This is a genomic window from Peribacillus phoenicis (assembly GCF_047238085.1).
In the GTDB taxonomy this organism is placed as follows: Bacteria; Bacillota; Bacilli; order Bacillales; family DSM-1321; genus Peribacillus.
On sequence record NZ_JBDFMF010000001.1, the window covers coordinates 1395715 to 1453385 of the forward strand.

A 57671-nucleotide genomic window follows, 5' to 3' on the forward strand; every position below is an offset into this window, starting at 1 on the left:
ATCATTGACCGGGAGAAGGAGATCAAAGATTTTACCCCTGAAGAGTATTGGACAATCAAGGCTGATTTTGTAAAAGGAAAAGAACAGTTTGAAGGTTCCTTCTTCAGCATTGGCGGTGAGAAGAAGGAGTTGAATAACGAAGAGGACGTCAAAAAAGTGCTCGCTTCTTTAAATGGCGGCGAATTTACGATAGGAGCTGTGGCTAAAAAAGAAAGAAGGCGCAATCCAGCCGCTCCTTTTACGACTTCTTCCCTGCAACAGGAAGCGGCACGTAAATTGAATTTCCGTGCAAAGAAAACCATGATGCTTGCTCAACAGCTTTATGAGGGAATCGAGCTTGGCAAGGAAGGTACAGTCGGGTTAATCACTTATATGAGAACCGATTCGACCCGGATTTCCGATGTTGCGAAAGAGGAAGTCCATACCTTCATTCAAAATAATTATGGTAAAGATTATGTTCAGGTTGAACAGCGCAAAGAGAAAAAACAGACTAATGCCCAGGACGCCCATGAAGCGGTCAGGCCAACAAGCACATTACGTGAACCGGGTGTAGTCAAGGAATTCTTATCCAGAGATCAATTCCGTCTTTATAAATTGATTTGGGAACGATTCGTTTCTAGTCAAATGTCTTCGGCGGTCATGGATACGATGAGCATCGACCTGCATAACGGGGATGTCATCTTCAGGGCAAATGGTTCAAAAATTAAATTCCCAGGTTTCATGAAGGTATATGTTGAAGGGTCCGATGACTCGGTGGAAGAAAAGGAAAATGCACTTCCTGATGTGAAAAAAGGGGATCAATTCTTTTCAAAAGATATCGAGCCGAAGCAGCATTTCACACAGCCTCCGCCCCGATATACTGAAGCCCGTCTTGTCAAAACCCTAGAGGAACTGGGAATAGGCCGTCCTTCTACATATGCTCCTACCTTGGATACGATTCAAAAACGGGGCTATGTTACCTTGGATAATAAACGGTTCATACCGACAGAGCTTGGTGAGATCGTTCTTGAATTGATACGCGAATTCTTCCCGGATATTCTTGATGCAGAGTTCACTGCCAAGATGGAACAGGAATTCGACAGCGTCGAGGAAGGCAGTATCGAATGGATAAAGGTCATCGATGAATTTTATAAGGAATTTGCAGTTCATTTGGCTAAAGCCGAAGTCGAGATGGAGAAAATTGAAATCAAGGATGAACCTGCAGGTGAAGATTGCGTGGAATGCGGACATGGGATGGTCTTTAAGATGGGGCGTTATGGAAAGTTCATGGCATGCAGTAATTTCCCGGATTGCCGTAACACAAAGCCAATCGTTAAAGAAATCGGTGTTAAATGCCCAAAATGTAAAGAAGGAAACATCATTGAAAGGAAAAGTAAAAAACGCCGCATATTTTACGGGTGTGATACCTATCCTGGCTGTGACTTCATATCTTGGGATAAACCGCTGCCGCGGAGTTGTCCAAAATGTGAAGGTACACTTGTTGAGAAAAAACTCAAAAAAGGCGTCCAGGTACAGTGCATGGATTGTGATTTCAAAGAATTGCCCCAAGCATAGAAAAGGCCGTGAAATCGTTTACTATCATTGTGAACTATCGAAAAAACCTAAATATAAATTGACTCGGCATCTGCCGAGTTTCTTTATGTTCAGGTAAGTATGATATCATGATAGTATGTGGATTTACTTCCAAGAAGAAAATGGATAAAGCTTGAAACTTTTTTATTTAAGCCATGTGATGTAAAATTCAGTGGACAAGTACATTCCTTTAAAGATATAATTCCTATTTGTGTCCGTTATCCTTTTTAGAAGAAATGGATTGCAGGAAGAATGCCGGCTATCTGGCATATTCTTTAATTATCGTTAGCAGGAATGAGTATTTCGGGTATAAATACATAGATATCGTTAAAAATGAAATTTTTATGAAAGCAGTTTTAATGATAAATGATCCTGTCTTATCATATCTATACATGGAGGTTCGAAAAATGAAAGAAACAAAAGTAAGTGTAATCGGTGCTGGGCTTGCTGGAAGTGAAGCGGCGTGGCAGTTAGCTAAAAGAGGAATTAAAGTCGATCTATATGAAATGCGCCCTGTAAAACAAACGCCAGCCCATCATACCGATAAATTCGCTGAACTTGTTTGTTCCAATTCACTTCGGGCAAATACGTTAACAAATGCAGTTGGTGTATTAAAAGAAGAAATGCGTATTCTGGATTCGGTCATCATGTCCGCAGCAGATGCTTGTGCTGTACCGGCTGGCGGTGCTTTAGCTGTTGATCGTCATGAATTTGCCGGTCTTGTTACGGAAAGGGTCAAAAATCATCCGAATGTAACGGTCATTAATGAAGAAGTGACGGAAATCCCGGAAGGTCCTACCGTCATTGCAACCGGTCCGCTTACAAGTCAGTCACTATCTGACAGCTTAAAGCAAATCATGGATGAAGAATACTTGTACTTCTATGATGCTGCCGCACCAATTCTTGAAAAAGACAGCATCAACATGGATAAAGTATATTTGAAATCCCGCTATGATAAAGGCGAAGCAGCTTATCTGAACTGTCCGATGACGGAAGAAGAGTTTGACCGCTTTTATGAAGCATTGATTGCTGCTGAAACAGTTCCACTTAAAGAATTCGAAAAAGAAATCTTTTTTGAAGGCTGCATGCCAATTGAAGTGATGGCATCACGCGGGAAGAAAACGATGTTATTTGGACCATTGAAGCCTGTTGGCTTAGAAGATCCAAAAACGGGAAAACGTCCTTTTGCTGTAGTTCAATTGCGTCAAGATGATGCGGCAGGAACACTTTACAATATTGTTGGTTTTCAGACACATTTGAAATGGGGGCCGCAAAAAGAAGTATTGCAGCTCATTCCTGGATTGGAAAATGCGGAAATTGTCCGTTATGGAGTTATGCATCGAAACACCTTCATAAACTCACCTAATGTTTTGAAGCCTACGTACCAATTCAAGAATCGGGATGATTTATTCTTTGCCGGTCAGATGACTGGCGTCGAAGGATATGTAGAATCGGCTGCATCGGGCTTGGTTGCAGGTATCAATGCTGCGAGGATCGTTCAAGGATCGGATCCTATCATTTTCCCAGCAGAAACGACGATGGGCAGCATGGCAAGGTACATAACTTCGACGAATGGCAAGAGCTTCCAGCCGATGAATGCAAACTTTGGATTGCTTCCAGACCTTGAAGTGAGAATCAAATCCAAAAAAGAGCGGAATGAAACACATGCTAAACGCGCTTTGGACACAATTCAGAACTTTGTGAAAAATTTGTAAAATATTTGCCTGCTGTTTTAAAGTATGATACTATTTATTAGCCTTTGCGAGGTGTTTCCATGATTAATCAAAAAAAGGCATTATCATCCTTCATCGAATATTTACAAATTGAAAAGAACAGTTCACATTACACCATTGAAAATTACAAACGTGATATTCACGAATTTTTTCTGTTCCTTAATGAACAGGGCATTGAGGACATCACGTCCGTTGAATATCTTGATGTCCGGTTATATTTAACGAATTTATATGAGAAAAAACTTTCTAAGCGCACTGTAGCAAGGAAAACTTCTTGTTTGCGGAGCCTTTATAAATTTTTACTACGTGAAGGTGATGTGAAGGATAATCCTTTTTCCCTTGCTTCTTTACCTAAAAAGGATCAAAGACTGCCACGTTTTCTTTATGAGAAGGAAATGGATCAGTTGTTTTCTTCTTTAAATAAAGATTCACCGATAGGAATAAGGAATAATGCCTTACTGGAATTATTGTATGCTACAGGCATTCGCGTAAGTGAATGTTGTGAGATTAAACTGCAGGATATCGACCTTTCCTTAGGGACGGTACTGATCCATGGAAAAGGAAAAAAAGATCGCTACGTTCCGGTTGGTAGATATGCACAGGAAGCGATAGATTTATACATACGTTCAGCCAGGATGGAATTGACTTCGTCTGACGCCAAGGCGCATGTTTATTTATTTGTTAATTTTCGTGGAGACCCTCTGACACCTAGGGGAGTTCGCTATATATTGAATGAATTGATTAAAAAGTCAGCCGCAGATGGAAGTCTTCATCCCCATATGCTAAGGCATTCGTTTGCTACACACCTATTGAATAATGGGGCGGACATTCGCACGGTTCAGGAATTGCTTGGTCATTCAAAAATTTCATCAACGCAAGTGTATACGCATGTTACAAAAGACCAATTGAAAAAAGTCTACAATGCATCACATCCGCGGCCTTAAATGTTGAAAGGGGACACTTTATGACAACGATATTTGCAGTGCATCATAAAGGTGAATGTGCCATGTCCGGTGATGGGCAGGTTACTTTAGGAAATTCAGTAGTGATGAAGCATACAGCGAGGAAAGTAAGAAAAATCTTTAATGGTAATGTCCTTGCAGGTTTTGCAGGTTCCGTTGCAGATGCTTTCACTTTATTTGAGATGTTCGAAGCTAAACTTGAAGAGTATAATGGCAATCTTCAGCGCGCTGCCGTCGAAATGGCAAAGCAATGGAGAAGTGACAATGTATTGAGGAAGCTGGAAGCCATGTTAGTCGTGATGGATAAGAAACATTTACTGCTCGTTTCTGGCACCGGGGAAGTAATTGAACCGGATGACGGGATTCTCGCCATAGGATCGGGAGGGAATTATGCATTGGCTGCCGGCAGGGCATTAATGCGGTTTTCCAGCGACCACCTATCGGCAAAGGAAATCGCTCAATCATCTTTACAAATTGCAGCGGAAATTTGTGTATTTACAAATACGAATATAATCGTGGAAGAGTTGTAAGGAGGAGCGCAAATGTCAAAAAAAGCTAATTTAACACCGAGGCAAATCGTTGAAAAACTGGATCAGTATATCGTAGGGCAGCGTGAGGCAAAACGGGCAGTGGCAGTGGCTCTTCGGAATCGCTACCGACGTTCCCTTCTCTCGGATCAACTTCGTGACGAAGTCGTTCCGAAGAATATATTAATGATTGGACCGACAGGCGTTGGGAAAACAGAAATAGCTCGGAGAATGGCTAAATTGGTAGGTGCTCCTTTTGTAAAAGTTGAAGCAACGAAATTTACGGAAGTCGGGTATGTCGGCCGGGATGTAGAGTCCATGGTCCGTGACTTGGTGGAGACTTCCGTCCGCCTCGTGAAGGAAGAAAAGATGGCCAGCGTAAAGGAACGGGCAGAGGAAAATGCAAATCGCCGTTTAATAGAGCTATTAGTGCCATCCACTAAAAAACAGAGTAATTTCAAGAATCCGCTTGAAGTCTTTTTTGGAGGCAATAACAATCAAGACGAACAGGACCCGGAAGAAAATTCCGAAGATTTAAGTTTGCAGGAAAAAAGAAAAATCGTCGCTGAAAAGCTGGCTAATGGTGAGTTGGAAAGTGAAATGATAACGGTCGAAGTGGAAGAACAGGCAGCTTCGATGTTTGATATGCTCCAAGGTTCGGGAATGGAACAAATGGGGATGAACATGCAGGACGCTTTAGGAAGCTTGATGCCGAAAAAAAGCAAGAAGCGCAAATTGAAAGTAAGTGAAGCGAGAACCGTTTTAACAAATGAAGAAGCGGCGAAATTGATTGATATGGATGAAGTCACTTCCGATGCAGTATACGGGGCTGAGCAAAATGGGATTATCTTTATTGATGAAATAGACAAAATTGCAAGTAAGCAATCTGGAAGTTCATCAGCGGATGTATCAAGAGAGGGTGTCCAAAGGGATATCCTGCCAATTGTTGAAGGTTCGACAGTAGTGACTAAATATGGGTCAGTTAAAACGGATCATGTCCTATTTATTGCTGCTGGGGCCTTTCATATGGCTAAGCCATCCGACCTTATCCCTGAATTACAAGGTAGATTCCCAATTCGTGTTGAATTGAACAAACTGACTGTAGACGACTTTGTACGGATTCTTCATGAACCGGATAATGCCTTGTTAAAACAATATGTTGCATTATTAGAAACTGAAGGTATAGAAATTGAATTTTCTGACGATGCTGTTCGTAAGATAGCTGAAGTGGCCTTCGAAGTAAATCAAAACACTGACAATATTGGTGCGAGAAGACTTCATACCATTTTGGAACGGTTGCTTGAAGACTTATCGTTTGAAGCTCCGGAAATAACGATGGAGAAGATTACAATTACCCCCCAATATGTCGAAGGTAAGCTTGGTTCTATCGCCCGGAACAAAGATTTAAGCCATTTTATCCTTTAATTAAGAAACAATTGGGCAATGATTTGCCTAGGCAATGAAAATAAAATTACGGAAATACAACTTCATAGTTATTGTGAACCATGGTATTTTTAGGAGGAACAAATCAAATGAACTTATTAGCAAAAACAAGAAAAATCAATGCAATGCTCCAAAAAGCAGCAGGTAAAGCAGTTAACTTCAAGGAAATGGCAGAAAGTTTAAGTGAAGTTATCGAAGCGAATGTTTTCGTCGTCAGCCGCCGCGGGAAATTACTTGGCATAGCGGTAAGTCAGCAAATTGAAAACGAACGCATGTACAAAATGTTGGAAGATAAACAATTCCCAGAAGAGTACACAAAAAACCTTTTCAATATTCCCGAAACCTCTTCGAACCTTGATATCGAAAGCGAATATACTGCTTTCCCAGTCGAAAATAAAGAGCTTTTCGCAACTGGATTAACAACGATCGTACCGATTATGGGTGGGGGAGAACGTTTAGGAACATTGGTACTTGCCCGATTACAAGAAAAATTTCACGATGATGATTTAATTTTGGCTGAATATGGTGCGACTGTAGTCGGCATGGAAATCCTGCGTGAAAAATCAGAGGAGATAGAAGAAGAAGCTCGTAGTAAAGCTGTCGTTCAAATGGCAATTTCCTCGTTATCTTACAGCGAATTGGAAGCAATTGAGCACATCTTTGAGGAGCTTAAAGGTAATGAAGGTCTGCTTGTAGCATCCAAAATTGCAGACCGTGTCGGCATCACCCGTTCCGTTATCGTAAATGCACTAAGGAAACTGGAAAGTGCAGGAGTCATTGAATCACGCTCTCTTGGAATGAAAGGTACTTATATCAAAGTATTGAACGATAAATTCCTACTTGAATTAGAGAAGCTTAAAAATAATTAACATACTAAAAAGGCAGTCCTTGAAAAAGGGCTGCCTTTTTTTGTGTGATATTTGGATCTGTTGCTGTTCTGGGACTAACAGGGCAAATGCGGGTGTATGACAGGGGTAGAAAGGAAAAAGAGGTAATTCGGATTAAATGGAAATGTGAATATAGGCATGTTTTCTATTAGAAGCAGTAAAAATAGTTAAATTTTTCTTTAAAAGGGTAATTATATTATTATAACTGTCGATATGATGAAAAATGAACGATGATGTCACTTTTTGATTTTAAAAATCCTATTGATAAGGGGGTTCAGCCAGTTGGGGATTTTGTAGACTGGATCAGAGCTTTAAAAAACATCGTTTTTTTCAAAAAAAAGAAAAAATGCAGTAATCATTGTTACCTTAAGAATCCTTTATTTGAAAGGCTGAAATCAACTAAAATGAATAAAAAAAATTAAAGTAAATTTGAAAATTAGTTCTAAAGTATCAGGTATATGGATTTGTTTTTCGATATGATATATAAGCTAATAGCAGTAAAATTTGGTTAATATGTAGAATATCATAATAAAATGTAATATAACGTCATATTAATCCTGTAATTATACTAATAAAAACGACAAATTTGAGCGATTTGTGACATTTTTCGACGATAATAGGTCTAAAGTCTATGTATTGTTTATGGACATAGTAATAATGTTTCTTTAAAATTAAAACGTAAATGCGCTGGATTAATTTATTGACAAAGTCATTATCTGTTAATTATAGAAAGAGGTGATCGATATGGAATTATTTTCGAATACTTTTCAATCACTTGAAAATGCCCTTGATTATTCTAATGCCAAACAAAAAGTCATTTCACAGAACATAGCCAATTCGGATACGCCTAATTATAAAGCTAAAGAGGTCGACAAAACACAATCCTTTAAGGGAGAACTGGAATCTTCCCTGGAGTCATATCGTACCGATGAAAGACATTTTACCTTCAAATCAGAGGGGAGTAATGCTTCTCACATCGTGACGCAGAAAAATGTCCGATATAACAATAATGGAAATAGCGTGGACGTTGATAAGGAAATGACGGACCTTGCTGCCAACCAGATTTATTATAATGCAGTAACCGACAGGCTTTCAGGTAAGTTTCAATCATTGCAGAATGTAATTAGAGGAGGTAAGTGATGGGAATCTTCCAAAGTATAAACATGACCGGATCTAGCCTGACGAGTCAAAGGGTAAGGATGGATGTAATCTCCGCTAATATGGCTAATGCCGATACTACCAGGGCGGAATATGACGCCGAATCAAAAACATGGAAGCCATACACAAGAAAATCGGTTGTGCTGCAAAGTAAGGAAAACGGCTTTTCGAGTTTCTTAAACGCAGCATCAGGAACAACGAGCGAGGTAGGTAATGGAGTGAAGGTGACTGGAATAGTAAAAGATAAAACACCTTTTGAACTGGATTACAATCCCGAACATCCTGATGCCAATGAAGATGGTTATGTTGAAATGCCAAATGTCGACCCGCTTCGGGAAATGGTTGATTTAATGAGTGTCACTCGCTCATACGAAGCGAATGTGACAGTTTTAAATGCATCAAAGGGAATGATGATGAAAGCTTTGGAAATCGGGAAATAAAAGTTTGAAAGGAGATTGTTGATATGGAAGGGATTTCTCTTTCTGCAGTGAACAATGCAAGTAATGTTCTGAATAAAGAGCAAAGCAAGACTAATACACCATACGAAGCACAGCAAGATTTTGCGTCGGTATTAAAAGAATCAATGAATAAAGTCAACGAAACACAAGTGGCATCTGACGATCTTACAACCAAATTGGTTAATGGGGAGGATGTTGAGCTTCATTCGGTGATGATAGCTTCACAAAAAGCCAGCGTTTCCATGCAGGCTACATTAGAGGTTCGGAATAAGGTTGTGGAAGCCTACCAGGAAATGATGAGAATGAGTATATAGCATTCATTTTTTAACCTCATTATATAGAGAAAAATGACCAGGGGGAAAAGAAATCCCCCAATCATAAATTCATAGACTGACCGGGGGATTTAAATGAATGAAGTACTAGTGAACTTTAAAAACAAAATAACTGCTTACTGGACAAGCCGCAGTAAAAAACAAAAATTCATGATGATTGGTTCAGCGGCATTAATTATCATCATCATTACGGCAGTTTCAATTTTAACCACGCGTACTACGCTGGTGCCCTTATATTCCAACTTAACTCCTTCGGAAACGGGGAGCATTAAAGAAAATTTAGACAGTCAAGGGATTATGAATGAAGTTTCTGAAAATGGAACGACCATAAAAGTTCCAGAAGAAAAACTGGATTCACTTAAAGTGGAACTGGCAGCTGAAGGAATTCCGGAATCAGGCAGTATTGACTATTCCTTTTTTAGTCAAAGTGCCGGTATCGGAATGACTGAAAATGAATTCAATGTCATTAAACTTGACTCTATGCAAACGGAATTGGCCAGTTTAATAAAAAAGATTGATGGAGTAGAAGATGCCAGTGTTATGATCACTCTTCCTGATAAAGGAGTTTTTGTCAGTGATTCAGCTGGGGAAGCGTCAGCATCCATTGTATTGAATACGAAACCCGGTTATAAATTTGAAGAAAGTCAAATCAATTCCCTTTATCATCTGGTCTCAAAAAGTGTTCCGAATCTCCCTACAGATAATATCGTCATTATGAACCAAGAGTTTGAGTACTTCGATCTTGAAAATGAAAATTCTTCTTTCGCGTCCGCATTTGCAACCCAAAACGAAATAAAAAAAGAAATAGAACGCGATATTCAAAGACAGGTACAAAATATGCTTGGAACGTTAATGGGGAGAGACAAAGTGGTTGTTTCAGTCACGACAGACCTTGATTTCACTCAAGAAAATCGGGAAGAGAATTTAGTGGAACCGGTCGATGAAGAAAATATGGCTGGAATTGAGATTTCTGCGCAAAGGATCAATGAATCGTATAGCGGGGACGCAGCAGGTGCAGGAGGCGTTCCGCAAAGTGAGGATTCCTCAGATTCATTGGGATCGAGTTACGTTGAAGGCACAAACGGATCCGGTGATTATGAAAAAGTAGATGAAACGATAAATAGTGAAGTGAACCGAATCAAGAAAGAAATAGTCGAAAGCCCATATAAAGTCAAAGATTTAGGTATTCAGGTCATGGTCGAACCGCCCACAGCTGACGATCCGAATTCTTTATCTCAACAGAGTATGGATGATATTACACAAATCCTTGGTACGATAATCCGCACGACAATCGAGAAAAAAGCTGAAGGGGAAGAGCTGACGGACGAGGAGCTTAATAATAAAATTGCGATTTCCGTTCAGCCGTTTAATGGAAAAATGAAGTTGCAAAAAGATGAAACGAAACCTTCGTTACCAATATGGGCATACATCGTCGGCGGATTGCTAATACTTGCCATTATCATTCTCTTAATCTTATTCCTCCGTTCACGAAAGCAAACTGAAATGGAAGAGGAGTACGTGGTTGAAGAGGAAGAAGTCGTATTCGATGTTCCGGATCTGAACAAAGAGAAGGAAACGGAAGCATCTTTAAAAAGAAAACAACTGGAGAAGCTGGCAAAAGATAAGCCAGATGAATTTGCAAAATTATTAAGAAGCTGGATAGCAGAAGACTAGGAGGCTTAAGAAAATGACAGATAGAAAAAAAAAGGCCGGATTGACTGGCAAACAAAAAGCTGCCATCCTCCTTATTTCCTTAGGCCCGGATGTTTCTGCATCCGTTTATAAGCATCTTTCCGAAGAGGAAATTGAGAGATTGACCCTTGAAATTTCGGGAGTGAGGAAAGTGGACTCCCAAGATAAAGAGGAAATTCTGGAAGAATTCCATAATATTGCTTTGGCACAGGATTATATCTCCCAGGGCGGGATAGGATATGCCAAGCAGGTGCTTGAAAAGGCATTAGGTACTGATCAGGCAACCGCCATCATTAACCGTTTAACATCATCCTTGCAGGTTCGTCCATTCGACTTTGCGAGAAAGGCAGATCCTGGACAGATCTTGAATTTCATTCAGAACGAGCATCCGCAGACCATTGCATTGATCTTGTCCTATCTTGATCCTACCCAGGCTGGACAAATATTGTCTGAGCTTCCGCAAGAGGTGCAGGCCGATATTGCAAGAAGGATTGCTTTAATGGATAGCACTTCTCCGGAAATCATCAATGAAGTGGAGCAAATACTCGAAAGGAAACTTTCAGCGACTGTAACCCAAGATTATACACAGACTGGTGGAGTGGAAGCTGTTGTAGATGTGTTGAATGGTGTTGACCGCTCAACGGAAAGAACGATCTTGGATGCACTTGAAATTCAAGATCCGGAGCTTGCTGAGGAAATCAAGAAACGAATGTTTGTTTTTGAAGATATCGTGACCCTTGATGGCAGAGCGATTCAGCGCGTTGTCAGGGAATCTGATAACGAAGATCTTAAACTTTCTCTTAAAGTGGCTAGTGATGAAGTGAAGGAAATCGTTTTCCGAAACATGTCAAAACGTATGGCTGAAACGTTCCAGGAAGAAATGGAATATATGGGGCCGGTACGTTTGCGTGATGTAGAAGAAGCACAATCAAGAATTGTTGCCGTCATTCGACGACTGGAGGAAACTGGAGACATCGTGATTGCCCGCGGCGGAGGGGATGATATCATTGTCTAGGATTATCAAATCCCAGCAGGCTAACCAGGAGAAAAGCAAAAAGATAGCGATAAAAGTTCGCCCTTTTGACTTTCTTCAAAATGGTGATGCAGACGAGCGAAAAAACCTTCATTATATTCAATCTGATGAATTTCTCAAAGATGCCAAACAGGAAGCGGAAACGTTATTGCTCGATGCTAAGCATAAAGCCCAAGCGATTGCTGCTGAAATCCAGCAAGACCGAGAACTTTGGGAGAATCAAGAAAAAGCAATGTTTATCGAACAAGCTCAAAAAGAAGGGTATCAGCAGGGAGTCGAAGATGGGATCCAAAAGGGTTATAGCGAAATTGCCAAGGAAATAGCTTTCGCAAAAGAAGTGGTGGAGTCCTCTAAAAAAGATTATCGGCACCATATCGAAACATCTGAAACCGTTATTTTGAATCTTGCCCTGAAGGTGGCAGAGAAAATTATCGGGCAACAGCTTGAAAAAGATGAAGAGTCTTTTTTATCCATAGTCAAAAGAGCCATCAAAGAAGTTAGGGATTACCGTGAAGTGCAATTGCATATCCATCCGATCCGATATCACTCGATTCTTTCTCATAAAGATGAGTTGATGGCAATCTTTCCGAAAGATACTGAGCTGTATATCTTTCCGGATGATGAGCTTGAAGTAAGCAGCTGTATCATCGAATCCGAAAACGGAAGGATGGATGCGAGTGTCGACAGTCAGCTGCAGGAAATAAAAGTGAAACTAACTGAATTGCTGGAAGGGGAATAAAGATGAAAACTAGAGACCTATTGCCCTTGGTTGATGAAGTTGATCCATTCAAACATTATGGACGGGTCAAACGTGTCGTGGGGTTAATGATAGAATCTCAAGGCCCTGAAAGCTCTGTAGGTGATGTTTGTTATATCCATACAGGCATACAAAAAAAGAAAAATCGAATCTTAGCCGAAGTGGTCGGTTTCCGTGATGAAATGGTTATTTTAATGCCTTTTACAGCAGTTAGTGATATTGCACCGGGCTGTATCGTGGAAGGAAGCGGACGGAGCCTTGAGATAAAGGTGGGAAGTGGACTTATTGGCAAAGTAGTCGATCCATTGGGACATCCTATTGATGACTCACTTCTTCCAAAAGGTCTGGCGACAATTTCTGTGGATCAAGATCCGCCGAATCCGATGAAACGACCTCCCATTAATGAACCGATAGATGTAGGAGTCCGGGTAATTGATAGTTTATTAACAGTTGGTAAAGGACAACGTGTTGGTATCTTTGCAGGAAGCGGCGTCGGGAAAAGCACGTTGCTTGGTATGGTAGCAAGGAATACGACGGCTGACTTAAACGTAATCGGTCTTATTGGAGAACGTGGCCGTGAAGTTCGTGAATTCATCGAGAAAGATCTTGGACCCGAAGGGCTGGCACGATCAATCGTTGTGGTGGCGACATCTGACCAGCCAGCGTTGATGAGGATAAAGGGTGCTTTGACGGCAACTGCCATCGCGGAATATTTTCGTGATAAGGGATTGAATGTGATGCTGATGATGGATTCGGTCACGAGGGTTGCGATGGCCCAGAGGGAAATTGGGCTTGCCATCGGGGAACCGCCGACGACCAAAGGATATACCCCCTCCGTTTTCGCCATCCTGCCAAGGTTACTCGAAAGAACGGGAACAAATCAGCTCGGTACCATTACAGCTTTTTATACGGTACTCGTCGACGGTGATGATATGAATGAACCGATTGCTGATGCTGTCAGGGGAATTTTGGATGGTCACTTCATACTGGACCGAAACTTAGCCAATAAAGGACAGTTTCCAGCGCTCAATGTATTAAAGAGCATTAGTCGTGTCATGAACAATATAGTTGGTGACAAGCATAAAAACGCCGCGGAAAAAGTACGGGCAAGTTTATCAACCTATATGGAGTCGGAAGATTTGATTAATATAGGAGCTTATAAGAAGGGTTCTTCCAAACAAATTGATAACTCGATTACACGCTATCCGGAAATCATTTCATTTTTGAAGCAAGGAACCCATGAAAAAGCTACCAAAGATAATAGTATCAATGCCCTTGTCGAATTGATGGAGAAAGGTGATTAATAATGATTTATCAATATAAATTCGAGAAGATCCTGACCATCAAAGAAAAAGAAAAAACCGATGCACTAGCTAAATACAATGCTGCTTTAAAAAAATTTGAAGAAGTGGCAGAAAAGTTATATAAGCTTTTAAAGAAAAAGGAAGAGTTGCTTGAGTTTCAACAGGAAAAGCTGCGAAATGGACTATCCATACAGGAAATTCGTCATCATCAGTTATTTATGGACAACTTGGAAAAACTCTTAAACCACTGTCAACAGGAAGTCATTGAAGCGCGCTACAAGATGAATATTCAACGGGATATATTAATGGAAAGAAATATCGAGGTTAAAAAGTACGAGAAAATGAAAGAAAATGATTTTCTTAAATTCCTCGATGTCATTAAGGAAGCTGAGAACAAACAAATGGATGAAATATCAATCCGGCAATTCTTAAGCAAAGGCGTAAGGTGATGGAATGCGTAAAAAAGGTGAATCTAATGATTTGGAAGAATTGGAAGAAAGCAAGATAAGTAAGTTTCAATGGTTTCTTGTCATCTTCATTCCATTAATCTTTGCGGTAACTGTAGCGTTGATCGTTTTTACAGTAGCAGGGGTGAATGTAGTGGAAAAGGCAAAGGAAATGTCTGCGAAAATACCCTTCATTGAATCGGATCAAAAGGATGAAGAGAAAGATAAACCAGCCAAGAGTGATGAGAAAGTTACCATGAAGCTCGAAAAATTAGAAACCGAGATTGAAAACAAGGAAAAAGAGATAGACAAGCTTGAGAGCATCATCGATACACGTGACAAGGCCATTGAAAAGGCAGAAGCGGAAAAACAGCAGCTTCAAACAGAAATGAATCAACTTAAAGATAGCCAGAATAATAGTAAACAAGCGTTCAAAGATATAATCCGTACTTATGAAACGATGGCTCCCAAGAAGGCTGCACCCATCATTACCGAAATGAATGATGAAGATGCAGTGAAGATTCTCTCAAGTATGAAAGCAGCCACTTTAGCTAAGGTTTTGGAGCAAATGACAACGGCTGATGCTGCAAGGTTAACGAAGAAACTAACGGAACAAAGTTCTTAAGTGGAAAGAGTTAGGAGGTGAATATATGAATTCTGCCATTAATTCTTTACTTCCCTTGGCATCATTAAGTATAAAGGTACCAATTAAGCCAAATCAGCAATCTAATTCAGGGTTTGGGTCAGTCCTTCAATCAGCGATAGGGGCAGAACCTCCCATTCCATCGGATATAGGCGGCAACCCTGAAGGACGAATGTCTGAAATAAATGATTTGCTTGGTTTTTTGAAACTTGAAAGGTTAAGTGATACAGGGGAAGAGAGTGCAGCCGTTGCCCCTTCAGTAAACAAACAAGACAGCAGCCTTATTTTACAGGTCCTAAAAAATATAGTTGGAAATGATGAGGGTGCCCTTGATGATTTCTTTGCGAGCATCGAGGAACTGGATTTAGAACAAGAAGGTGAGGACTTCAGCCTGAATCCACAAAGTTTGTTATCAGCCAATGTCATGGAACTGTATACCACCCTGAAAAAAGTTACTGTATTGAGCGAAGAAGAATGGCATGCTCTCCCATTATCTGGTGTGGTGAATCTTTTGAAACTGGTGAAAATTCAAGATTTTCTCTCGGAGAATAAGGATATGACACAAGATGAAGCGGCCATCCAGAAACAAATGAAACACCTGCTTGAAGGGATAACGGGGAAGCTGGAGAAATGGCTGTCCAATCAGTCAAAATCAAAAACAGAACCTGACCAATCCAACACTTTGGAGACAGGGCAAACTAAAGCAATAGAAACATTTAAAAGCGCATTCTCGCATTTATCTGGGAGTGACAAGGTAAATAAAGACGGAGCAGTCGCTAGCAGTGTGACTTTGCAAAGCCCGGATAGCGGTAAACATCAAGGGTCTGGTATGCCTTTTCTCATGACAAAGCTGGAGCAATTCGTCTTGGCGGCTCCCAAAGGTGAGCAAACTGTCAGTCAAGATGAATTTGTTAAGCAATTTGAAAATATTTTAAGTAAGGCGAACTTTAGCGGAACTAACGGTGTAAATAAACTGTTGATCAGATTGAATCCAGAACATTTAGGGTCCCTAAGAATCGAGCTGATTCAAAAAGATGGTATGCTGTCAGCCAAGATTCTGGCTACTACTGCCCAGGCCAAAGATATGCTGGAGAATCAGATTCATGGTTTAAAACAAGCGTTTAGCGGACAAAACATTCAAATTGAAAGAATTGAAATATCACAGGCCTTCAATGCTTTTAACTCTGAGAAATTCAGCCAGAAAGACGCGGATGAACATAATGAACAACAGGAGAGTAAGGAAGAAAGCAATGATGAAACGGAAAGCGAGTTTACGGGATCCCTTGCCGATGCTCTGTTAAATCTAGAAGTGTAGGTGAAAAAATGACGACCATCGATACATCACTATTATTATCAAAATCTCAAACTGAAAACAGAAAAACCGGGGATGCATTGGGAAAAGATGATTTCTTGAAATTGTTGCTTACCCAGCTTCAAAACCAAGATCCGTCAAGCCCGATGGACAATACCGAGTTCATCGCCCAAATGGCCACTTTTTCTTCTCTGGAACAGATGATGAATATGGGAGCCCAAATGGAAGAAATAATCGGGATCAATCAGCAAAATAGTTTAATGAACTATAACTCTTTTGTCGGAAAGGAAGTCACTTGGCACAAATTGGATGAAGGCGATGATGACCTTGCGATAGAAGAAGGAACAGGCATCGTTAAATCGATCCAATATAAGGGTGATGGCGTTTATTTTCTTTTAGAAGATGGCACAAAGCTTGAACCCGCAAATATTTCGGCAATGAAACAAACAAGTTCCACGTCGAATAGCTTGACGTCGGCAAGCGAATTAATAGGCAAGCGCGTTTCCTGGATGGATGAAAAAAATGGAGAGACATCAGCTGTCGTAATCTCGGTATCCATGAGTAATGGCAAACTGCAAATTGAAGTGGATGATGAAAACAACACCAAGTTATCATCAGAGCAATTGATAAAAATCGCTGAAGCCTAAAGGGCGGGAATATGAATAAACTTGGTTTTCAAGCAAATTCAGCTCAGCTGATGCCACAAACAAAATTACCGTTAAGGGCAGATGATCCAGCAAGGCTTTCAACAGCATTTTCAAGCTGCTGTCTCCACGAACGAAAAATCGACCATCAGTAAACATGCTCAATTGCGGATGAATCAAAGGAGTATAGAAATAGCGTCACAAACCTGGGACAAAATAGCCCTTAAAACCAATGAGGCCAAAAACATGGGTGTAACCGAATCTCTTATCATTACAGAGAATGCGGCACTGATAGTAAGCACGAAAAACAATAAGGTCATCACAGTCATGGACAGGAAAGAAGCAACATCACAAATTTTCACGAACATCAATGGAACCATAATTTTAGATAAATAGGCTGGACCTGAAATAGGAAGCCTGGACTGTGGAATGACGAAAGCAGTCTTTATATGAAAGGGGAGCTTTTACATGCTACGTTCAATGTATTCGGGAATAAGCGGATTAAAAAACTTACAAACAAAACTGGATGTTATCGGTAATAACGTCGCCAATGTCAATACATATGGTTTCAAAAAAAGCCGTGTGACATTCAGCGATGCGATGAACCAAACGGTATCTGGTGCAAGTGCAGCAACAGCCAATAAAGGAGGAACCAATTCTAAACAAATTGGATTGGGCTCCACGATTGCTACAATCGATACGATCCATACACAGTCAAGCCTGCAAACCACCGGCCGCGATCTTGATTTAGGAATATCTGGTGATGGCTATTTCGTCGTCAAGCAAGGAGATTCACTTTCATATACACGTGCAGGAAACTTTTATCTGGATGATAATGGTACGCTTGTCAACGCGAATGGTTTGAAAGTGCAGGCTTACAAGGTTGATGAAAACGGGAAACGATCAAAAACGATTGGCGACGTTGCAGTTAACGTCAATGCGATTTTACCTGCCATTACCACCACTAAAATATCAGTAAGTGGAAATCTAGCTGCTGACGCAATTGATGGTACCGTATTTAGCCAGCAAATGAAAGTTGTGGATGAAAAGGGTAAAGAACAAACGGCAACTATCTATTTCCAAAAAAACGGTGATGATAAATGGGAGCTTTTTGATGAAGAACCTGCTGCTTTGGGGAATACATCAGCTACTAAACCAAAACCGTTCACTACGGTTAATTTCGACGCAAATGGTCAGATAGTGGCTGCAGATAAAACCCAGGCAGGTCGAACCATAAACATTTCAAGCGGCAAAGAGGATGACTCGGATACACAAGGTGATGAAAGCGTACAAAAAGTTAATTTGGATTTTGATTTCTCGAATCTTACTCAAGTTAAAGGTTCCACCACTGCTCTTGTCAATCCGAATGGTAATAAAGAAGGTAAACTGGAAAGCTTTAATATTGGTTCATCAGGGGAAATAAATGGCGTTTATTCCAACGGTCTGATCACTACTTTAGGCCAACTGGCCGTTGCCAAGTTTTCCAATGCATCTGGCTTGACGAAAACCGGTGGCAATACTTTTCAGGAATCAATAAATTCAGGTACTGCAAATATCAATATCGCAGGTGAGGGGCGCGGTGTGATTGCATCAGGTTCTTTGGAAATGTCCAATGTGGATTTATCCGAAGAGTTTACTGAAATGATCGTTGCTCAACGTGGTTTCCAATCGAATTCGAGGATCATCACGACGTCGGATGAAATTTTACAGGAATTGGTTAACTTAAAACGATAGGTTAAGGGAGGGAGGAGCCAGGTGCTTTTTGCCCTGGCTCCTAAATATCATTATCAAAGTCACAAGGCTCAATGGAAAATGCTTTTATATCAATGCATTGTACATAGACACAGTCGAGTCATTGCCAGATACGACCATTACTTTTACAAATGGTAAGAAAATCGTTGTGCTAGAGAAGGAAGAAGAACTGGTTGAAGCTATTATACAATTTTATCGTACCGTTAATATTCTAGGTTTTCGTAAGGATGTGGAGGAAAGTTCATGAAAAAAAATCTATTGACCATAATGTTGATTATACTCGTGGCTATAACGCTTGTTGGTGTCATAGCGGTCGTGGTTGTGACAAAGTTATCGGATCCCACATCTGCCGAAGATAAACCTAGCATTGACGAAATTGTCAAATCATCAGTTGAGATTCCTGAAATTACTACGAATCTTGCCGGCAATGATTATATCAAAATCTCATTTATGGTCCAAACAGAAAATAAAAAAGCAAAAGAAGAGTTGGAAAAAAGAAATTTTCAAGTGAAAAATATCATCATTACCGAACTATCAGAAATGAAAGCGGAAGAGTTAACCGGTAAAAAAGGCAAGGAAAAGCTTCAAGAAGCGTTAAAGACTAGAATGAATGAATTAATGGAAGAAGGAAAAGTTGAAAAGGTTTATATAACCTCCTCGATTCTGCAATAAGAACATCCTTGCTTCATTAAATAAGAAGGAGAAGCTTTGGAGGTGAGTGTTAATGTCCGGGGAAATATTATCGCAAAATGAAATCGATGCTTTGTTATCGGCCATTTCCACAGGTGAAATGGATGCAGATGATTTAAAAAAAGAAGAAGTAGAAAAAAGAGTGAAAGTATACGACTTTAAAAGGGCGCTTAGGTTTTCAAAGGATCAAATCCGGAGTTTGACCAGGATACACGAGAACTTTGCAAGGCTGCTGACAACATACTTTTCTGCTCAGCTAAGAACATATGTCCAAATATCCGTTGCTTCGGCAGATCAAATACCATACGAAGAGTTTATCCGATCGATTCCTAAAATGACCATATTGAATGTTTTTGAGGTGCCGCCCTTGGATGGCCGAATCATTATTGAGGTCAACCCGAATATCGCTTATTCCATGATGGATCGTGTTTTGGGCGGGCGGGGCATAAGCGTGAATAAGGTGGATAGTTTAACGGAAATAGAAACGAAAATCATGTCGAATTTATTCGAGAAGGCTTTTGAAAATTTACAGGAAGCTTGGGGAACGATTGTTGAAATCGAACCGGTGATGACGGAGTTCGAGGTGAATCCACAATTTTTACAACTGGTTTCTCCAAACGATACTGTTGTGGTCATTTCCTTGAATACACAAATCGGCGAAACGAGCGGAATGATTAATGTTTGCATTCCTCACGTCGTATTGGAACCGATCATACCAAAGTTATCTGCTCATTATTGGATGGAAAATTCCCAAAAGGAAAAAATCCCAGAGGAAATCATGATTTTGGAAAAGCGTATCCGAAACGCAGATCTTCCCATTATTTCCGAACTTGGTTCCACAGACATCACCATCGAGGATTTTTTGCTGCTTGATGTTGGCGATGTCATCGATTTAAATAAGGCAATCGATGAACCTTTGACGATTACAATTGGAGGGATTCCAAAATACAGCGGGCAGCCAGGAAAAGTAGGAAAAAAACATGCTATCCAGATTCTTGATATTTTGAAAGGGGGAGACGAAGATGGTAAGTGATGGAATGCTTTCACAAGACGAGATAGATGCCCTTTTAAAAGGTACAAGTGATATAGAAGATGAGGTGGTCCCTCACTCGATTGACGATTATTTATCGATGATGGAACTCGACGCCCTCGGTGAAATTGGTAATATCTCCTTCGGAAGTTCGGCCACTGCCCTATCCACTTTGTTGAATCAGAAAGTGGATATCACCACCCCGACGGTTACATTGATTGAAAGGGGACAGATCGGGGAAGAATTCCCGCATCCGTATGTAGCGATTCAAGTGCAATATACAGAAGGTTTTTCAGGTATAAATATGCTGGTCATCAAGCAGAGCGATGCTGCTATCATTGCGGATTTGATGCTAGGCGGAGATGGGGAGAATCCTTCTGACCTGCTTGGGGAAATTCAATTGAGTGCTGTCCAGGAAGCCATGAACCAAATGATGGGTTCTGCTGCGACATCCATGTCGACCATTTTCAGTAAAAAAGTGGATATTTCTCCACCTAGCATAGATTTACTTAACTTTTTAAATGGTGAAGGTGAAAATGCGATACCGGACGAGGATTTATTTGCAAAAATCTCATTCCGTCTCCGTGTCGGCAACTTAATTGATTCCAATATCATGCAATTGCTGCCGTTAGAGTTTGCTAAAGGGTTAGTTTCTGAATTATTAAATGGGACGAGCGAAAGCGATCCTGCCGAGATGAAAACGCAAAAAGCACTAAGTGATCCAGTAACAAACATTCCAACTCAGGAGCCGGCACCATTCCAGGACATCCGGTCTGATCGATCGGCAAATGAAACTTATGGACAAGGCGGTCACCAAACCCAACCTGCGAACCAAATGCCGAATGTACCACAACATTTTGGAGTTTCATCCGTACCAACAGGACATCCGGTAAATGTTCAGCCTGCCAGTTTCACCAGTTTTCAGCCTTATCAGCTTCAGGAGTCTGAAACGAAAAATCTCAGCATGCTGATGGATATCCCTTTGCAGGTGACTGTGGAGCTTGGAAGAACGAAACGCTCCGTCAAGGATATATTGGAGCTGTCCTCCGGTTCGATCATCGAATTGGATAAATTAGCGGGAGAGCCAGTTGATATCCTGGTAAACAGCCGTTTGATAGCAAAAGGCGAGGTAGTGGTGATTGATGAAAACTTTGGAGTACGTGTTACGGATATCATGAGTCAAAGTGACCGATTAAATAAAATAAGATAATTTGGGGGACGAAAATTATGGCTAATAGAATTTTAATTGTGGACGATGCAGCATTTATGAGAATGATGATTAAGGATATCCTTTCAAAAAATGGTTTTGAAATAGTCGGGGAAGCAGCAGATGGAGCCCAAGCAGTGGAAAAATATAAAGAAACTCATCCGGATCTTGTAACGATGGATATTACCATGCCTGAAATGGATGGAATTACAGCATTAAAGGAAATTAAAAAGGTAAATCCTCAAGCTAAGGTCATCATGTGTTCAGCGATGGGACAGCAAGCCATGGTCATTGATGCGATCCAGGCGGGTGCAAAAGACTTTATCGTGAAGCCATTCCAGGCGGACCGTGTTTTGGAAGCCATAAATAAAGCATTAAGTTAAGAGGGTGTCTTCATATTGTTTTTAATTAAAAAATGGCTTCAGGTCTCACTGATGATAGCAGTATTCTTCTCTGGGGCCATACAGGCCCATGCGGAAGATCTTGAAAAAACAGTGAAGGATGTTTATGAACAGCCAGATGATTTAAAGGTGGATAAAGGTGAATCAAAAGGCTCGAAATCTACCAAACAGACAACGAATCCTGATAAAGTGGGGATAACCGTTTGGGAGTTTCTGAGGATGATATTTGCCACGATTTTTGTAGTGGCCCTTCTATATATCCTATTAAAGTTCATCAATAAAAAAAGTAAATCGTATCAAAAGGCAAATTCAGTGGAGAATTTAGGCGGTACGGGCCTTGGTGCAAATCGTTCTGTCCAGCTTGTTAAAGTCGGCGGGAGAATATTGGTGATCGGGGTCGGTGAAAATATTCAGCTCTTGAAAGAAATAGATGATCCCGAGGAATATGAACAGCTTTTGAAAGATCACAACGATAAGATCGATCAAATGATCCAGCCAGGGGAACTTGCAATGAAGTTGAAAAATAAGTGGTTGAAGAAAAGCGGATCCGAAACCGCCAGTTTCACTGCAGAGTTCAAAAGCCAACTTGATCAATTGTCTGATAGCAGGAAAAAGCTGTTAAAGGAGCTTGATAGGAAAGGAAGAGACAATGAATGAATGAGTTCATGGAGTTTTTTAATAACAGTGATCCCGCTAATGTCTCTACTTCCGTCAAACTTGTTCTACTGATGACTGTCTTATCGCTGGCTCCAAGCATATTGATCTTGATGACCTGTTTTACAAGAATCATCATTGTCCTGAGCTTTGTGAGAACATCGCTAGCTACACAGCAGATGCCGCCGAATCAGGTGTTGATCGGCCTGGCACTTTTCATGACATTTTTCATAATGGCACCGACTTTTCAGGAAGTGAATGAAAAGGCATTAACCCCGTTATTTAATGAAGAGATAGATTTAGAAGAAGCATATGTACAGGCCTCGATACCATTTAAGGAATTCATGAGTGCCCATACAAGGCAAAAGGACCTTGAGCTATTCTTGGAATATGCCAAGGTGGATAAGCCTGAAACGATACAGGACATTCCCTTGACTGCCTTTGTACCAGCTTTTGCAATCAGTGAAATCAAAACAGCTTTTCAAATAGGTTTCATGATTTTCATTCCCTTTTTGGTTATTGATATGGTCATTGCAAGTGTCCTGATGTCGATGGGGATGATGATGTTGCCGCCAGTCATGATTTCCCTGCCATTTAAAATCCTCCTTTTCATTCTGGTTGACGGATGGTATTTAGTGGTGAAGTCTTTATTACAGAGTTTTTAAGCAGGTGAGAAAAAATGAGTGCAGATTTTGTTATTGATATAGCAGAAAAAGGAATTTATATGGTATTGATTATCGCTGGCCCATTGATGGTAATCGCTCTTATTGTAGGACTATTAGTAAGCATCTTTCAGGCGACTACACAGATCCAGGAACAAACCTTGGCATTTGTTCCGAAAATCGTCGCAGTCTTATTGGGACTCATTTTATTGGCTCCATGGATGTTGAGCCACCTATTATCATATGCAAATGAAATATTCGGTAATCTGAATCGATTTGTAGGGTAGGGCATGGAGGAATTATTTCCGCACTTTCCCGCCTTTTTATTAATTGTGGTCCGGGTCACTACATTTTTCGTGGCCATGCCGATTTTTTCGTACCGTTCAATACCGGTACAACATCGGGTCGGGCTTGGAATCTTCCTTGCCTGGATCATGTACTACACCATTGATGCTCCGGTTCTGGAATTGGATGTCACATTTTATTTATTGATCATGAAGGAAGCGCTTGTTGGCCTTTTCATTGGGTTTGCAGCGTATATGATTTTATCGGCCGTTCAAATCGCTGGTGGATTGATTGATTTTCAAATGGGTTTTTCAATAGCGAATGTCATCGATCCCCAAACGGGGGCACAAAGCCCGTTGATGGGACAATACCTTTACACAATCGCCTTATTATTCCTATTGAGTACTAATGGCCATCATTTGCTTTTGGATGGAATTTTTTATAGTTATCAGTTCATCCCGATTGACCAATTATTTGTACCATTCGGAGATCATGCGCTGATAGAATATTTGGCCAAAGCTTTCAGCAAAGCTTTCATGATTGCTTTTCAAATGTCCATACCTGTGGTGGGAAGTATTTTCTTAGTGGATGTCACGCTTGGGATACTTGCCAGGACAGTTCCTCAATTAAATGTGTTCGTTGTTGGGATTCCAGTGAAAATCATTGCCGGATTAGCGGTTATCATACTGGTAATGGGGATGATGATGACGGTTGTCACCCAACTCTTCAATTTCTTGCTTTTGACCATGCGTCACCTAATGCAGTTGATTGGAGGCGTTTGATATGGAGTGGTATCAGCTGGATTTGCAGTTTTTCGCTGGTGAAAAGACCGAAAAGGCGACTCCCAAAAAACGTCAGGATTCGAAGAAAAAAGGTCAAGTGGCAAAGAGTCAGGATGTAAATACCTCTGTGAATTTAATTGCAGTGTTTTCAGTGTTATTGCTTATGGGACCGTACATGTATAATCATTTGCTCGGTCTTATGAAAGAATATCTGCAACATTTTACCTTGGCTGGATTCAGTGAGGAGAATATGCAAATTATCATGATAGAGGTTTTAAAGGAGATGGGCCTTATCCTAGGACCCGTTTTTGCAGCAGCGATAGTGGCTGGGATATTGGCTAATGTCATGCAAGTCGGGTTTTTGTTTTCGACTGAATCCATACAGTTCAAACTTGATAAATTGGATCCCATTAAAGGATTCAAACGTATTTTTTCAATGAGGGCCATTGTTGAATTATTGAAATCCATTCTTAAAATATCATTTGTTGGTTTTGTTGCCTTTTATGTACTATGGCAGCGCATGGACGAGATTATGATTTTATCACAGGTTTCTGTGGAAGAAGCGATGGCAACACTGGCGGATATTACGATTAAAGTAGGATTTTATTCTGCCGTGGCTTTATTGTTCATTGCTCTATTAGACTATTTGTATCAAAAATATGACTTTGAAAAAAACATCCGGATGTCCAAACAGGATATAAAGGATGAGTATAAAAATTCCGAAGGGGACCCGCTCATCAAATCCAAAATAAAGCAAAAGCAGAGGCAGATGGCCGCTCAGAGAATGATGCAGGAAATTCCCAATGCGGATGTCGTCATCACTAACCCGACACATTTTGCTATTGCTTTAAAATATGATGAAGAAAAAGCTGAGGCTCCGTATGTAGTGGCAAAGGGCGTAGATTTTGTTGCCCAGAAAATTAAATTCATTGCCAAAGAAAACGATGTGACCATGGTGGAAAATCGGCCTTTGGCCAGGTCTTTATATGATCAAGCTGAATTAGGCCAGGCGATACCCGAAGAGTTCTTTAAGGCGGTCGCTGAAATTCTGGCCTTTGTATATAAAACCAAAGGTAAAGTGTAAGAGTAATAGGGTAACCCGCTAGTTAGGAGAGAAAAAAACATGCGAGCAAGAGATTTAGTAGTTATATCGAGCGTCATCATGATCGTTGCCATGTTGGTCATTCCATTGCCAACATGGTTGTTAAGTATTTTACTCCTTTTAAATATCTCTCTTGCGTTGCTGGTTCTATTGACTACGATGAATATGAAAGAACCTCTCGAATTTTCGATCTTTCCTTCCTTGCTCCTTTTACTGACATTGTTCAGGCTGGGGTTGAATGTTTCGACGACTCGTGCCATTTTGACCTATGGTGATGCTGGGGGAGTTGTAGAAACCTTTGGGTCGTTTGTAGTCGGCGGTAACGTGCTTGTAGGATTAGTTGTATTCATCATTTTGGTCATCATAAATTTCATCGTCATCACGAAAGGTTCCGAACGGGTCTCGGAGGTAGCGGCTAGGTTTACGCTGGATGCGATGCCGGGAAAACAGATGGCCATCGATGCAGATTTGAATGCTGGGATGATTTCGGAAAACGAAGCACGTGCCAGAAGGGAAAAAATTAGTAACGAAGCAGACTTTTATGGATCCATGGATGGGGCGAGTAAGTTTGTTAAAGGGGACGCCATAGCGGGCATCATCATTGTCATCATTAACTTGATTTTCGGTATGATCATTGGCGTCATGCAATTGGACATGAGCTTTGGAGAAGCAGCCGTCCATTTTTCCATGTTATCGGTTGGTGACGGTATCGTGAGTCAGGTACCAGCTTTATTGATTTCTACAGCTACGGGAATTGTCGTAACCCGGGCAGCCTCGAATGGAAACCTCGGAGCGGATATTGTTGAACAGTTATTTCAATTTCCAAAAATGCTTTACCTAACAGCAGCAACCATTTTCCTTTTAGGGTTATTCACTCCCATTTCCGACTTGTTCACCATTCCGATCGCTGCTTTATTAGTCGTTGGAGGGTATACAATTTCAAGGATACCGAAGCAGGACGAAAGTGAAATACAAGAAATGGAAGAAGTGCTGGAAACCGATGAAATGAAAAGTCCAGAAAGCGTCGTTAACCTTTTAAGTGTCGACCCGATCGAATTTGAGTTTGGATATGGATTGATTCCGCTTGCGGATGCCAATCAAGGGGGAGACCTACTGGACCGGGTTGTCATGATCCGCCGGCAGCTTGCAATTGAGTTGGGGCTCGTAATCCCTGTCGTCAGAATACGTGATAATATTCAGTTGAATCCTAATGAGTATCGGCTGAAGATTAAGGGAAGTGTCATGGCAAAGGGGGAATTGCTCCTAAATCATTTCTTGGCCATGAGTCCAGGGATGGAAGACGATTCAATAGAAGGAATCGATACGATAGAACCGTCTTTCGGTTTACCGGCCAAGTGGATTACGGATGATATGAAAGAACATGCCGAGATGCTGGGTTATACAGTTGTGGACCCGCCAAGTGTTGTATCCACCCACTTGACGGAAGTCATAAAGTCCAATGCGCAGGAATTATTGGGCAGGCAGGAAACGAAACAATTGATCGATCATCTCAACGAATCGTCACCTATACTAGTAGAGGAAGTCACTCCGAATCCCTTGTCTATAGGAGATGTCCAAAAGGTATTGGCAAAATTATTGAAGGAAAAAGTTTCGATAAGGAACTTACCGATCATTTTCGAAACGCTTGCTGATTATGGCAAGTTATCGACTGACACAGATTTGCTTACTGAATATGTAAGGCAGAATTTAGCCAGACAAATAACGAATTCTTTTATTTCGGATGAAAATAGAATTAAAGTCATAACATTATCGGGGAAAGTTGAAAAGACCATCGCGGATGGTGTACAGCAAACCGATCATGGCAATTTTTTATCATTGGATCCAACTATATCGCAATCCATATTGGAGGCAGTTGCAGCCAAATTGGAAGAGCTGACCCTAATGGATCACCAACCGATCTTACTCTGCTCTCCAGCAGTAAGGATGTATGCCCGGCAACTAACTGAACGTTATTTTCCTAATGTACCGATTCTTTCATACAATGAACTCGAATCGAATGTAGAAGTACAAAGTGTAGGGGTGGTGGATATCGATTGAAGGTAAAGAAATATTTGGCGCCATCAATGAACGAGGCAATGAAGCGAATAAGGGCGGAACTGGGCAGCGATGCAGTAATCTTAAGTTCGAAGGCTGTATATAATGGTGGTTTCTTAGGATTATTCAAAAAGAGGAATATTGAAGTCATTGCAGCCATAGACCCTGTGTCCCAGCCTATCCAAGCCGTAACCAAGCAAAAATCGAAGAAGTTGCCATCTAAGCTGGATATGGCAAGTCATGCGCCTGAACCTAATGAAGGGAATAGGGAAAGTGCAGACTTATTAAAAGAAATCGAAGGTTTGAAAGATATGATAAAGAGTTTGCAAATCTATTCAACTGATAAAAAATATCCGGGGAGGCTGGAGAAAATCCACGAATACCTAACCGAGCAGGAAGTGGATATATCACTTCGGTCCCAAATCATGGATGAATTGCTTGAAAAATGGTTCGTTTTTAAACAGCAATCCACTGATGAAGAGGTTCAAGTTTGGTTGGAAGAAGCCATGCTAGGGATTTTGGAAAAGGTTGAAAACGGAAAACCCGGGCTGCAAAAAAAATATATTAATATTGTTGGCCCAACAGGTGTGGGAAAGACAACGACCTTGGCAAAAGTAGCTGCGGAAACCATGTTGAAGCATGATAAAAAGGTGGCTTTCATTACGACGGATACGTATAGGATTGCTGCAATAGATCAACTTAAGACATATGCCAAGATTTTAAACGTTCCAATTGAAGTCGCTTATAATTTGGAAGACTTCAAAAGGGCTGCTGAACGCTTCTCCCATTATGATTTTGTTTTTATTGATACGGCCGGAAGGAATTTCCGTAACCCGCAATATGTCAAGGATCTCAATGAAATCATCCATTTTACAGATGAGATGGAAACCTATTTAGTATTGTCATTGACCTCTAAACAAAAGGATATGGAAGATATTTATCGACAGTTTGCTGCCATACCTATTAAACAGGTCATTTTTACAAAAGCGGACGAAACCTCCACTTTCGGGCAGATATTCAATTTTATACACACTCATAAATTAGGAGCCGCCTATATAACAGATGGACAGAATGTGCCAGACGATATTGAAATAGCTACATCATCACAGCTATTGAAAATGGCTATTGGGGCTAATAAATATGAAAGATCAAGCTGAGAATTTACGAAAAAGATTGGAAGCCCGCCAAAATCGATCAATGGCCAAAACGATTGCCGTTTTAAGCGGGAAAGGTGGAGTGGGAAAATCGAACTTTTCTTTGAATTTTTCGATTGCTTTATCCCAAAGAGGCAAAAAAGTACTGTTGTTCGACATGGATATCGGTATGGGGAATATTGATATTTTGATCGGGGAACAATCTCCCTGCAGCATTATTGATTTTTTTGAAAACGATTGTAGTTTGAAGGATATCATCATCACAGGACCGGGAAACATTTCAATCATTACAGGTGGAACGGGGTTGACGAATCTCTTTTCACTTAATGAAGAAAAGTATACCCGGTTTAATGAGGAATTCAGTTTATTGTTGTCGAATTACGATTATATCTTATTTGATATGGGTGCAGGCATCACTCAGGATTCCATGAAATTCCTGTTATGTGTGGATGAATTAGTCGTTATCACGACGCCTGAACCCACTTCTATCATGGATGCATATTCCGCAATGAAATATATCCATTCGGTAAATAAAGAGACTCCATTGTTCCTGGTTTGCAATCGGGTTTTCACGAGTAAGGACGGCAAAGAAACGATTAAGCGCCTCCAAAATGCACTAGTGAAATTTTTGGGACTGGAAACTGTAGCTCTAGGGTACTTGCCAGATGATAGAACCGTACCCAATTCTGTTACCAAACAGATGCCCTTTCTCCTTTTCGATTCAGAAGCCGATGTATCCAAAGCCATTATGGACATTGCTTCGAGATATGCAAATCATTCATTTGGGGAAGAAATGACTTTGCAAAAAAGCCATTTCCTCCAAAATATGAAGAGATATTTTTTTGGAAAGTAGGTCTCCTTATATGAGTAAAGTAAAAGTGCTGATAGTGGACGATTCTGCGTTTATGAGAAAGTTAATTTCAGAGTTTTTAGCAGAAGATAGCAGGATGGAAGTCATCGGGACTGCCAGGAATGGAAGAGATGCCATAGACAAAATAAAGGCTTTAAAACCCGATGTCGTGACTTTGGATGTGGAAATGCCGATTATGGACGGATTGGAAGCATTAAGCCGGATCATGAATGAATGTCCAACTGCTGTAGTCATGTTATCAAGCACAACGAAAAAAGGAACGGAAAATACATTTGCCGCCATGAACAGTGGAGCCTTTGACTTTGTGGCTAAACCTTCGGGTGCCATTTCATTGGATTTACATAAAATCAAGAAAGAACTCCATGAAAAAGTTATGGCTGCCAGCAGGGCGAATGTTCACAAACTAGAAAAAAATGCGATGAATATTGAAAGAAGCCCATCCGTTTGGGGAAAATATAGTAAAATGGATTCAAAAGAATCGTCAGAAATTGAAAAAAATCAAAAAAAATGGTCCCATGGGCACAAAAAGATAATAGTCATCGGTACATCAACAGGAGGCCCGAGAGCTCTGCAGACCGTCTTGGCAGGTCTCCCGGAAGAAGTGGATGCTCCCATTCTCATTGTCCAGCATATGCCCCCCGGTTTCACAAAATCCTTGGCAACACGCCTGAATTCATTATGCAAGATTAAAGTGAAGGAAGCTGAAGAGGGGGAACTGATTCAAAAAGGTGTCGCCTATATCGCACCTGGAGGTTTTCACTTGAAAGTGAGGAAAGTCGGAATGAGCTGGGCAATCCTTTTGGATCAATCCGAATTGCGTAATGGACATCGCCCGTCGGTTGATGTGCTATTTGAATCGGTAAGTGAAATGAATGATTCTGCGAAAATAGCCGTTATCATGACCGGAATGGGGATGGACGGGTCGATGGGACTCATGAAGCTTAAACAGGAGGGTCCATTAAAAGCAATAGCCGAATCACAGGAGACATCAATCGTTTTTGGTATGCCTAAGGCGGCAATCAATACCAAGTTAATAGATAGCATAGAGGATGTAGAAAAAATAGCTAAAGCGATAATAAGCTATTGTTAACACATGGAGGTGTGAGATTGTATGGATATGAATCAGTATTTAGAGGTTTTTATAGAAGAAAGTAAAGAACATCTTCAAACGTGCAGCGAACAGTTGCTGGTACTCGAAAAGAACCCGGAAGACCTCTCGATCGTAAACGAAATCTTTCGTTCCGCCCATACCTTAAAAGGGATGTCGGCGACTATGGGGTATGAGGATCTAACCAATTTAACTCATAAAATGGAGAATGTGTTGGATGCGATCCGAAATAGTCAAATCGCCCTCTCTTCAGAGTTATTTGATGTGATATTTTTAGCGGTTGATGATTTAGAAGCGATGGTCATGTCCATTGCCGAAGGTGGAGATGGAAAAAGAAATGTGGAGGAGGTTGTCCATCAGCTGGAAATGATTGAAAAAGGGGAGTCGCCCGTTTCTTCGACCATTGCAGAGATTGCAGCAGCTTCTGCCGTCCTTGAAAAAGAGGAAATGACTGCGGGAGAGTACGATGAATTTGAATGGACAGTGCTTCAGCAGTCCAAAGATCAAGGCTTCAACAGCTTTGAAATCTCGATAGGGTTGCGTGAGGACTGTCTTTTAAAAGCTGCCCGGGTGTTTATGGTTTTCGAGGTGCTTGAAAAGTCAGGTGAAGTAATCAAGTCACACCCGCCCGTCGAACTTTTGGAAGAAGAGCAATTCGATCAGCAATTTACGGTCACGATGGTAACAACAGAATCGAGTGATGAGATAAAGGAAAAAATCATGAAGGTTTCCGAAGTGGATCAAGTTGTGGTAAATGCCCTTGATCTTGAGGGCTTGAGGCATGCAGCCAATTCTATAGAGAACCAAGTTGCTGAAATACCGGAACAAGAGAAAAATAAAGCCGTGCTTCCAACTGATAATGATGATAAGAAAAAACAGGCACCCGTTAAGCCGGCATCAAGCAAGACCATTCGGGTGAACATTGAGCGGCTTGATATATTAATGAACCTATTCGAGGAACTAGTAATCGATAGAGGCAGACTTGACCAAATTTCCAGTGATTTGGATAATCAAGAATTACATGAAACAGTAGAAAGAATGTCCCGTATAACAAGTGATTTACAAACAATCGTTTTGAATATGCGGATGGTGCCCGTTGAAACTGTATTCAATCGTTTTCCTAAAATGGTTCGTCAATTGGCAAGGGATTTAAACAAGAAAGTCAATTTGGAAATCAACGGTGCCGAAACGGAACTTGACCGTACAGTCATTGATGAAATCGGTGATCCTCTCGTCCATTTATTAAGAAACGCCATGGATCATGGAATTGAAACACCTGAAGAACGTTTAGCGAAAGGAAAGAATGAAGAAGGTAAAATCCTGTTAAAAGCCTACCACAGCGGCAATCATGTTTTCATTGAAATCGAGGATGACGGTGCAGGAATCAATAAAGATCGAGTCTTGAACAAGGCGCTATCCAATGGGATATTAACCAAGGAAACTGCCGCCACCCTAACGGATAAGCAAATCTATGAATTGATATTCGCTTCTGGTTTCTCAACAGCGGAAACCATTTCAGATGTATCGGGGCGCGGTGTTGGACTGGATGTGGTAAAAAATACTATTGAGTCTCTCGGTGGATCTGTCACGATCGATTCCAAAGAGAATGAAGGATCCATCTTCCTTATTCAGCTTCCGCTTACATTGTCCATTATCTCTGTCATGCTGGTTGCAATCCAAAACGAAAAATATGCCATACCGCTTTCTTCGATAATAGAAACAGCAATCATAAAAAAAGCAGATATCTTGAATGCCCATAATCAACAGGTTATTGACTTCAGGGGAAAGATTCTGCCGCTTCTGTTCTTGAAAGATATATTTGAAGTGCCTATCAGTCAGGAAGAAGAAGAGTCCCTCTCTGTGGTCATTGTAAGAAAAGGCGATAAATTAGCCGGATTAGTCGTTGATTCATTCATCGGGCAGCTGGAAATCGTTCTGAAATCACTAGGTAATTATTTAAATAGCGCATTTGCAATATCGGGGGCAACGATTCTTGGTGATGGTCAAGTTGCTTTAATCATAGATTGCAACACATTGATTCATTGAATGATAGATAAATGGGGCAGGGGAATGGGTCGTTGGTTCACCCGTTTCGATTCAGGTTTTCGTTAAGACTGCACAACAATCATGAGTTTATTAAAAGGAGGGGAATAGATGTCGGAGGATATGAAAGTAATCGTATTTCAAATTAAGGATAAAGAATATGCAATTCCAGTTGATAAAGTCAGCGGTATCGAAAAGATTCTGCATATTACCAGAGTTCCAAAGGCTGTAAAGTTTGTTAAAGGAGTCATAAATCTAAGGGGTGTAATCACTCCAATTATTGATTTACGGGTGCGTTTTGGTTTTGAAGAGGTGGAATACGATGAATCAACAAGGATTATCATCGTCATTCTGGATGATATGGAAGTTGGGTTAATAGTGGACTCTGCCAATGATGTTTTGGATATTCCAGTGGAGAGTATCGAACCTCAGCCTGAAGTTGTGGGACATTTGGCTTCAGAATACATTAGCGGAGTGGCTAAAATTGAAAAGCGACTGCTCGTCCTAATCAATATGGAGAAGGCTCTAAGTCTGGAAATGACTGAAAATATGTTAAGAGAAGGATAATCATATGTCGTTCATTGAGAAAATCAACCCTTTTCAACTCGATATTTTGAAGGAAATCGGCAATATAGGTGCAGGGAACGCAGCAACTGCGCTTTCTGCCATCCTTAATAGGAAAATTGATATGAATGTTCCTAATGTCCGAATCGTTTCCTTTGATGAAATGATGGAAATGGCTGGCGGGGCCGATCACGTCGTCGCCAGCGTTTTCCTTAGAATAGAAGGTGATGCTTCAGGGAGTATGTTTTTTATCCTTTCGCTTCCTGTAGCCCAATACTTGATTCGTAAGATGACTGGTGATGAGACCTTTATGATGGAATCCGCACCCTATACTGAATTGGCGCTTTCTTGCCTTCAGGAATTAGGGAATATCTTATCGGGATCCTATCTCTCTTCCCTTTCTGATTTCACCAATTTGAATATCTATCCGTCCGTCCCATCCTTGAGCATCGATATGGTAGGGGCAACGATCAGTTACGGATTATTGGAATTATCCATAGTAAGTGACGCAGCCATCGTCATTGATACTGTGCTTGAAAAAGACCAACTTTTCGCTGACTCCATTAATGGTCATTTCTTTTTATTACCTGATCCCGAATTTTTTGATATCATTTTTTCCGCTTTAGGAGTGTCACCTAATGACTGAATTGTTAAAGGTCCAGGTTGTTAAGGTTGGAATAGCGGATATGAATATAATAAAACCTCCCTATACAATTCGCACTTCCGGGTTGGGTTCGTGTGTTGGTGTTGTAATTTATGATGAGAAAAAAGAAATTGCAGGTTTGGCACATATTATGCTGCCTGACTCTTCATTAGCTAAATCGGGGCCGATCAACGTTGCCAAATTTGCAGATACGGCAATAAAGGAATTAGTGCAGCTCTTAGTAAAAGAAGGCGCAAGAATGCCATTCCTAAAAGCGAAGTTGGCTGGCGGAGCACAAATGTTTCAATTTGCATCCGGAGGGGATTTAATGAGAATAGGACCCCGGAATGTGGAAGCTGTCCGGAAAGAGTTATCTGACTTGCGCATTAGAGTCGTCGCTGAAGATGTTGGCGGGAATAGCGGAAGAACGATTGAATTCAAATTAAGTGATTGTTTGCTAAATATACGGACCGTTACAAAAGGGACTAAAAACATATAGGATCGGATTTGGCTTTTGAAAAGCCAAAAATATGACAGGTACACTTGCAATCGAATTATTATTGCATTTATGGCTTTAGGGGCCGTATTGATCACAAATCGTATAACAATGTTAGGAGGATGTCCAATGTCTCATCTGACCATCGAAGAAGAGCAGTTATGTTGGAAGAATTGGGTGGATCGCAGAGATCCGCTAGCCGGGGACATTTTGGTGAAGAAATACATACCTCTCGTATCGTATCATGTTCAACGTATTTCAGTAAGTCTTCCTAAAAATGTGAGCCGTGATGATATAAGGAGTTTAGGGATGATGGGGTTATTCGATGCCCTGGAACGTTTTGACACGAAGCGTGACCTGAAGTTTGACACATATGCATCATTTAGAATACGTGGTGCTATTTTAGATGGATTAAGAAAAGAGGATTGGCTTCCGCGGAGCGCAAGAGATAAAGCCAAGAAAATTGAAGCTGCAATAGAAAAGCTGGAGCAGCAATACATGAGGAACCTTTCGCCAAATGAGATTGCCGCTGAATTGAATATTCCGGAAGATGAAGTATATGCTGCATTAAATGAGAACTTCTTTGCCAATGTACTATCCATGGATGAAAATCCCCAAGAAGACGATAAAGAAAGCGCGAATTTTCATATTAAAGATGAAAAGGCGGATTTACCTGAGGAACATGTGTTAAGGGATGAACTGTATGTTGAATTAGCCAAAGTCATAGAAACCCTTAATGAAAAAGAACAGTTGGTTTTACAGCTTTTTTATAAAGAAGAACTAACATTGACCGAAATCGGGCAAGTGATGAGCCTATCTACATCACGGATATCCCAAATTCATTCAAAAGCGATATATAAATTAAGAAACACGATGCAAGATCAAAAAAATTAATCATGATATTTTATTGAAGAGGGCTACGGAGTCTGGGAAGCATAAAATCCCAATTGAACTAAGAAGGCCCCCTGCCAGCTTGAAGAATTGATACGGGTACCCGCATCAATAATGCTTCGAGATTACAGAATGTTCGAACTGTACTTAGCCAATAAGAGCAAAACAACAGATTGACTATTCCGGTTTATTAGGAGGCAACATGACAGCATTTTTTATATTTCTGTTGTTTGTATTAAACATATTCACCATTTTCGCCATCATCGTTTTATATCTTCGGCAAAATCGTTTAAGTAAGTTGGAAAAAGACCAAAAAGCCATCATTGGAGAAATGGAACAACTTTTGTCTGGTTATTTAATGGAGATGAAAGAGGATAACGAGGCATTGGTAAAGGCATTCACCAATTCGGTGGCAATGGATCACGAGCAAGGTCAAAAAGGACAAGTACATGGCTCGATCAAAGAAACAAAGGAAGATAAAGAAGAAAAACAAGAACAAAACACGCTGCTAGAGTATAAAGAGGGAAGCCGCGCAGCTGCTAAAAAGCAGGCGATCAATGCCTATAAAATTATGCCTGAAGAAAATGAGACCAATGCTTTACCAGTAAAAGTCAAGGACAAATTGGAGCTGTCACCGGCAGCCGCTTCCCCAAAAAAAGAGGTGAAGCCGGCTGGCATGGAATTTTCGGACATGCTGGAGGCTTCGTTAAATAAACGATCATTAAATGAAAAAGTGGATATGTTAGCGGATCAAGGACATTCAGTAGAGGAAATCGCCAAAAAGTTAGGTCGCGGTCAAACCGAGATTGAGCTATTACTAAAGTTTCGCATGAATAGATAAAGTTATCTCTTGATTGTGCAGAGCCATTATGATATATTATGAAATGGTGTTAATACACACGCCCCGTGATTCTTGCAGATGGTGCTGTTATGACAGTTTCTGTATGAAAATGATCGGTGCGGAGGAAAAACAAAACCATTTAGGAGGAACTAAAATGTCAGTCATTTCTATGAAACAATTGCTTGAAGCTGGTGTGCATTTCGGACACCAAACACGTCGCTGGAACCCAAAAATGAAGAAATATATCTTCACTGAGCGTAACGGCATCTACATCATCGACCTTCAAAAAACAGTTAAAAAGGTTGAAGAAGCTTATAACTTCGTGAAAGAACTAGCTGCTAACGGTGGTACTGTTCTTTTCGTCGGAACTAAAAAACAAGCTCAAGAATCTGTTAAAGAAGAAGCTATCCGTTCTGGTATGTACTATGTAAACCAACGTTGGTTAGGTGGAACTTTAACAAACTTTGAAACAATCCAAAAACGTATCGCTCGTCTTAAAGATATCGAAAAAATGGAAGAAAACGGAACTTTCGAAGTACTTCCTAAAAAAGAAGTTATCCAACTTAAAAAAGAATGGGATCGCTTAGAGAAATTCTTAGGCGGTATTAAAGATATGAAGACTCTTCCAGATGCGATCTTCGTTATCGACCCTCGCAAAGAGCGTATTGCTGTTGCGGAAGCACACAAATTACACATTCCACTTGTTGGTATCGTTGATACAAACTGTGATCCGGATGAAATCGATGTAGTTATTCCTGCGAATGACGATGCAATCCGTGCTGTTAAATTATTAACAGGTAAAATGGCAGATGCTATCTTAGAAGCTAAACAAGGCGAAGAAACAGCAACTGAAACAACTACTGCTTAATAAGTAAAAAAGGTTGCTTATTCAGTAAGAAAAAAGGTGATAAGAGGATAATGCCTTTTATCCCTTTTTTTTGCACTAAATAAGCATACATAAAATCACTGTACGTAATGTCTTTTTAAAAAGGTATGGGCGATTTTTCAGGGATGAAAATGTTCCGTCATATTGACTGGAAAAGTGGATGTTTTTTCAGTCAATATTGTCAAGTCTCGTTATTTTCTTTGATGATAACAAGTATTTTTTGGCAATAATGGGTAAAGATTGAATAAACTGCATTTAATTTGAGGAGGATATATATTATGGCAATCACTGCACAATTAGTTAAAGAATTGCGTGAAAAAACTGGTGCCGGTATGATGGACTGTAAAAAGGCACTTGTACAAACAGAAGGCGATATGGAAAAGGCAATCGATTTCCTACGTGAAAAAGGAATTGCAAAAGCTGCTAATAAAGGCGACCGCATTGCTGCTGAAGGTCTAACTTCAATCGTTGTGGAAGGAAACCAAGCGGTTATCCTTGAAGTGAACTCAGAAACTGATTTCGTTGCTAAAAACGAAGGCTTCCAAACGCTTGTTAAAGAATTGGCTGGATTCCTTCTTGCTAACAAACCTGAAAGCGTTGAAGCAGCTCTTGAGCAAACAATGGAAAATGGAGCAAAAGTAGCAGATCATATCAATGCTGCAGTTGCTAAAATCGGGGAAAAATTAACTCTTCGCCGTTTCCAAGTCGTTTCTAAAACAGATAATGACGCATTTGGTGCATACCTTCACATGGGTGGACGCATCAGCGTACTATCAGTTCTTGAAGGTACAACTGACGAAGAGGCAGCTAAAGGCGTTTCAATGCATATCGCTGCAATCAACCCTAAATATATCTCTCGCGACCAAGTAGATGCTAGCGAATTAGAACGCGAACGCGAAGTTCTTACGCAACAAGCGCTTAATGAAGGCAAACCTGAAAAAATCGTTGCAAAAATGGTTGAAGGACGTATCAATAAATTCTACGAAGAAATCTGTGTTAACGAACAAGCTTTCGTTAAGAACCCAGATCAAAAAGTGGGACAATTCGTTGAATCAAAAGGCGGAAAAATCCTATCATTCGTTCGTTATGAAGTAGGGGAAGGTCTTGAAAAACGTCAAGAAAACTTTGCTGAAGAAGTAATGAACCAAGTTAAAAAAGACTAATTGTCAGATAATTAATAATAGGGAACACTCTGGTGTTCCCTATTTTTTGAAATGTCATGAATTTTTGGTAGAATTGCAAGAAAGCATGATGAACGAATGAAAAGATTACATAGTTGGAGGTTCTCATGAGTAACGCTAAATATAAACGTGTCGTTTTAAAACTAAGTGGCGAAGCATTAGCCGGTGAAGAAGGATTTGGAATTAACCCTGCAGTAATTAAATCTATTGCTGAACAAGTCAAGGAAGTGGCTGAGCTTGATGTGGAAGTGGCTGTTGTTGTCGGCGGCGGAAACATTTGGCGCGGGAAAATAGGCAGTGAAATGGGCATGGATCGTGCTAATGCCGATTATATGGGTATGCTGGCTACAGTCATGAACTCATTGGCATTACAAGACAGCCTTGATCAGCTTGGAATTGAAACGCGCGTGCAAACTTCCATTGAAATGAGGCAAGTCGCTGAGCCATACATTAGACGCCGTGCTATCAGGCATCTAGAGAAAAAGAGAGTGGTGATTTTTGCAGCTGGTACAGGTAATCCATACTTCTCAACGGATACCACTGCCGCCCTGCGTGCTGCTGAAATTGAAGCTGATGTCATCTTGATGGCGAAGAATAATGTGGATGGCGTATACAATGCAGATCCGGTTAAGGACAAAAATGCAGTGAAGTATGATAAACTTTCCTACCTTGATGTGATTAAAGAAGGGTTAGAAGTAATGGATTCAACTGCGTCCTCACTATGCATGGACAATGATATTCCATTGATCGTCTTCTCGATCATGGAAAAAGGTAATATTAAACGGGCCGTATTAGGCGAAACGCTTGGTACTATTGTAAGGGGGAAATAAAAGATGCCGAAACAAGTTATTTCGAATGCGAAAACGAAAATGGAAAAAGCCATTGGAGCGTATACACGTGAATTAGCAAGCATCCGTGCCGGAAGGGCAAATGCCTCATTGCTGGATAGAATCTCGATCGATTATTATGGATCGCCGACACCGGTTAATCAGGTGGCTGGTATTTCTGTCCCGGAAGCTAGACTGTTAGTCATTCAACCATATGATAAAACGGTTTTGGGTGAAATTGAAAAGGCGATCTTGAAATCAGACTTAGGCTTAAATCCTTCTAATGATGGATCGATTATCAGGATAGCCATCCCAGCCTTAACGGAAGAGCGAAGAAAAGAGCTTGTGAAAGTCGTTAAAAAAGAAGCGGAAGAAGCGAAAATTGCTGTCCGTAATGTGCGTCGCGATGCTAATGATGATTTGAAAAAGCTTGAAAAAAGTGGTGAAATCACTGAAGATGATTTACGTGGCTATGCTGATGACATCCAAAAGATGACAGATGGCAATATCACGAAAATCGATGAAATTACAAAAGATAAAGAAAAAGAAATTTTGGAAGTGTAATTCCCATTGAAGAATTGATTAAATAAAGAGGGCCGAATCCATACTGGGTCATGTCTTGGTTCTAACATATAGGTGTGCTTAAAGGAGAAAACTGTTATAATAAGGTTTCTCCGATAATGATTACTCCTTGAGTTAGTATGTTGCATGCAAACGTTGGAGGTGGTCCTTTTTTGCATTTTTCATGGTAATCATAACCGGTTTTAGAAAAAAAGAAGTAATGATTTCTCCCTTTCTAGCTTCTAATAAAGAAATAATTTTCATATTAATAATATGAGAACCAGTTTTTTTTTGATATTATAATATAGATTCTTTTTAAGCGGCAGAAAGCTTGATATACATAGTGCACGAAAACTTTGCCTTTGTAGAGAGATAAGTACAACCTGATGGGGGACTAACATATGTATTCACTTTGGAAGCGTTTCGTTAAAAAAGATGCTTCTTCCGATGTAACAAATAGGATTCAGCATATTAAACAGTTTGATGTTCCTCGGCATATCGCCATCATTATGGATGGGAACGGCCGTTGGGCCAAAAAGCGTGCATTGCCACGTGTAGCGGGTCATCATGAAGGAATGAAAACCGTTCGTAGAATTACGAAAGTTGCCAATAAATTAGGGGTCAAAACTTTGACAGTCTATGCGTTTTCCACTGAAAATTGGAAACGTCCGAAAAGTGAAGTCGACTTTTTGATGAAGCTTCCCCAGGAATTTCTGGGAACATTTTTACCAGAGCTCATTTCAGAAAATGTAAGAGTTGAAACGATAGGGGACTTGTCACTCATTCCGTCACATACTCAAGGTGCCGTTAAACGGGCAATGGAAGACACGAAAGACAATGATGGGATGATTCTGAATTTTGCCCTGAACTATGGAAGCCGTGGGGAGATTGTATCTGCAGTGAATAGCATCATCCAAGATGCTAAGAATGGTATAATAAAGGAAAATGTAACTGAGGAAATGCTATCCAGTTACCTGATGACCAAACATTTGTCGGATCCTGATTTACTGATCCGTACAAGCGGTGAAATCCGTTTAAGTAATTTCATGCTTTGGCAGGCGGCTTATACTGAGCTGTGGTTTACTGAGGTGCTATGGCCGGATTTTAGTGAAGAGCATTTATTGCAGGCAGTTGAGGAGTATCAAAAGCGTTCACGAAGATTCGGTGGCGTTTAATGTAGAAGGCGAGGAAAATGGAATAATGAAACAACGAATTATTACGGCGGTCGTAGTTGCCGCTATCTTCATTCCACTAGTCATTTTAGGGGGCACTCCCTTTTTACTGACGGTATACCTGTTAGGGTCAATTGGTTTGTATGAACTGATGAAAATGAAAAAGTTACGTGTACTGTCTTTTGAAGCATTTCTTTCCTACATATTATTGTGGGTGCTTTTATTGCCTAATGAGCATACTGCTTTTTTAGCAGAAATAAATTACGATAAAGTTCAAGTTTTCTTAATCGGGGTTTTGCTGCTGTTGCTTTATACAGTCGTTTCAAAAAACCGTTTTACTTTTGATGACGCAGGCTTTCTAGTGATTTCAATCCTATACTTGGGGATAGGCTTCTATTACCTATTTGAAACACGTGACTCATTGGGGTTGGGGCTGATCTATATCCTGCTTACCCTATTTACGATCTGGGCAACCGATTCCGGGGCCTACTTCATAGGTAAATCACTAGGTAAAAGAAAGTTATGGCCAGAAATAAGTCCAAACAAGACGGTGGAAGGATTTATCGGCGGGTTATTTTCCGCGATGGTAGTGGGGGTTCTATTTTACGCCTTCTCCAGCCTTGATTACACGTTATTACAATTATTATTGATTTCGTTAATCATTGGGGTATTCGGCCAATTGGGCGATCTCGTCCAATCGGCGTATAAACGGCATTATGGCGTTAAGGATTCAGGAACGCTTCTCCCGGGACATGGTGGAATTTTGGACAGGCTTGATAGCGTGATATTCATTTTACCAATTTTGCATTTATTGCACGTTTTATAATATAAATATAGGCAAGTGTTATCTGAATTAGGAGATGAACAATTTGAAAAATATCAGCCTTTTGGGCGCGACAGGATCGATTGGTCAACAAACAGCGGATGTAGTAAGGTCCCATCCAGATCAATTCAAGATCGTGGCGCTTTCTGCTGGAAAGAATATGGAATTGGTCAGGACTTATATAAAAGAGTTTGAACCGAAACTGGTTTCAGTCCAGACGGAAGAAGATTATCATGTTTTGAAAAGTGAATTCTCCAGCCGCAAAGATATCGAGTTCATGTATGGGGATGAGGGTTTGACTGCTGTTGCCGTTTATGGTCAAGCGACGATATTGGTCAATGCTGTAATCGGAAGCGTGGGTCTTTATCCTACACTTCAAGCAATAAAGGCTAAAAAGGATATTGCGATCGCCAACAAGGAGACTTTGGTGACGGCAGGTCATTTGGTCATAAGTGAAGCAAAAAAAGCGGGAGTTAGATTGCTGCCGGTTGACAGTGAGCATTCCGCTATTTTTCAGGCATTGCAAGGTGAAAAGGAAAAAAATATAGAACGACTTGTCATTACTGCTTCAGGAGGCAGTTTTCGAGATCGGACCAGGGAAGAATTGAAGGATGTAACGGTGGAAGAGGCACTGAACCATCCGAACTGGTCAATGGGAGCTAAAATCACGATCGATTCGGCATCAATGATGAATAAAGGATTGGAAGTAATTGAGGCCCACTGGCTATTCGATCTTCCCTACGATAAAATTGATGTATTGCTACATAAGGAGAGCATCATCCATTCCATGGTTGAGTTTCATGACTCCAGCGTGATAGCACAACTGGGGACACCGGATATGCGGGTGCCGATACAATATGCACTTACTTATCCAGACCGCGTTCCGCTGGCAGGACGCAAACGGCTTAACCTTGCTGAAGCAGGCAAACTGCATTTTAGCGATATGGATTTCACCAGATATCCTTGTTTGCAATTCGCTTATAAAGCGGGTAAAATGGGCGGAACGATGACTACTGTGCTAAATGCCGCCAATGAAGCCGCAGTCTCTGCATTCTTATCTGGAAAGGTAACCTTCCTTGATATTGAAACATTGATTGAAAAAGCGCTGAATCAGCATTCCGTCATAGCCCTTCCAGATTTAGAAACGATTCAGGAAGTCGATCATATGACAAGGCAGTATATAGAATCTTTAGTGAAAGATAGGTGACCGGAACATGCAGACTTTAGAAACGATTATAGCGTTCATCATCATTTTTGGAGCTCTAGTATTTTTCCATGAGCTTGGGCACTTAGTGTTTGCAAAGCGAGCAGGAATTTTATGCCGTGAGTTCGCAATCGGTTTCGGGCCAAAAGTATTCACATATAAAAAGAAGGAAACCGTTTATACCATTCGATTGCTTCCTCTTGGCGGCTACGTGCGTATGGCTGGTGAAGACGCAGAGAATATAGAATTGAAGCCCGGCTATCGAGTGGGATTAATGTTTGATAATGAAGAGAATGTTACAAAAATCATTTTGAACAATAAAGATAAATATCCTGATATTCGTCTTGTGGAAGTTGAAGTGATCGACCTTGACCATAAACTGATCCTTACTGGTTATGAAGAGGGAGAGGAAGAAACACTAAAAACGTTTGCCATTCATAAAGAAGCGGTGATCGTTGAAAATGGTGTAGAGAACCAGATTGCCCCTTTTGACCGGCAATTTGCCTCAAAGTCGCTTGGGCACCGTTTTCTAACGATTGTAGCTGGACCGGCAATGAATTTTGTTTTGGCTTTTGTCATTTTTGTGTTGATCGGCTTGTTTCAAGGAGTCGTGGTGGATGAAGCGAAACTTGGTGAGTTGACACCGGATGGTTCGGCTGTAAATGCCGGTTTAAAATCGGGGGATGTCATTCAATCCATAGAAGGAACGGAAGTCTCCACTTGGGGAGATGTTCAGGAAAGCATTCAAAAGAACCCTGGGCAAGAGATCGAGTTCGTCGTTGACAGGGACGGGAAAACATTAGAAGTTCCGGTTGTTCCGCAAGAAGTGGAGAGGGAAGGGAAGAAAATCGGGATTATCGGTGTCTACCCTCCGGTTGAAAAAGCACCGATTAAAGCTATACAATACGGTTTTACAGAAACGTATTTTTGGACAAAACAAATCTTCATCATCCTTGGTGACCTCGTAACGGGTGGGTTTACGATCGACAGTTTATCTGGTCCTGTAGGAATATATAAATCAACTGAGGAAGTGGCGAAACAAGGTTTATTCACGTTAATGAAATGGGCAGGGCTGCTCAGCATTAACCTGGGAATCATGAACCTGCTTCCACTACCGGCATTGGATGGAGGAAGGCTGTTATTCTTTGTGGTCGAATTTTTGAGAGGGAAACCGATCGATCGTCAAAAAGAAGGAATGGTCCACTTCATCGGCTTTGCTTTGCTGATGTTATTGATGATTGTCGTTACATGGAATGACATCCAGCGCTTCTTCCTGTAAGATATGTTTGGATAATGCAAAACAGGCCAGCAGATTTATCTGTTGGCCGTTTTCTTATCTGAAGGATTTCCTAGTTTTTTAACCGTTTTGGGGAAATTGTTTGTTTTCTAGGGAAATCGTAAGTATAATCGAGAATGAGTATATTAAATTAGCTTTTCTGAATAACGCGGAAAGTCTTTTTTGTATGAAATGACCGTATTAATGTTGCGGTATTAAATTTACCGTAGCTGTAAGTAATTTAAAGGAAATATTGAAGAGGTGCAGATATGAAACAAAGTATGACGTTGATCCCTACATTGAGGGAAGTGCCTGCAGATGCTGAAATCAAAAGCCATCAGCTGCTATTACGTGCAGGATTTATGAGACAAAACTCCAGCGGGGTTTATAGTTTTATGCCGCTTGGAAAAAAGGTGCTTCAAAAGGTTGAGGCGATCGTTCGGGAAGAGCTGGAAAATGCTGGTGCAGTAGAATTGTTGATGCCGGCTTTACAACAAGCCGAATTCTGGCAGGAATCTGGACGCTGGTATACCTATGGTCCAGAGTTGATGCGGCTTAAGGATCGCAACAACCGTGAATTTGCGCTTGGTGCCACACATGAAGAAGTGATAACCAGCTTAGTTCGTGATGAGGTGAAGTCCTATAAGCGTCTTCCATTGACGGTTTACCAAATCCAAACCAAATTCCGTGATGAAAAAAGACCGCGTTTCGGATTGCTGCGTGGACGTGAGTTCATCATGAAGGATGCTTATTCTTTCCATGCCAATCAAGAAAGCCTGGATGCTGTTTATAAAAATTTATATGCGGCATATTCGAATATATTTAGCCGTTGTGGGTTGAACTTCCGGGCCGTCATTGCCGATTCTGGGGCGATGGGTGGTAAGGATACACATGAATTCATGGTCCTGTCTGACATAGGGGAGGATACAATCGCATATTCGGATACTTCCGATTATGCAGCTAATATTGAAATGGCACCTGTGAGTGTAAACTATGAAAAAAGCTCCGAAGAACAAATTGCACTTGAAAAAATTCATACACCAGGCCAAAAATCGATTGATGAAGTTGCATCATTCTTGAATACTGATGCAGAGAAACTAATAAAATCGTTATTGTTTAAAGTGGATGAAAAGTATGTGCTTGTTTTGGTACGAGGAGATCATGAAGTCAATGATATCAAGCTAAAGAATTTCTATAACGCTTCAATCGTTGATTTGGTCGATCCAAATGAGACGAAGGAAGTCTTAGGATGTACAATTGGATCTCTTGGACCAATCAATGTCACTTCTGAAGTTGAAGTGATTGCGGATGTTGCCGTCGAAGCCATGGTTAATGGAGTTTGTGGTGCAAATGAGGAAGACCACCATTATGTGAACGTAAATCCCGCACGTGATTTTAACGTGGCCAACTATATAGATCTACGTTTCATCCAAGAGGGTGACCCATCACCGGACGGTAACGGAAAAATTAAATTTGCCAAAGGGATTGAGGTAGGCCACGTATTCAAACTAGGAACTAAATATTCCGAAGCTATGAATGCGACATTCCTGGATGAGAATGGACGCTCGCAGCCTATGATCATGGGATGTTATGGTATTGGGGTTTCCCGTACACTTGCAGCTGTTGCTGAACAATTCAACGATGAAAAAGGGTTGGTCTGGCCAGCGAATTTAGCGCCATACCAAGTCCATTTGATTCCAATCAATATGAAGGATGAGTCTCAGGCTGCACTGGGAGAAGATTTATATAATGATTTAAAGGCACAAGGCATGGAAGTTCTAATGGATGATCGTCAAGAACGTGCGGGCGTAAAATTCGCAGACTCTGACTTGATCGGTCTTCCTGTCAGGGTGACTGTAGGTAAAAAGGCATCCGACGGAATCGTCGAAGTGAAAATCCGTAAAACGGGTGAGGTTCTTGAAATTGAAAGAGCTGAACTAACTCAAAAGCTTCACGAAATACTGGGGTAATTTAAAAATAAGGGAACTAGGCATCATTCAATTGGATGATGCCTTTCCTTTTCATGGATTTGGATACTAGTGAAACATTCATGATATGTTATAATAGCCTCTGATATCAAAACGAAAATGATAGTGAATAATATCTAAAGAGATAGTAGATAGGGGAGAGAGGGAATGGATCAAAATCCAAATAGCGGTAGAGAGAGATTTCAACTCTTGCTCCAGCAAATGGACTTGACTGAGGATGCCTTTGTGAATTATTTCATAGGTGCCGAAATTGATAAACTCTCAATCGAGAGGGAGTCCAAAACATGGCATTTTGCCTTTAATATACCTGCATTAATTCCTTGCAGTGTTCATACAAGACTTGCTACTCATCTAGCAAGTACGTTTTCCCATATTGCAAAGGTCACATTCAACTTGAATGTGGCCAATCCGCAAGTGACGGAACAATTGGTGAAAGAGTATTGGAAAAACTGCATTGGCGAGCTTGAAGGCATGTCTCCAGCACTGTTATCACTTCTGAATGAACAAGTGCCAACGGTGAATGGATATAAGCTTATCGTAAGCGCCCGAAATGATACGGAGGCTGGTCAGTTAAAACGAAAATACTCCGGCATCATTTCGAATATCTACCAAACATTCGGTTTTCCTCCGTTGACACTTGAAGCGGAAGTGAAGGAAACGGTGTCGAATCCTGATTACCAAAAGTTTTTGGAAGAGAAACAAAAGGAAGACGCGGAAAAAGGACTTGCTGCGCTAGTGGAAATGCAGAAGAAAGAATCGGAAAAAGGCGGCGACGATGGCGTCTACGAAGGACCGGTTAAAATTGGCTATACGATTAAAGAAGATGCGGATTTCCGCAGAATCGAACAAATTATCGATGAAGAGCGAAGGATTGCTATCGAAGGCTTCGTATTTGATGCAGAAGTGCGTGAGTTGCGAAGCGGACGAAGCCTGTTGACATTTAAAGTCACGGATTATACGAGCTCGATATTGGTCAAAATGTTTTCGCGTGATAAAGAAGATGCTGCCATACTTGCCCGAGTGAAAAAAGGGATGTGGGTACGTGCCCAAGGCAGCATCCAAAATGATACATTCGTTCGTGACCTTGTAATGATCGCAAATGATATAAATGAAATTTCTAAACAAGGACGGCAGGATAAGGCCCCAGAAGGAGAAAAGCGTGTAGAACTGCATATGCATACCCCAATGAGCTCGATGGATGCAGTGACACCTACATCAGCGCTTGTTGCCCAAGCTGCAAAGTGGGGGCATAAGGCTGTGGCCATTACAGATCATGCGGGAGCACAATCATTTCCTGAAGCTTATAGTGCCGGTAAAAAGAATGGTATCAAAATCCTTTATGGTGTCGAAGTGAATCTTGTAAATGATGGTGTACCCATCGTTTATAATGAGGCGCATATTGCTTTGGCAGATGCCACCTATGTTGTGTTTGACGTAGAGACGACGGGTCTGTCAGCCGTTTATGATACGATCATTGAATTTGCTGCAGTGAAAATCCGTGACGGTGACATCATAGATCGATTCGAGTCATTTGCTAATCCGCATCACCCACTATCCAATACGACGATAGAATTGACTGGGATCACTGATGATCTTGTACAAAATGCTCCAGAAGTCTCGGAAGTACTAGAAAAGTTCAAGGACTGGGCGGGCGATGCGATCCTGGTTGCCCACAACGCAGCCTTCGATATGGGCTTTTTGAATATAGGTTATAAAAACTTGGGTTATCCTAAAGCTTCCAATCCAGTTCTTGATACATTGGAACTTGCCCGTTTCTTATATCCGGAGTTTAAAAATCACCGGTTAAATACATTATGTAAAAAGTTCGATATTGATTTGACCCAGCATCATAGGGCCATTTATGATGCCGAAGCTACAGGTTACCTTATGCTGAAGATGCTGAAGGATGCAATTGAAAAGGAGATTACCCATCATGATCAACTTAATGACAATATGGGCAAAGGAAATGCTTATCAGCGTTCCCGGCCGTCCCATTGTACGTTGATCGCGCAAACGCAGGCTGGCTTAAAAAACCTTTTTAAATTAATTTCAATATCACACATCGATTATTTCTATCGTGTTCCGCGATTACCGCGCTCACAACTTAAAAAGTATCGTGAAGGAATCCTGGTCGGGTCGGGATGCGATAAAGGGGAAGTTTTTGAAGGGATGATGCAGAAGGGTTTTGAGGAAGTCGTCGATATCGCCGAATTCTACGATTATCTTGAAATCCATCCGAAGGAAGTGTATCAGCATTTGATTGAGCTTGAATATGTACGGGATAATAAATCATTAGAAACGATCATCTCCAATATCGTCAAGCTTGGTGAAAAATTGGATAAGCCAGTCGTAGCTACGGGAAATGTGCATTATTTGGATCCGAATGATAAAATTTACCGTAAAATTCTCGTGAATTCACAAGGCGGCGCCAATCCGCTGAATCGTCATAAGCTTCCTGACGTACATTTTCGGACAACAGATGAAATGCTGCGGGAATTCTCCTTCCTCGGTTCCGAGAAAGCTAAAGAGGTCGTGGTGACCAACACGAATAAAATCGCTGATATGATTGATGAAATTAAGCCAATCAAGGATGAGTTATATACACCTAAAATTGAAGGTGCAGATGAAGAGATGCGTGAAATGAGTTATGGCATGGCAAGGAAGATTTATGGAGAGAACCTGCCGGAAATCGTGGAAGCCCGTCTTGAGAAAGAATTGAAAAGCATCATTGGCCACGGTTTTGCCGTTATTTATTTAATTTCTCACAAACTTGTTAAAAAATCATTGAATGATGGTTATCTAGTTGGTTCAAGGGGATCGGTTGGATCATCTTTCGTTGCCACCATGACTGAAATTACAGAGGTGAATCCGCTTCCGCCGCATTATGTATGCCCGGAGTGCAAAAAATCCGAATTCTTCAATGACGGTTCTGTAGGTTCCGGGTTTGACCTGCCCGATAAAGACTGTCCCGATTGCGGCATTGCTTATACAAAAGACGGGCATGATATTCCGTTTGAAACTTTCCTTGGGTTTAAAGGGGATAAGGTTCCCGATATCGACTTGAACTTCTCCGGTGAATATCAGCCGAAGGCCCATAACTATACGAAGGTCTTATTCGGAGAAGAATATGTATATCGTGCAGGGACGATTGGTACGGTCGCCGAAAAAACGGCTTATGGATATGTAAAGGGGTATTCCTCTGATAATAACATCCATATGCGTGGAGCCGAGACTGATCGCCTTGTTGCCGGCTGTACTGGTGTGAAACGGACGACAGGACAGCATCCGGGCGGAATCATCGTTGTTCCGGATTATATGGATATCTATGATTTCACACCTATTCAGTTCCCGGCGGATGACAGGAATTCCGAGTGGAAAACTACTCACTTTGATTTCCATTCCATTCATGATAATATTTTGAAACTTGATATACTTGGACACGATGATCCGACTGTAATCCGGATGCTTCAAGATTTAAGCGGCATCGATCCAAAGACCGTTCCTACCGATGATCCAGAAGTAATGAAAATATTCAGCAGCACTGAATCTTTAGGAGTTACCGAAGAACAGATCATGTGTAAAACGGGTACGCTTGGCATCCCGGAATTTGGTACGCGTTTTGTCCGGCAAATGCTTGAAGATACGAAACCTACGACATTTTCGGAGCTTGTTCAGATTTCGGGGCTTTCACACGGTACGGATGTATGGCTGAGCAATGCACAGGAACTGATTCACAACCGGATATGTACACTAAGTGAGGTTATAGGCTGCCGGGATGATATTATGGTCTATCTGATTTATCAAGGTCTTGATCCTTCCCTAGCGTTTAAAATCATGGAATCTGTACGTAAAGGGAAAGGGCTCTCTGAGGAATTCGAAGAGGAAATGAGGAAAAATGAGGTACCGGAATGGTATATCGATTCATGTAAGAAGATTAAATACATGTTCCCGAAAGCCCATGCTGCAGCTTACGTCTTAATGGCTGTCCGGATTGCCTATTTTAAAGTCCATTTGCCTTTATTGTATTATGCAGCCTATTTCACAGTGCGTGCCGATGATTTTGAAATCGACGCCATGACACGGGGATCGCAGGCCATCAAATCAAAAATGGAAGAAATCATGGTAAAGGGATTGGATGCATCCACCAAGGAAAAGAATACATTGACGGTTCTCGAACTTGCTTTGGAAATGTGTGAACGCGGATATTCCTTCGCTAAAGTTGACTTGTACAAATCCAGTGCAGATCAATTCTTAATTGAAGGAAATACTTTGATACCGCCTTTCAATTCGATACCGGGTCTTGGGACGAATGCGGCGATCAATATTGTCAATGCGCGGAAAAATGGTGAATTCCTCTCCAAAGAAGACCTTCAACAACGGGGTAAGGTTTCGAAGACCATCCTTGAATACCTTGATAAACAAGGCTGTCTGGAGTCATTGCCTGAACAAAATCAGTTATCTTTATTTTAAATAGGGATCTGATTTCAAAAAGGAAGAAACAGACATGACATTTGCATAAATATCTTGATTATGGTATATTTTTATTGGAAATACTAAGAGGAACCAATGGCAAGAGTGGGGAAACCCACTCTTTCGTGTTGTATTGACCATTTAATTTTGAATCCGAAACCAAGCGCATACAACGCACGTATGGAGGAAACAAATGAGTAAAAAGGTAACGGAAGTCGTAGAGGAATTAGCATTACCAATTCTAGAAGAATTGCAGCTTGAATTAGTCGAAGTGGAGTATGTGAAGGAAGGTAAAAGCTGGTTCCTTCGAGTGTACATTGATAAAGAAACAGGCGTAGATATTGATGATTGCGGAAATGTGAGTGAAAAACTCAGTGAAAAGCTTGATGAGGTTGATCCGATTCCACAAAATTATTTTCTCGAAGTTTCATCACCCGGAGCAGAAAGGCCTCTGAAAAAAGAGAAGGATTTCCTTAATGCTATCGGTAAAAATGTTTACATAAAAACATACGAGCCCATTTTAGATGAAAAAGAATTCGAAGGAATCTTAACCAGTTTCGATGGTGAAGAAGTGACACTCGAAGTCACAATCAAGACAAGAAAGAGAACGATTGTCATACCATTCGAAAAGGTAGCCAAAGCAAGATTGGCGATTACCTTCTCTTAAGTCAGGCAAATCATTAATTTAAATATCCGTAAGGGGGATCACCATGGGCAATGAGTTATTGGATGCTCTCTATATTTTAGAAAACGAAAAAGGGATTTCCAGGGAGGTTTTGATCGACGCGATTGAATCTGCCCTTATATCGGCATACCGCCGTAACTTTAACCAAGCACAAAACGTACGTATCGACTTGAATCTTGGTAAAGGAACAATGCGTGTATTTGCCAGAAAAGACGTTGTTGACGAAGTGTTCGATTCACGTCTGGAAATTTCTGTTGAAGAAGCAAGAGCAATTGATCCCAACTATCAGTTAGAGGATATTGTCGAAATGGAAGTAACACCTAAGGATTTCGGCCGTATTGCTGCACAAACAGCAAAACAAGTCGTCACTCAAAGGGTGCGTGAAGCGGAACGGGGCATCATTTATGCCGAATTCATCGATCGTGAAGAGGATATCATGACTGGCATCGTTCAACGCCAGGATTCCCGATTCATTTATGTGAGCCTAGGTAAAATCGAAGCTTTGCTCCCGGTGAATGAGCAAATGCCGAATGAACAGTATAAGCCACATGACCGCATTAAAGTTTTCATCACTAAAGTTGAAAAGACTTCCAAGGGCCCGCAAATTTTTGTATCCCGTTCACATCCTGGCCTTTTAAAACGTTTATTCGAAATCGAAGTGCCTGAAATTTTTGATGGAACAGTAGAAATTAAGTCAGTTGCCCGCGAAGCAGGCGACCGTTCAAAAATCTCCGTGCACTCCGATAACGAAGAAGTAGATCCAGTCGGTTCTTGTGTAGGCCAAAAAGGACAGCGTGTCCAGGCCATCGTCAATGAATTGAAAGGTGAAAAAATCGATATCGTTAAATGGTCGGAGAATCCGGTCATTTTCGTTGCGAATGCTTTAAGCCCTTCAAAAGTACTTGAAGTTATTGTTAAAGAAGAGGAAAAGGCTACGACTGTAATCGTTCCGGATTATCAACTTTCCCTGGCAATTGGTAAGCGTGGACAAAATGCCCGTTTAGCTGCCAAGCTTACAGGCTGGAAAATTGATATCAAGAGTGAAACGGAAGCCCGCGAAGCTGGTATTTATCCTGTGGAAGAACAGGAATTCCTTTTGAGCAGAGATAGTTATGTTACTGAAGAGGAAACAGATTTCGAAGAGGATAACGAGTAATTCGAGGTGAAAAAAGATGAATAGCCGAAAAAAAATCCCGATGCGTAAATGTGTGGCTACAGGCGAAATGAAGCCGAAGAAAGAACTCATTCGCATCGTTCGATCTAAAGAAGGGGAAGTCAGCCTGGATCCTACCGGAAAGAAATCTGGAAGGGGAGCTTATTTGACTCTTGATCGGGATGTTATCGAGCTGGCCAAAAAGAAAAATGTGCTGGCTAATCACCTTAGTACCCAAATCGATTCTTCCCTTTATGAACAATTGCTTGAATTAGTGAATAAGGAGAAAAACTAACACCATGACCCAACAACAACAATGGATGTCTCTATTAGGTTTGGCCAATCGAGCACGCAAGCTAATTTCGGGTGAAGAATTAGTGGTTAAAGAGATTAGAAGCGGTAATGCCAAAGTTGTTATTTTATCCGCGGACGCTTCAAAAAACACTGAAAAAAAAATATCTGATAAGTGCGCATTTTATCAGGTTCCTTTAAAAAGAGTCGAAAGCAGGTCATTGCTCGGCCATGCGATAGGCAAGGATGCTAGAGTTGCCGTCGCAGTTCTGGATGAAGGTTTTGCACAAAAACTCCGAACGCTGCTCGATTAAATTTTACGGGGGTGAACGTATGACAAAATTGCGTGTATATGAATATGCAAAACAAAAGAACGTTTCAAGCAAGGATGTAATAAATAAACTTAAAGAAATGAATATAGAGGTAACAAACCATATGACAGCATTAGACGATTCAACTGTAAATAAATTAAACGATTCAATCAAACCTAAAAACGAAGATAAAAGCCAAGAACCAAAAGCTAACGCTACGGTTGCGAAGTACGAAGCTGAAGCGGATGAAAAGAGCACAGTCAATAAAGAAAAACTGAAGAAGAAACCACCAGTTAAACCTGTAGGGACGAAAAAACCAACAGGTCAGTTCAACAAAGGTCGCAATAACAAGAATAAAAATAATAAACAAAGACAACAAGCGCCTCAGGCACCTGTAACAAAACGTAAAGAAAGGGAACTTCCAGAGAAAATTACGTTTTATGAGTCTTTGACGGTTATGGAGCTTGGAAAAAAACTTCACCGTGAACCTTCTGAAATCATTAAAAAGCTCTTTATGCTTGGAGTTATGGCAACAATCAACCAAACTTTGGAAAAAGATGCAATTGAATTGATTTGTGCGGAATACGGTGTAGTGGCCGAAGAAGAGATTCGTGTCGACCTAACAGACCTTGAATCACTTGTCACTGAGGACGCTTCTGAAGATTTGATCGAACGTCCGGCTGTCGTGACGATCATGGGTCACGTTGACCATGGTAAAACGACATTGCTTGATTCTATACGCCATACAAAAGTAACTGAAGGCGAAGCGGGCGGAATCACTCAGCATATCGGTGCTTATCAAGTTAAAGTTAATGATAAGAAAATAACATTCCTGGATACACCAGGCCATGCTGCGTTTACAACAATGCGTGCCCGCGGTGCACAAGTTACCGATATCACCATCCTTGTCGTCGCTGCGGATGATGGCGTTATGCCTCAAACGATTGAAGCGATCAACCATGCTAAAGCGGCAGAAGTTCCAATTATCGTCGCTGTCAATAAGATGGATAAAGAAGCTGCCAATCCGGACCGTGTCATGCAAGAATTGACAGAACACGGTTTAGTTTCTGAAGCATGGGGCGGAGACACGATCTTCGTACCAATTTCAGCTAAAAACGGTGAAGGAATCGACAGCTTGCTTGAAATGATTCTTCTTGTCAGTGAAGTGGAAGAGTATAAAGCTAATCCATCTCGTAAAGCAAATGGAACGGTCATCGAAGCACGTTTGGATAAAGGGCGCGGATCGGTTGCCACTTTGCTAGTTCAAAACGGAACGTTGAAAATCGGCGATCCGATTGTTATCGGTAATACATTCGGACGTGTTCGTGCTATGGTTAACGATCTTGGACGCCGTGTTAAGGATGCAGGTCCTTCAACACCGGTTGAAATCACTGGATTGAACGAAGTGCCACAGGCCGGCGATCGTTTCATCGTCTTTGAAGATGAGAAAACGGCCCGTCAAGTTGGGGAAGTGCGTGCACAAAGGCAACTTGCTTCACAACGTAATGAAAAATCCCGTGTAACCCTTGATACATTGTTCGAGCAAATGAAAGAAGGGGAAATTAAAGAATTGAACATCATTTTAAAGGCTGATGTTCAAGGTTCTGCGGAAGCAGTAGCCGCTTCCCTGAATAAAATAGAAGTGGAAGGCGCTAAAGTGAAAATCATACACACTGGCGTCGGTGCTATCACAGAGTCTGACATCATCCTTGCTACAGCTTCGAATGCAATCGTCATCGGTTTCAACGTCCGTCCTGACGTGAATGCGAAGCGTGCAGCTGAATCAGAAAATGTTGATGTCCGCCTTCACCGCATCATCTACAAAGCGATCGAAGAGATCGAGTCGGCTATGAAAGGGATGCTTGACCCTGAATTCGAAGAAAAAATTATCGGTCAGGCTGAAGTCCGTACGACTTTCAAAGTATCCAAGGTGGGTACGATTGCCGGTTCTTACGTTACAGAAGGAAAAATTACTCGTGACAGCGGAATTCGCTTAATTCGTCAAGGTGTCGTCATTTTCGAAGGTGAAATTGATGCATTGAAACGCTTTAAAGATGATGTAAAAGAAGTGGCAACGAACTATGAGTGCGGTATTACGATTAAAAATTACAACGACCTTAAAGAAGGCGATGTAATTGAAGCGTATGTTATGGAAGAGATTGAACGTAAATGATCGTTGGCTCTGTCCAATGTGAATGCATCATCCATGACACCCATTCTTTGAAAGAAAAACGGGCCGTGCTTCAGCGTGTCATGACACGGCTTAAGCAGAAGTTCAACATTTCTGTAGCAGAAACCGATTTTCAGGATTTATGGCAGCGGACAAAGATTACTATCGTTACCGTAACATCCTCGAGGAAGGCTACTGAACGGGAACTTCAAAATGCCCTTAAATTTCTAGATTCTTTTCCGGAACTAGAGCGAACAATAACAGATATAGACTGGCTTTAGGCTATTGAGGTGATATTATGAGCCTTCGTTCAAATCGTGTTGGCGAACAAATGAAAAAAGAGCTGAGTGAAATTATCGGCCGAAAAATTAAAGATCCAAGAATCGGATTTGTTACTGTGACGGATGTCGCGGTTACAGGCGATTTACAACAGGCAACAGTTTATATTTCCGTTTTGGGTGACCAGGAACAAAGGGAGAAAACCCTGCAAGGTCTAGCTAAGGCGAAAGGATTCATGCGTTCAGAAATTGGGCAGCGAATCCGCCTCCGCAAAACCCCTGAGCTGTTTTTTGAATTTGATGAATCGGTCGATTATGGTAATCGTATCGAGTCGTTGATTTCCCAAATCAATAAACCGGCTGAAAAAGACGAGGAATAAACAAGCAGTAAAAGGTGGCCGACTCAATAAGTGCTTTGCACTTCTTGAAGTCGGTCTCTTTTTTTGAAAAATGGATATGTAAAAAAGTGAAAAACACCTATCGGAATTGGAATTCATTTTGCTTTATGATAGTAATTTAGGGTGTTTTATAAATGATGAGGTGAAAGCGTGAACGGAATTCTTCCATTATGGAAACCCAAGGGATTGACATCCCATGATTGTGTTTTTAAATTAAGAAAGATCCTGAAGACAAAAAAGGTAGGGCACACAGGTACTTTAGATCCTGATGTAACAGGGGTTTTACCTATTTGTATTGGCAGGGCAACCAAGATAGCCGAATATTTGACAGAAGCCGGTAAAGCGTATGAAGGGGAAGTGACCCTTGGTTTTTCCACGACAACTGAAGACGCAAGCGGTGAAAAAGTGGAAGAGAAAAAGGTTGATCAAGTGATTCAGCGTAAACGGATTCTGGAAGTGCTGGAATCACTGACTGGAAAGATTGAACAGACGCCGCCAATGTATTCAGCAGTAAAGGTAAACGGGAAGAAGTTATATGAATATGCCCGTGCAGGGGTGGAAGTGGAGAGGCCGACAAGGGAGGTCACCATTTATGATATTAGCCTTCTCGATGATCGTTCTGAATTTAAAGGGGAAACCATTTCTTTTCGGTTTCGCGTCAAATGTAGCAAAGGAACTTATATTCGGACGCTTGCAGTCATGATGGGGGAAGAATTGGGTTTTCCTGCACATATGTCAGACTTGACACGTATTGAATCAGCAGGTTTTAAGCAGGAGGATTGTTTCACATTTGCTGAAGTGGAAGACTTCATGGAAAGTGGACAAACGGATAAATTTCTGCTGCCTTTGGAACGGGGATTATTTCATTTGCCCAAATTTCAGATTAGTGATAAAGTAGCAAAGAAAGTACTTAATGGTGCGGTATTGGAACAAACAAAGGATGTTGTAGTTGATAAAGGGATGCCTTTTGTTATGGTCGACCCAGCAGATAAGGCCATTGCCATTTATCAAATACATCCGACAAAAGAGGGATTAATTAAACCTGTAAAAGTATTGGCACAAGAATTATAGACCGTTTTACCGCCGGAAAGAGGAGATTGAAAGGTGAAAGTGATCGCAATAGAGCATCCTCATCAATTTAATTCGGATGATTTTCCCGAGCTTGTAATGGCGCTTGGATTTTTTGATGGTATACATAAAGGTCATCAGATTGTTATTCAGACCGCCAAGCAAAAAGCCGATGAAATGAATCTTAAGTCAGCAGTAATGACATTTGACCCGCATCCTTCTGCAGTACTGGGTAGGAAAACGGAAAATATCCGCTATATCACTCCACTTGAAGATAAAGTGAATATCATAGAGTCGATGGAGATAGATTATTTATTCATAGTCCATTTCAGCAAGGAATTTGCTTCGGTACTGCCGGAACGGTTCGTTGACGAATACATTGCCGGGCTGAATGTCCGTCACGTAGTTGCAGGCTTTGATTATTCCTACGGTCGCTATGGTCAAGGATCGATGGAAGATTTGCCTGTTTATGCACAGGGCAGATTTTCACAGACAGTCGTCGCAAAACAGACAATTGAAGATGAAAAGGTTAGCTCGACGAGAATCAGGGAAACTCTCGGTAATGGCAGCTTTACCGACTTTTATCATTTGGCTGGCCGCCGCTATTTAACGAAAGGTCATGTCGTTCACGGTGAAAAGCGGGGCAGGAAATTGGGTTTCCCCACCGCTAATATTGAAGTGGGTGATGATTATATTTTTCCTGCTGCCGGCGTATATGCCGTCAGGATCAAAATAAGCGGTAAATGGTATAAAGGGGTTTGCAATGTCGGCTACAAACCTACATTCCACGAAGAA

Annotated in this window: 58 protein-coding genes (2 of these 58 only partly in view); all 58 read left to right on the top strand. The window is 41.0% G+C overall.

Annotated elements, in window-relative coordinates:
• Window positions 1-1554, top strand: partial view of a type I DNA topoisomerase gene (topA, locus tag ABC374_RS06775; protein ID WP_350301993.1) — the 3' portion only. It extends 522 nt beyond the left edge of the window; the window shows 1554 of its 2076 coding nt (coding positions 523-2076); its start codon lies off the left edge, out of view; the stop codon is at window positions 1552-1554.
• 425 nt (window positions 1555-1979) lie between these two features.
• Window positions 1980-3287, top strand: a complete 1308-nt coding sequence (gene trmFO / locus ABC374_RS06780) for an FADH(2)-oxidizing methylenetetrahydrofolate--tRNA-(uracil(54)-C(5))-methyltransferase TrmFO (protein ID WP_413016603.1) — start codon at window positions 1980-1982, stop codon at window positions 3285-3287.
• Window positions 3288-3346: 59 nt separating this feature from the next.
• A complete protein-coding gene (gene xerC, locus ABC374_RS06785) occupies window positions 3347-4249 on the top strand; it encodes a tyrosine recombinase XerC (protein ID WP_350301995.1) in 903 nt (300 codons plus the stop codon).
• Window positions 4250-4269: 20 nt separating this feature from the next.
• Window positions 4270-4797, top strand: a complete 528-nt coding sequence (gene hslV / locus ABC374_RS06790) for an HslVU peptidase proteolytic subunit (RefSeq protein ID WP_350301996.1) — start codon at window positions 4270-4272, stop codon at window positions 4795-4797.
• Window positions 4798-4809: 12 nt separating this feature from the next.
• The gene (hslU, locus tag ABC374_RS06795) at window positions 4810-6219 is read left to right on the top strand and encodes an ATP-dependent protease ATPase subunit HslU (protein ID WP_137018743.1); all 1410 of its coding nucleotides are present in this window, start codon (window positions 4810-4812) and stop codon (window positions 6217-6219) included.
• A gap of 107 nt (window positions 6220-6326) precedes the next feature.
• Complete coding sequence (gene codY / locus ABC374_RS06800; protein WP_057278408.1) at window positions 6327-7106, top strand: GTP-sensing pleiotropic transcriptional regulator CodY; 780 nt, start codon at window positions 6327-6329, stop codon at window positions 7104-7106.
• 762 nt (window positions 7107-7868) lie between these two features.
• Window positions 7869-8264: a flagellar basal body rod protein FlgB gene (gene flgB, locus ABC374_RS06805; RefSeq protein WP_350301997.1), complete on the top strand. Its 396-nt coding sequence runs from the start codon at window positions 7869-7871 to the stop codon at window positions 8262-8264.
• Window positions 8264-8722: a flagellar basal body rod protein FlgC gene (gene flgC / locus ABC374_RS06810; RefSeq protein ID WP_241591152.1), complete on the top strand. Its 459-nt coding sequence runs from the start codon at window positions 8264-8266 to the stop codon at window positions 8720-8722. Before flgB ends, flgC begins: the two co-directional genes overlap by 1 nt.
• A 23-nt stretch (window positions 8723-8745) precedes the next feature.
• The gene (gene fliE, locus ABC374_RS06815) at window positions 8746-9054 is read left to right on the top strand and encodes a flagellar hook-basal body complex protein FliE (protein WP_413016607.1); all 309 of its coding nucleotides are present in this window, start codon (window positions 8746-8748) and stop codon (window positions 9052-9054) included.
• Between the two features lie 93 nt (window positions 9055-9147).
• Window positions 9148-10746, top strand: coding sequence for a flagellar basal-body MS-ring/collar protein FliF (gene fliF, locus ABC374_RS06820; protein ID WP_350301998.1), 1599 nt, complete (start codon window positions 9148-9150; stop codon window positions 10744-10746).
• 13 nt (window positions 10747-10759) lie between these two features.
• On the top strand, window positions 10760-11779 hold the full coding sequence (gene fliG / locus ABC374_RS06825) for a flagellar motor switch protein FliG (RefSeq protein WP_413016609.1): 1020 nt from the start codon (window positions 10760-10762) through the stop codon (window positions 11777-11779).
• Window positions 11772-12536 carry a flagellar assembly protein FliH gene (gene fliH / locus ABC374_RS06830; RefSeq protein WP_413016611.1) on the top strand — a complete coding sequence of 255 codons (765 nt, stop codon included), beginning with the start codon at window positions 11772-11774 and terminating at the stop codon, window positions 12534-12536. Before fliG ends, fliH begins: the two co-directional genes overlap by 8 nt.
• A gap of 2 nt (window positions 12537-12538) precedes the next feature.
• Window positions 12539-13858 carry a flagellar protein export ATPase FliI gene (fliI, locus tag ABC374_RS06835; protein WP_350302000.1) on the top strand — a complete coding sequence of 440 codons (1320 nt, stop codon included), beginning with the start codon at window positions 12539-12541 and terminating at the stop codon, window positions 13856-13858.
• A 2-nt stretch (window positions 13859-13860) separates the two neighbouring features.
• On the top strand, window positions 13861-14307 hold the full coding sequence (fliJ, locus tag ABC374_RS06840; RefSeq protein WP_413016613.1) for a flagellar export protein FliJ: 447 nt from the start codon (window positions 13861-13863) through the stop codon (window positions 14305-14307).
• A gap of 4 nt (window positions 14308-14311) precedes the next feature.
• Window positions 14312-14929, top strand: coding sequence for a MotE family protein (locus ABC374_RS06845; protein ID WP_413016615.1), 618 nt, complete (start codon window positions 14312-14314; stop codon window positions 14927-14929).
• Window positions 14930-14954: 25 nt separating this feature from the next.
• Window positions 14955-16262 (top strand): flagellar hook-length control protein FliK, encoded by a 1308-nt coding sequence (locus tag ABC374_RS06850; protein ID WP_413016617.1) that lies wholly within the window; start codon window positions 14955-14957, stop codon window positions 16260-16262.
• 8 nt (window positions 16263-16270) lie between these two features.
• Window positions 16271-16906 carry a flagellar hook assembly protein FlgD gene (gene flgD, locus ABC374_RS06855; protein ID WP_350302004.1) on the top strand — a complete coding sequence of 212 codons (636 nt, stop codon included), beginning with the start codon at window positions 16271-16273 and terminating at the stop codon, window positions 16904-16906.
• Between the two features lie 81 nt (window positions 16907-16987).
• Window positions 16988-17299 (top strand): TIGR02530 family flagellar biosynthesis protein, encoded by a 312-nt coding sequence (locus ABC374_RS06860; RefSeq protein ID WP_413016620.1) that lies wholly within the window; start codon window positions 16988-16990, stop codon window positions 17297-17299.
• A 72-nt stretch (window positions 17300-17371) separates the two neighbouring features.
• Window positions 17372-18637: a flagellar hook protein FlgE gene (locus ABC374_RS06865; RefSeq protein WP_413016622.1), complete on the top strand. Its 1266-nt coding sequence runs from the start codon at window positions 17372-17374 to the stop codon at window positions 18635-18637.
• Window positions 18638-18686: 49 nt separating this feature from the next.
• Window positions 18687-18902, top strand: a complete 216-nt coding sequence (locus ABC374_RS06870; RefSeq protein ID WP_241591309.1) for a flagellar FlbD family protein — start codon at window positions 18687-18689, stop codon at window positions 18900-18902.
• Window positions 18899-19327: a flagellar basal body-associated protein FliL gene (fliL, locus tag ABC374_RS06875; protein WP_241591174.1), complete on the top strand. Its 429-nt coding sequence runs from the start codon at window positions 18899-18901 to the stop codon at window positions 19325-19327. The genes ABC374_RS06870 and fliL overlap by 4 nt, the downstream gene beginning before the upstream one ends.
• A gap of 52 nt (window positions 19328-19379) precedes the next feature.
• Window positions 19380-20378 carry a flagellar motor switch protein FliM gene (gene fliM / locus ABC374_RS06880; RefSeq protein ID WP_350302008.1) on the top strand — a complete coding sequence of 333 codons (999 nt, stop codon included), beginning with the start codon at window positions 19380-19382 and terminating at the stop codon, window positions 20376-20378.
• Window positions 20368-21585, top strand: coding sequence for a flagellar motor switch phosphatase FliY (gene fliY, locus ABC374_RS06885; RefSeq protein ID WP_413016625.1), 1218 nt, complete (start codon window positions 20368-20370; stop codon window positions 21583-21585). Before fliM ends, fliY begins: the two co-directional genes overlap by 11 nt.
• Before the next feature lie 17 nt (window positions 21586-21602).
• The gene (gene cheY / locus ABC374_RS06890) at window positions 21603-21965 is read left to right on the top strand and encodes a chemotaxis protein CheY (RefSeq protein WP_063231856.1); all 363 of its coding nucleotides are present in this window, start codon (window positions 21603-21605) and stop codon (window positions 21963-21965) included.
• Between the two features lie 15 nt (window positions 21966-21980).
• Window positions 21981-22640 (top strand): flagellar biosynthetic protein FliO, encoded by a 660-nt coding sequence (locus tag ABC374_RS06895; RefSeq protein ID WP_413016627.1) that lies wholly within the window; start codon window positions 21981-21983, stop codon window positions 22638-22640.
• The gene (fliP, locus tag ABC374_RS06900; RefSeq protein WP_350302011.1) at window positions 22637-23302 is read left to right on the top strand and encodes a flagellar type III secretion system pore protein FliP; all 666 of its coding nucleotides are present in this window, start codon (window positions 22637-22639) and stop codon (window positions 23300-23302) included. The genes ABC374_RS06895 and fliP overlap by 4 nt, the downstream gene beginning before the upstream one ends.
• Before the next feature lie 14 nt (window positions 23303-23316).
• The gene (gene fliQ / locus ABC374_RS06905) at window positions 23317-23586 is read left to right on the top strand and encodes a flagellar biosynthesis protein FliQ (RefSeq protein WP_101224658.1); all 270 of its coding nucleotides are present in this window, start codon (window positions 23317-23319) and stop codon (window positions 23584-23586) included.
• A gap of 3 nt (window positions 23587-23589) precedes the next feature.
• On the top strand, window positions 23590-24366 hold the full coding sequence (fliR, locus tag ABC374_RS06910; RefSeq protein WP_241591184.1) for a flagellar biosynthetic protein FliR: 777 nt from the start codon (window positions 23590-23592) through the stop codon (window positions 24364-24366).
• Between the two features lies 1 nt (window position 24367).
• A complete protein-coding gene (gene flhB / locus ABC374_RS06915) occupies window positions 24368-25450 on the top strand; it encodes a flagellar biosynthesis protein FlhB (RefSeq protein ID WP_413016630.1) in 1083 nt (360 codons plus the stop codon).
• A gap of 39 nt (window positions 25451-25489) precedes the next feature.
• Entirely contained in the window at window positions 25490-27526 is a 2037-nt protein-coding gene (gene flhA / locus ABC374_RS06920; RefSeq protein WP_350302013.1) for a flagellar biosynthesis protein FlhA, read from the top strand.
• Complete coding sequence (flhF, locus tag ABC374_RS06925) at window positions 27523-28680, top strand: flagellar biosynthesis GTPase FlhF (protein WP_413016633.1); 1158 nt, start codon at window positions 27523-27525, stop codon at window positions 28678-28680. The genes flhA and flhF overlap by 4 nt, the downstream gene beginning before the upstream one ends.
• On the top strand, window positions 28664-29530 hold the full coding sequence (locus ABC374_RS06930) for a MinD/ParA family protein (RefSeq protein ID WP_413016635.1): 867 nt from the start codon (window positions 28664-28666) through the stop codon (window positions 29528-29530). The genes flhF and ABC374_RS06930 overlap by 17 nt, the downstream gene beginning before the upstream one ends.
• A 10-nt stretch (window positions 29531-29540) precedes the next feature.
• Window positions 29541-30638 carry a protein-glutamate methylesterase/protein-glutamine glutaminase gene (locus tag ABC374_RS06935; protein WP_413016637.1) on the top strand — a complete coding sequence of 366 codons (1098 nt, stop codon included), beginning with the start codon at window positions 29541-29543 and terminating at the stop codon, window positions 30636-30638.
• A 21-nt stretch (window positions 30639-30659) separates the two neighbouring features.
• Window positions 30660-32702 (top strand): chemotaxis protein CheW, encoded by a 2043-nt coding sequence (locus tag ABC374_RS06940; RefSeq protein WP_350302017.1) that lies wholly within the window; start codon window positions 30660-30662, stop codon window positions 32700-32702.
• A gap of 108 nt (window positions 32703-32810) precedes the next feature.
• A complete protein-coding gene (locus tag ABC374_RS06945; protein WP_350302018.1) occupies window positions 32811-33266 on the top strand; it encodes a chemotaxis protein CheW in 456 nt (151 codons plus the stop codon).
• Between the two features lie 4 nt (window positions 33267-33270).
• The gene (locus tag ABC374_RS06950; RefSeq protein WP_413016640.1) at window positions 33271-33909 is read left to right on the top strand and encodes a chemotaxis protein CheC; all 639 of its coding nucleotides are present in this window, start codon (window positions 33271-33273) and stop codon (window positions 33907-33909) included.
• Complete coding sequence (locus ABC374_RS06955; RefSeq protein ID WP_350302020.1) at window positions 33902-34405, top strand: chemotaxis protein CheD; 504 nt, start codon at window positions 33902-33904, stop codon at window positions 34403-34405. The genes ABC374_RS06950 and ABC374_RS06955 overlap by 8 nt, the downstream gene beginning before the upstream one ends.
• 126 nt (window positions 34406-34531) lie before the next feature.
• Window positions 34532-35296: a FliA/WhiG family RNA polymerase sigma factor gene (locus ABC374_RS06960; RefSeq protein WP_101224668.1), complete on the top strand. Its 765-nt coding sequence runs from the start codon at window positions 34532-34534 to the stop codon at window positions 35294-35296.
• 199 nt (window positions 35297-35495) lie between these two features.
• Window positions 35496-36134, top strand: coding sequence for a DUF6115 domain-containing protein (locus tag ABC374_RS06965; RefSeq protein WP_413016642.1), 639 nt, complete (start codon window positions 35496-35498; stop codon window positions 36132-36134).
• Window positions 36135-36288: 154 nt separating this feature from the next.
• A complete protein-coding gene (gene rpsB / locus ABC374_RS06970) occupies window positions 36289-37002 on the top strand; it encodes a 30S ribosomal protein S2 (protein ID WP_034313644.1) in 714 nt (237 codons plus the stop codon).
• Window positions 37003-37298: 296 nt separating this feature from the next.
• Window positions 37299-38183, top strand: coding sequence for a translation elongation factor Ts (gene tsf / locus ABC374_RS06975; RefSeq protein ID WP_137019722.1), 885 nt, complete (start codon window positions 37299-37301; stop codon window positions 38181-38183).
• A 125-nt stretch (window positions 38184-38308) separates the two neighbouring features.
• A complete protein-coding gene (pyrH, locus tag ABC374_RS06980; protein WP_034313639.1) occupies window positions 38309-39031 on the top strand; it encodes a UMP kinase in 723 nt (240 codons plus the stop codon).
• 3 nt (window positions 39032-39034) lie between these two features.
• On the top strand, window positions 39035-39592 hold the full coding sequence (gene frr / locus ABC374_RS06985; protein WP_034313637.1) for a ribosome recycling factor: 558 nt from the start codon (window positions 39035-39037) through the stop codon (window positions 39590-39592).
• Window positions 39593-39990: 398 nt separating this feature from the next.
• Window positions 39991-40764, top strand: coding sequence for an undecaprenyl pyrophosphate synthase (gene uppS / locus ABC374_RS06990; RefSeq protein WP_413016644.1), 774 nt, complete (start codon window positions 39991-39993; stop codon window positions 40762-40764).
• 25 nt (window positions 40765-40789) lie between these two features.
• Entirely contained in the window at window positions 40790-41587 is a 798-nt protein-coding gene (locus ABC374_RS06995; protein ID WP_260357096.1) for a phosphatidate cytidylyltransferase, read from the top strand.
• Window positions 41588-41630: 43 nt separating this feature from the next.
• On the top strand, window positions 41631-42791 hold the full coding sequence (dxr, locus tag ABC374_RS07000; protein ID WP_413016647.1) for a 1-deoxy-D-xylulose-5-phosphate reductoisomerase: 1161 nt from the start codon (window positions 41631-41633) through the stop codon (window positions 42789-42791).
• A gap of 7 nt (window positions 42792-42798) precedes the next feature.
• Complete coding sequence (rseP, locus tag ABC374_RS07005; RefSeq protein WP_101224674.1) at window positions 42799-44067, top strand: RIP metalloprotease RseP; 1269 nt, start codon at window positions 42799-42801, stop codon at window positions 44065-44067.
• A gap of 266 nt (window positions 44068-44333) precedes the next feature.
• The gene (locus ABC374_RS07010; RefSeq protein WP_350302025.1) at window positions 44334-46034 is read left to right on the top strand and encodes a proline--tRNA ligase; all 1701 of its coding nucleotides are present in this window, start codon (window positions 44334-44336) and stop codon (window positions 46032-46034) included.
• Between the two features lie 165 nt (window positions 46035-46199).
• Window positions 46200-50522, top strand: a complete 4323-nt coding sequence (locus ABC374_RS07015) for a PolC-type DNA polymerase III (RefSeq protein ID WP_413016649.1) — start codon at window positions 46200-46202, stop codon at window positions 50520-50522.
• A gap of 193 nt (window positions 50523-50715) precedes the next feature.
• Window positions 50716-51189 (top strand): ribosome maturation factor RimP, encoded by a 474-nt coding sequence (gene rimP, locus ABC374_RS07020; RefSeq protein WP_413016651.1) that lies wholly within the window; start codon window positions 50716-50718, stop codon window positions 51187-51189.
• Window positions 51190-51232: 43 nt separating this feature from the next.
• Window positions 51233-52363, top strand: a complete 1131-nt coding sequence (gene nusA / locus ABC374_RS07025; protein WP_076366463.1) for a transcription termination factor NusA — start codon at window positions 51233-51235, stop codon at window positions 52361-52363.
• A 16-nt stretch (window positions 52364-52379) separates the two neighbouring features.
• A complete protein-coding gene (gene rnpM / locus ABC374_RS07030; protein WP_061462443.1) occupies window positions 52380-52655 on the top strand; it encodes an RNase P modulator RnpM in 276 nt (91 codons plus the stop codon).
• 4 nt (window positions 52656-52659) lie between these two features.
• Entirely contained in the window at window positions 52660-52965 is a 306-nt protein-coding gene (locus ABC374_RS07035) for a YlxQ family RNA-binding protein (protein WP_034313614.1), read from the top strand.
• Window positions 52966-52984: 19 nt separating this feature from the next.
• Complete coding sequence (gene infB / locus ABC374_RS07040; protein ID WP_350302027.1) at window positions 52985-55135, top strand: translation initiation factor IF-2; 2151 nt, start codon at window positions 52985-52987, stop codon at window positions 55133-55135.
• A complete protein-coding gene (locus tag ABC374_RS07045) occupies window positions 55132-55413 on the top strand; it encodes a DUF503 domain-containing protein (protein WP_057913375.1) in 282 nt (93 codons plus the stop codon). Before infB ends, ABC374_RS07045 begins: the two co-directional genes overlap by 4 nt.
• A gap of 17 nt (window positions 55414-55430) precedes the next feature.
• On the top strand, window positions 55431-55790 hold the full coding sequence (rbfA, locus tag ABC374_RS07050) for a 30S ribosome-binding factor RbfA (protein WP_101224680.1): 360 nt from the start codon (window positions 55431-55433) through the stop codon (window positions 55788-55790).
• Window positions 55791-55958: 168 nt separating this feature from the next.
• Window positions 55959-56879, top strand: coding sequence for a tRNA pseudouridine(55) synthase TruB (gene truB, locus ABC374_RS07055; protein ID WP_101224681.1), 921 nt, complete (start codon window positions 55959-55961; stop codon window positions 56877-56879).
• Between the two features lie 33 nt (window positions 56880-56912).
• Window positions 56913-57671, top strand: partial view of a bifunctional riboflavin kinase/FAD synthetase gene (gene ribF, locus ABC374_RS07060; RefSeq protein ID WP_413016655.1) — the 5' portion only. It continues 192 nt past the right edge of the window; the window shows 759 of its 951 coding nt (coding positions 1-759); it begins with the start codon at window positions 56913-56915; its stop codon lies beyond the right edge, outside the window.

Bases quoted from the DNA above. Each gene is read 5' to 3' on its own strand.
- trmFO (WP_413016603.1), top strand. From the start codon at position 1,980: ATGAAAGAAACAAAAGTAAGTGTAATCGGTGCTGGGCTTGCTGGAAGT.
- xerC (WP_350301995.1), top strand. From the start codon at position 3,347: ATGATTAATCAAAAAAAGGCATTATCATCCTTCATCGAATATTTACAA.
- hslV (WP_350301996.1), top strand. From the start codon at position 4,270: ATGACAACGATATTTGCAGTGCATCATAAAGGTGAATGTGCCATGTCC.
- hslU (WP_137018743.1), top strand. From the start codon at position 4,810: ATGTCAAAAAAAGCTAATTTAACACCGAGGCAAATCGTTGAAAAACTG.
- codY (WP_057278408.1), top strand. From the start codon at position 6,327: ATGAACTTATTAGCAAAAACAAGAAAAATCAATGCAATGCTCCAAAAA.
- flgB (WP_350301997.1), top strand. From the start codon at position 7,869: ATGGAATTATTTTCGAATACTTTTCAATCACTTGAAAATGCCCTTGAT.
- flgC (WP_241591152.1), top strand. From the start codon at position 8,264: ATGGGAATCTTCCAAAGTATAAACATGACCGGATCTAGCCTGACGAGT.
- fliE (WP_413016607.1), top strand. From the start codon at position 8,746: ATGGAAGGGATTTCTCTTTCTGCAGTGAACAATGCAAGTAATGTTCTG.
- fliF (WP_350301998.1), top strand. From the start codon at position 9,148: ATGAATGAAGTACTAGTGAACTTTAAAAACAAAATAACTGCTTACTGG.
- fliG (WP_413016609.1), top strand. From the start codon at position 10,760: ATGACAGATAGAAAAAAAAAGGCCGGATTGACTGGCAAACAAAAAGCT.
- fliI (WP_350302000.1), top strand. From the start codon at position 12,539: ATGAAAACTAGAGACCTATTGCCCTTGGTTGATGAAGTTGATCCATTC.
- fliJ (WP_413016613.1), top strand. From the start codon at position 13,861: ATGATTTATCAATATAAATTCGAGAAGATCCTGACCATCAAAGAAAAA.
- ABC374_RS06845 (WP_413016615.1), top strand. From the start codon at position 14,312: ATGCGTAAAAAAGGTGAATCTAATGATTTGGAAGAATTGGAAGAAAGC.
- ABC374_RS06850 (WP_413016617.1), top strand. From the start codon at position 14,955: ATGAATTCTGCCATTAATTCTTTACTTCCCTTGGCATCATTAAGTATA.
- flgD (WP_350302004.1), top strand. From the start codon at position 16,271: ATGACGACCATCGATACATCACTATTATTATCAAAATCTCAAACTGAA.
- ABC374_RS06860 (WP_413016620.1), top strand. From the start codon at position 16,988: ATGATCCAGCAAGGCTTTCAACAGCATTTTCAAGCTGCTGTCTCCACG.
- ABC374_RS06865 (WP_413016622.1), top strand. From the start codon at position 17,372: ATGCTACGTTCAATGTATTCGGGAATAAGCGGATTAAAAAACTTACAA.
- fliL (WP_241591174.1), top strand. From the start codon at position 18,899: ATGAAAAAAAATCTATTGACCATAATGTTGATTATACTCGTGGCTATA.
- fliM (WP_350302008.1), top strand. From the start codon at position 19,380: ATGTCCGGGGAAATATTATCGCAAAATGAAATCGATGCTTTGTTATCG.
- fliY (WP_413016625.1), top strand. From the start codon at position 20,368: ATGGTAAGTGATGGAATGCTTTCACAAGACGAGATAGATGCCCTTTTA.
- cheY (WP_063231856.1), top strand. From the start codon at position 21,603: ATGGCTAATAGAATTTTAATTGTGGACGATGCAGCATTTATGAGAATG.
- fliP (WP_350302011.1), top strand. From the start codon at position 22,637: ATGAATGAGTTCATGGAGTTTTTTAATAACAGTGATCCCGCTAATGTC.
- fliQ (WP_101224658.1), top strand. From the start codon at position 23,317: ATGAGTGCAGATTTTGTTATTGATATAGCAGAAAAAGGAATTTATATG.
- fliR (WP_241591184.1), top strand. From the start codon at position 23,590: ATGGAGGAATTATTTCCGCACTTTCCCGCCTTTTTATTAATTGTGGTC.
- flhB (WP_413016630.1), top strand. From the start codon at position 24,368: ATGGAGTGGTATCAGCTGGATTTGCAGTTTTTCGCTGGTGAAAAGACC.
- flhA (WP_350302013.1), top strand. From the start codon at position 25,490: ATGCGAGCAAGAGATTTAGTAGTTATATCGAGCGTCATCATGATCGTT.
- ABC374_RS06930 (WP_413016635.1), top strand. From the start codon at position 28,664: ATGAAAGATCAAGCTGAGAATTTACGAAAAAGATTGGAAGCCCGCCAA.
- ABC374_RS06935 (WP_413016637.1), top strand. From the start codon at position 29,541: ATGAGTAAAGTAAAAGTGCTGATAGTGGACGATTCTGCGTTTATGAGA.
- ABC374_RS06940 (WP_350302017.1), top strand. From the start codon at position 30,660: ATGGATATGAATCAGTATTTAGAGGTTTTTATAGAAGAAAGTAAAGAA.
- ABC374_RS06945 (WP_350302018.1), top strand. From the start codon at position 32,811: ATGTCGGAGGATATGAAAGTAATCGTATTTCAAATTAAGGATAAAGAA.
- ABC374_RS06950 (WP_413016640.1), top strand. From the start codon at position 33,271: ATGTCGTTCATTGAGAAAATCAACCCTTTTCAACTCGATATTTTGAAG.
- ABC374_RS06955 (WP_350302020.1), top strand. From the start codon at position 33,902: ATGACTGAATTGTTAAAGGTCCAGGTTGTTAAGGTTGGAATAGCGGAT.
- ABC374_RS06960 (WP_101224668.1), top strand. From the start codon at position 34,532: ATGTCTCATCTGACCATCGAAGAAGAGCAGTTATGTTGGAAGAATTGG.
- ABC374_RS06965 (WP_413016642.1), top strand. From the start codon at position 35,496: ATGACAGCATTTTTTATATTTCTGTTGTTTGTATTAAACATATTCACC.
- rpsB (WP_034313644.1), top strand. From the start codon at position 36,289: ATGTCAGTCATTTCTATGAAACAATTGCTTGAAGCTGGTGTGCATTTC.
- tsf (WP_137019722.1), top strand. From the start codon at position 37,299: ATGGCAATCACTGCACAATTAGTTAAAGAATTGCGTGAAAAAACTGGT.
- pyrH (WP_034313639.1), top strand. From the start codon at position 38,309: ATGAGTAACGCTAAATATAAACGTGTCGTTTTAAAACTAAGTGGCGAA.
- frr (WP_034313637.1), top strand. From the start codon at position 39,035: ATGCCGAAACAAGTTATTTCGAATGCGAAAACGAAAATGGAAAAAGCC.
- uppS (WP_413016644.1), top strand. From the start codon at position 39,991: ATGTATTCACTTTGGAAGCGTTTCGTTAAAAAAGATGCTTCTTCCGAT.
- ABC374_RS06995 (WP_260357096.1), top strand. From the start codon at position 40,790: ATGAAACAACGAATTATTACGGCGGTCGTAGTTGCCGCTATCTTCATT.
- rseP (WP_101224674.1), top strand. From the start codon at position 42,799: ATGCAGACTTTAGAAACGATTATAGCGTTCATCATCATTTTTGGAGCT.
- ABC374_RS07010 (WP_350302025.1), top strand. From the start codon at position 44,334: ATGAAACAAAGTATGACGTTGATCCCTACATTGAGGGAAGTGCCTGCA.
- ABC374_RS07015 (WP_413016649.1), top strand. From the start codon at position 46,200: ATGGATCAAAATCCAAATAGCGGTAGAGAGAGATTTCAACTCTTGCTC.
- rimP (WP_413016651.1), top strand. From the start codon at position 50,716: ATGAGTAAAAAGGTAACGGAAGTCGTAGAGGAATTAGCATTACCAATT.
- nusA (WP_076366463.1), top strand. From the start codon at position 51,233: ATGGGCAATGAGTTATTGGATGCTCTCTATATTTTAGAAAACGAAAAA.
- rnpM (WP_061462443.1), top strand. From the start codon at position 52,380: ATGAATAGCCGAAAAAAAATCCCGATGCGTAAATGTGTGGCTACAGGC.
- ABC374_RS07035 (WP_034313614.1), top strand. From the start codon at position 52,660: ATGACCCAACAACAACAATGGATGTCTCTATTAGGTTTGGCCAATCGA.
- infB (WP_350302027.1), top strand. From the start codon at position 52,985: ATGACAAAATTGCGTGTATATGAATATGCAAAACAAAAGAACGTTTCA.
- ABC374_RS07045 (WP_057913375.1), top strand. From the start codon at position 55,132: ATGATCGTTGGCTCTGTCCAATGTGAATGCATCATCCATGACACCCAT.
- rbfA (WP_101224680.1), top strand. From the start codon at position 55,431: ATGAGCCTTCGTTCAAATCGTGTTGGCGAACAAATGAAAAAAGAGCTG.